Below are 57671 nucleotides of genomic sequence, written 5' to 3'. Positions count from 1 at the left end.
GCACCAACCAATCTTGAAACCGAATGACGCTCTTGATACTCACTCATATCGATTCTCGTCATATTGTTTTCGTCATCGAATAAAAACTCTGCTAAAGCCTTTGCTAGTTCAGTTTTTCCAACTCCGGTTGTTCCTAAGAATAAGAAACTTCCGATTGGTTTTTTCTCGTCACTTAAACCCGCTCTGTTTCTTCTGATGGCATCTGCAACCGCTTCAATCGCTTCTTCCTGACCGACAACTCTGTGATGAAGTTCGGTTTCAAGATGTAATAACTTTTCTCTTTCAGATTGAAGCAATTTGGTCACAGGAATTCCTGTCCATTTTCCAATCACTTCCGAGATATTATCAGCCGTTACTTCTTCCTTAATTAATTCATTCTGATGGTTTTGCATCTCCAGTTCGAGTTTCTGCAAAGCATCTTCTTTTTCCTTGATTTTTCCGTACTGAATTTCAGCAACTTTGGCGTAATCACCTGCTCTTGAAGCTCTTTCTGCCTCAAGTTTCAAAGATTCAATATCTTTTTTGATGGATGTTAAATCCTCAGATTTTTGTTTTTCTTTCAGCCATTTTGCATTAATTTCATTTCTTTCCTCAGAAATTTTCGAGATATCTTCTTTTAAATGGTCGATTTTCGTTTGGCTTCCTTCTCTTGAAATCGCTGCCAATTCAATTTCCATCTGCATTAATTTTCTGTCTAAAACATCCAATTCTTCAGGTTTTGAATTGATTTCCATTCTCAATTTTGCAGAAGCTTCATCAATCAAATCAATCGCTTTGTCTGGTAAAAATCGGTCTGAAATATATCGTTGAGACATTTCAACCGCCGCAATAATTGCCTCATCTTTGATCCTTACTTTGTGGTGCGCTTCGTATTTATCTTTAATTCCACGAAGAATCGAAATCGCAGATTCTGTATCCGGTTCTTCCACCATTACTTTCTGAAAACGTCTTTCTAAAGCTTTATCTTTTTCAAAATATTTTTGATATTCATTTAAAGTCGTTGCACCGATCGCTCTCAATTCTCCTCTTGCTAAAGCTGGTTTTAAAATATTGGCAGCATCCATCGCACCTTCACCACCTCCGGCTCCAACTAATGTATGGATTTCGTCGATGAAAAGAATAATCTGTCCGTCTGATTTAATGACTTCATTCACCACAGATTTCAAACGCTCTTCAAATTCGCCTTTGTATTTTGCACCGGCAATCAAAGCTCCCATATCCAAAGAATACAAAGTTTTATCCTGCAAATTTTCAGGAATATCTCCGCTGATAATTCTGTGCGCAATTCCTTCTGCGATTGCTGTTTTACCAACACCAGGTTCACCAATCAAAATTGGGTTATTTTTGGTTCTTCTTGAAAGAATTTGTAAAACTCTTCTTATTTCCTCATCACGTCCGATAACCGGGTCTAGTTTTCCTTCTGCTGCTAATTCGTTGAAGTTTTTAGCATATTTATTTAAAGATTGATAAGTCTCTTCGGAACTTGCAGAAGTAGCTTTCGAACCTTTTCTTAATTCTTTAATTCCACCCTCCAAAAGACTTTTGGTTACGCCCATATCTTTCAACGTTTTCGAAACTTCAGAATTTGTTTCCAAAAGAGAAAGCCATAAATGTTCGATCGTTACGAATTCATCACCCATTTTTTTGGCGATGTTTGGCGCATCCAACAAAACTTTGTTCGCTGAATTTGAAAGATAAATATTTCCACCCTGAACTTTCGGAAGTCTTTCAAGATTTTCACGGTTGCGCTCTCTTACCAAAGTTGCATCTGCTTCAGATTTTTTGAGTAAGAAAGGCGATATGTTTTCATCTACCTGAAAAATTCCTTCAAGTAAATGTTGAGGTTCTATTTGCTGGTTACCAAATTCCATTGCGACTTGCTGCGCGGCTTGGATGGCTTCCTGTGATTTTACGGTATATTGATTTAGATTCATATTATATGTATTTTTGATTTCTTATTTTTTTGTTCTAAATTTAAGATTTTAGACATCAGATTTCAGACCATAAGAGTCTAATAAATGTTAATTTTTAAATCTGATTTTCTAATTTCTGATGCCCTCAATCTTATTCAATCATTTAATTCGGATTTATTATTTCAAAAACTATTCAATTATTGAATTTTTAAAAATAACGGACAAAATTTCCGAAATATTCATTTTTGGTGAATTTTTATAAAGACAAAATTTCCGAATTCATCGAATTCAAATAAAATTTATGGAATAACCGTCAGTTTAAATAAACCAAAATCGTTGATCTTAAACATTGTTTTAAATCATCTCATGAAAATCAGATTATTAAAATCAAAATAATTACTTTTGCCTTTTACCAAATGGAGCTAAAAGAAAAACAAATCAAAATACTCGAAGTTGCTGTAGAACTTTTCAAAGAGAAAGGTTATATGGGCAGTTCGGTGAGAGATTTGGCTACAAAACTAAATATAAAAGCAGCATCTTTGTATGCTCACATCCGTTCTAAAGAAGAAATTTTAGAATGGATTTGTTTCGGAGTTGCCAATGAGTTTTTTGAAGAGCTTCAAACAGTAAAAAACACCAAAGTTCCTGCACAAGAAAAGCTTAATTTATTTATTGAAAAACATTTATCGGTTGTTCTGAAAAACCGCGATGTAACGCATATTTATTCTAATGAATGGAAACATCTGGAAGTAAGATTATCTGAGTTTGTAGAATTAAGAAAAAATTATCAACAGGAAGTTGAGCAGTTGATTTCTGAAATTTACAAAGCTCAAAACTGGGAACTGAAGTCTCCTTCTTTTACTACAAAATTTATCCTTCATACTTTGAATAATTCTTATTTCTGGTTTAAAAGAAATATAGAATCTACTTCTGAAATTACCGATGAAATCAGAGATAAAATACTTTTCGGTCTTTTAGGAAATCAAAAATAAATTTAGAATCAGTACTTGTTAAGAATTTTCGTTCTTATCATTCATCAATGCTTTTGAATTTTCATTGCACTAATTTTGTCCTATCTAAAAATCAACAATATGGAATTAGGAATAGGAATGTTTGGCGACTTAGGTTTTGACCAAAATACTGGAAAATATAAAGACGCAGGAATTAAAATTCGTGAAATTATCGAGCAGGTAAAACTGATGGATGAAGTTGGAATTGACGTTTTTGCGATGGGAGAGCATCATCGTCCCGATTATGCAGTTTCTTCACCGGAAATGGTTTTGGCAGCGGCGGCAAGTGTTACCAAAAACATTAAACTGGCAAGTGGAGTAACAGTTTTAAGTTCGTCTGAACCGGTGAAAGTGTATGAAGATTTTTCAACATTAGATTTGATTTCTGATGGTCGTGCTGAAATTTTTGTCGGTCGTGGAAGTTTTATAGAATCATTTCCTTTATACGGTTATTCGCTGAATGATTACGAACAGCTTTTCGACGAAAAATTAGAATTATTATTAAAAATAAATTCAGAAGAAAACGTTTCGTGGACTGGGGAATTGCGTGCTCCAATGCAAAATCAAACGGTTTATCCAAGAGCAAAAAATAACGGAAAACTTTCGATTTGGAGAGCAGTTGGCGGAACTCCGCAATCGGTTTTAAGTGCTGCGAAATTAGGAATGCCTTTGGTGGTTGCAATTATTGGAGGAATGCCAATTCAGTTCAAAAACTTAATTGAATTTTATAAACAGGAATATCTTAACGCAGGTCATTCTGAATCTGAAATGCAGATTGCGATTCACTCGCATACTTTTGTAAGTGACGATCAAAATGTTGTAGATGAATATTTCCACAACTACAAATCTCAAATGGACAGAATCGGGAAATCCAGAGGTTGGGCGCCTTATACGAAGATGCAATATGAAGGAGGAAGAGCAAAAGAAGGTGCTTTATTTATTGGAAATGCCAATGAAGTTGCTGATAAAATTGATTATATGAAAGAAATTTTCGGAATCACAAGATTTATCGGTCACATGGATGTTGGAGATCCTGCAAATGATGTGATGATGAAATCAATAGAATTATTTGGAGAAAAAGTCGCTCCACAAGTAAGATAAAAATCAAATTCCGCCGAAAATATTTTCAGCGGAATTTTTTACAAAAACTATTTATGAATTATTAACTGGTTCGTAATAAGAAATCGCAACTTGAGGGTGAAAAGCAAACATAAACGTTTCGAAACCATTTTCTTTGTCTATATTTTTACTCAGAAGATATTTGTTGTCGATGATATCAATTAAAACTAATTCCGGAGTATAAAATGTAAGTCCGATTTTGTGTTTTGAAGAATCTTCAAGATTTGAACTGATTAAATCAAGCTTAAAATTTTCAATCGGAAAAAAAGTATTTCCTAAAACATCAGGCAGACTTTTGATTTCTCCATTTAATTGTGAAACATAATTTACCACCGCAGAACTCAGTAAAAACGGTATTCTTTCTGCATGAGGATTTTTCGCTAAAAGTTCCCAATAATTTTTCACGGGATATTCTTTATCATCAAAAACCTGATGCTGAATTTTATATTCAAAATAAGTATCTTCAAAAATATATTTATCCCAAATCATTTCAGAATTTTGGTCGATAACGATGCGAAATGCGAGTTTTATTTTTGCTTTCATGATAGATTTTCAATTTGAGATTTTAAAAATAGGACAGCTTTTCACTGTCCCTCCGTTGAAAAAAAATAATCTATTGCAGAATATATTAATTGATAATTATTTCCATTTCTTTAGAATCTTTGCCCTTCAGATTTTCAATATAAATTTTTGCAGTATAAATTCCCGAACTTATCTGGTTTTGAGAAATTTTGATTTCCTGTTTTCCGGCACTGAGTTTTAGTTTTTCAATCACCGAGAGTATTTTTTTTCCGGTACCGTCAAAAAGATTGATGGTTACTGTAGAAACGTCGTCCAAAAAAATGGTAAACTCCGTTTCTTGTCGGAAAAAATTCTGGATTTTCTTCACGAATCAGATTTCTAAAAGTAAGATTAAGGCATTTTCACTTAAAGCTTCAAATTCCAATGCACTAATTTCTCTCAACAAAATAGAATCTCTTGTCTCCAACAATCTGTTCTGAAATTCAAAAGCTCCGTTAATGACCATTCCAAAGATTGTTTTATCAGGATTGTAAAGTGAATAGATTTCTTCTTTTCGTCCTTCGTAAAGTCCGATAAAATTAGGTGTTTCTAGTTTTTTTGAAACCGGAATAAGCGTATTTTGCTTTTCAATAGTAAGTTCTTCAATAAAAAAAGCATTTTCAGGATTTAAAGATTGTAGTTCAATAATCAAAATATCTGTTTTTCCATTATTCAGATAATTCTTGATTGTAACGGTTGATTTTTCTTTTGTTTTTAAAGTGAAAACTTCCTCAGAAGAAATTACTTTTCTGAATCGATTTAATTGAATTTTCCCGTAAAGCGTCAAAATAATTAGGGTTGAATTTTCCTCAGATTCAAATTCGAAGATTCCGTTTTCATCCAAAACTACTTCGGTTACGGTTTTTAAGTCACCTGCATTATTTTCTTTGCTGATGATTTGATTAATCACTGCTTGGTTTTCTTTTTTCCAGAATGCAAAATCAGCTTTAAATATTTGGGAAGGAGTTTGAACTAACATCATTTAAATCATTAAAAAATTAAAAAGCGATAAATGATTGCTGCTTCATCATCTATTTCATCGTCATTTACCGCTGTTAAAAAAACTAATAACCATCTTTTAAGCCGAAACTTTTATCGTGTGAGACAGTGCGAAACCTCCGCTTACGCTTCCCGAAATACTGGACATTTCGTTGGAGGTTCCATCACTGAAAACGTTATCATTTGAATTGTAAGTATATCCGCTCATTCCTTTATAACCTGTACTTGCTGCAACCAAATTAACTGCGCTATCAGTTCCTTCAGGAAATGCAATTTGTGTAACCGACAAAGATTGTCCCGAAACATTATAAACATGAACGTGAATGTGAGTCGCTCTTCCGCTGTACCAACCCGGAAAAATTGAAGTGAAATTTACCTTTCCGTTTGCGTCGGTTGTTTGTCTTCCTCTCAGAAAATGTACGGAAGTGTAGTTTGCAGATTGCATTCCCGTTCCTCCATATTCAGAGTAATTTCCGTCTTTATCACAATGCCAAATATCTACAATCGCACCTTGTAAAACTGCACAACTTGCATTCACATTCTGAACGGTAATCGCAATCGTAAACGGAACTCCAGTTCTGTCACTCACAATATTCGTTTGTACCAAAGTGGATGGAGATTTCGTAGGAAACGGACCTTCAGTTTCAGAATTTGTTACCGCACAGGCGGTAGAAATCGAATTGTCTATAACTCCTGTTGTAGAATCTTCGTCATCATCTTTTCTGCAATGAATCAGAATCGGGGCTGCCAAAGCAGTTACGCCTGCTAAACCTAAGCTTTTTAAAAAGCCTTTTCTGTCAATTGTTTTCATACTTTCTCATTTTTCTTAGATCAAATGTATTTTCAAAAAAAGGGATTGAGAAATTTATGAGGTAAACAGAAAAAATGTGTCGGTGAAAATGTATTTTGATGAGAAAGTGGACTTTCCTAGCCCAGATTGAACGGTTTGTTTGAGCTCTTTTTGGTTTCGGCGGGGTGAAAAAGCTGCTGCGCCGAAACCAAAAAAGCGAGTAGTGAAAGCTGGAAATAGCTCCTGAAAATTTTATTTATTCAAAATCCTCATCACATCTTCCTTATATGTTTCCCCAATCGGAATTATAAAATCCCCAATATGAATATTTTTATTGACAATCGTTTTAATATCATTCACTGGAACAATGAAAGAGCGATGAACACGCACAAAATCTTTCTCGGAAAGCTTTTCTAAAATACTTTTCATGGAAGAACGTGCCGTAATTTTGGTAGAATCTTTGAGGTGAATCTGAATATAATCATCCAAACCTTCAATCAGTTGAATGTCGTTGAAATTAATTTTGTGAAGTTTGTAATCTGCTCGAATAGAGAGATGTTTTGCATCGTTATTTTCGATGTTGCTTTTTACTTTTTCTACCGCAGTTTTAAATCTTTCAAACGAAAAAGGTTTTAAAAGATAATCGACTGCATTTACGCTAAAAGCATCAACTGCATATTCTGAATAAGCGGTTGTGAAAATGACTTTGGTATTTTGTGAAATGTTTTTATAGAAATCTAAACCGTTTTTTGCAGGCATTTCTATGTCGAGAAATATCAAATCAACAGGAAATTTGTTTAAATGTTTCTGAGCATCACTTTGTTTATTGAAAACTTTTTCTAAGGTTAAATTTTCGATTTTCTCAGCATAATTTTCAATAATTCTAAGGGCAAGAATTTCGTCGTCCAGGGCAATGGCTCTAATCATATTTTGCTGATTTTAGATTAAATTTATTTTTAAATCAACTTCATATTCTTCTTCATTTTCATTGATTGTGATGGTGTGTTTTTCAGGATAAACCTGATTCAGATGTTCAAAAGTGTTTTTTAAACCAACTTTAAGACTGTTTTCTTCATTTACATTGGTATTGACAATCTTATTAAAAACGACAAAATTTAGAACGCCTTCCTGAACAATCACTTTTACCGATATTTTTGAATTTTCTTCAGCATTAAAACCGTATTTAAAAGCATTTTCAATGAAATTAATTAAAATAAAAGGTGCAATTTTCAGGTTTTTCAAATCTCCGATTTCGGTGTAGTTAAAGTCGAGACTGCTGTCTGTTCGTACCAATTGAAGGGCAATATAATCTTTAATGTATTCAATTTCTTTCGATAAATCCACAAAATCTTTACTGCTTTCCTGAACAACATATCGCATCACATTGGAAAGTTTTAAAATTCCGTTCGGTGCATCATCAGATTTTAACAACGCCAAAGAATAGATAGAATTCAGAATGTTAAAAAGAAAATGCGGCTGTAGCTGATATTTTAAGTTTAATAATTCTGCTTTTGCTTTTGAACGCTCAAGTTCCTTTTTTTCGTTGTTTCTAAAAATGAAAAGTGAAGAAAGGAACGAAAATAAAAATGGTAAAACCGAAGAGAAAATCATTTGATGATACGTGCCATCATTTTGCGGGCCAAATCTTGGAAACGATTGTTTTCCATCCATTGGTGGAGGTGGCATGTTTCCTGAAGGCATCGGATTTCTCATTTCCATCGGAGGTGGATTTTGTAAGAAAGAATTTCCTGAAGTCAAAAGATAGGGAAGTGCAACCATCAATCCGAAACTTATGACAATACAAATTGTAAATACCAGAAATCTTTTTTTGCTGTAAAATTTAGGCAGAAAAAGATTCAGGTTCAGATAAAAGAAAAAAATAACGAGTACAAATCGTATAAATTCCCTCTGAAAAGGTGAAACTCTGAACACCGACAATGTCCCGTCAAAATCCGGCGATGAAACTATCGGAATCGAAAGTAACAACGGAATAAGAATGATATGCGGAACAATTTTTTTCACTGATTTTAAATCCTAACAAATTAGATTATTTCAAATGTAGGTAAAAATTAAAAATCTATGATTTTTCTGCTCATTTGTTCTAAAATATTTTCAAAATATTAAAACTAAACAATCTCAATCAAACTTCCACGCTCCTCATCTTTAGTAATATGGAGTGATACAGGAATTTTCTCCTTCAGTTCTTCAACGTGCGAAATAATTCCCACAATTCGGTTTTCTTTCTGAAGATTCATCAGTGTTTCAAAGACGATATTTACCGATTCTAAATCCTGAGTTCCAAAACCTTCATCAATAAAGAAGAAATTTTTCTCCGACTGTGCATTCGTCTGAACACTTTCTGCCAAAGCCAAAGCAAGACTTAAAGAAACCTGAAAAGATTGCCCTCCGGAAAGCGTTTTCACACTTCGGCTTCTGCCTTCATTCAGATAATCGATGATTTCAAAATCGTTGTTTTCGTTCAACTGTAAACTTAGTTGATTTCTCGTCATTCGATGAAAACGTACATTGGCGTGATCGCATAATTGACGAAGATAAATTGAAGAAACATATTGTACAAAACCTGCTCCCTTAAAGAGATTGGTCATAATCTTCAGATTTTCTGCACGCTTTTGAAGTTGAGATAAATTCTTTAATAAATCTTCTTTTTTCTTAAATTCTTTTTCTAGTCTTTCAATTTCTGTCATTATTTTTATAACAGAATCATTGGCTGTTTTCAAATCATTTTCAAAAATTTTGAATTGATTTTCTGTTTCAGAAAACTGTTGTTCATCAAATGAAAAATCTTTGAGTTTGGCTTCCAGATTAAGAATGTCATTTTTTACAATTTCAAACTGAATTCTGAATTGCTGAATCTGATTTCTTGTTTCCTGAACATTAATTTCCTGCAAAAGAATATTTTGAACCGCATTCATGTCACTGAAATTATTTTCAACTAATGATTTCGTTAAAATGTTTTCATTGTCTGAAATCTCTTTTTCTAACTCTGAAATTCGTTTTTCTAATTGGCTGACAATAGTTTTCTGTTCAGCTAATTTTGGGGAAATTTCTTTTTCTTCTTTGATGAGTTGCTGATAATTTTGTTCTGTTTCAAGGTTTGATTTTGAAAGCTGAGTGAAAGTTTCTTCAACTTCAATAATTGTTTTTTCTTTGTAATCAAACCATGGTAAAGCTTTTAGATTCGCTTCATTTGTTTTGATTTGTTCTTCTTTTTTTGCCTCATCAAGCTTAAATTTCTCTAAAAATTTATTATAGTTATCAAGATTTTCTCTTTCCTTATCCAATTTCTTTTGCTCTAAAGTAATTTGCTGATTAAGTTCGTCAATCTGTTTTTCAATGGTAAAAGATTGTTGTCGTTTTTCTTCAAAATCGGTTTGATTTTCTGCATTAAATTCCGCCCAACTAAAGTTTTTTAAATGTTCTTCAATGGTTATTTGAATCTGCTTTAAACTTTCTTCTTCGGATTTCAACTGTTCCTCAAAAATCTTTTTTCGGTCAAGAATTTTTTCAATTTCCAAAGATTGTTTTTGAATATTCTCTTTTTGAATTTCAAGTTGCTGAATCTGCTTTTGAATTTCATTTAACTCTGAATTAACATCATCAAATTCCACAATATTCGGATGTTCCAAAGAACCACAAAGCGGACATGATTTTCCGTCGTGCAATTCATTTGCAAAATGTGTCAATTTTTGCTGAACTTCAAGATGGTTTCTCTTTTCAGAAAGTATTTTCTTCTTATTTTCTAGCGTTTCAATCTGAGTTTTAAAATCATTTTTAAAAGTTTCAGGATTGATTTCAAAAGGTTTTAATTCTTCATGAATTTTTCCGATTTCAAGTTTTTTTGACTCAATTTTTCCTGATTGAATCTCTAAAGTTTCCGCTAATCTTTTCTTTTCTGAAAACCAATTTCCGACATTCAAAAGTAAGTTGGAATCTAATTTTTTTGGCTTTAAAAGTTCTGTGTTTTTAGAAAGTTCTTCAATCTTGTTTTGAATTAATTTCTGGTTGGCTTCAACTTCTTTTACTTTTTCAGAACCATTTTTTGTTCGTTCTTTTAAAGTTTCAATTTCATCTGAAAATTTCAACATCTGAAGAATCAAATTCAAGTCATTCTCCTGAATTTTAGACTGATTCAAAGCTTCAAATTTCGGCTGAATTGCCAAAAGTTTATTCTTAATATTTTCAGATTGTACTTCAGTTTCCTGTAAGTTTTTGAACTGAGTTTCTTTATTTTTCTGTTGTTCAGAAATCTCTTTCTGAAGCTTGTTTTTTTCAGTAATAATCGGTGTGAAAATCCTGAAAACTTGATCAAAAAGTTCAGTTTTAATTTCTAATTCGTCAATGTTTATTTTTTGAGAATTCAATTTTTCAAAAACAGATTTTTTCTCTTTCAGCGATTCAAAATCTGTTTTTAAATTTTTAAGTTGCTGATATTTTTCTTCAATCTTTTTAAACTGAATTTTTATTTCTTCAAATTTTTGCTGTTCGATTTTCAAACTGTCTTTCTGAATCGAAATTTGCTCTTCATTAACTTCTTCAAAACCCTTTAACTGTCCTTCTAACTGATCGAGTTCTGATCTGTTTTTTGCATTTAAAACCGAAACATTATTCTGTAAATCAAACCGCTGCAGACTGAAAATTTCCTTCATCATATTCGTTCGGTCTGTTGCTCCCAATTCAAGAAATTCTTTAAACTGACCTTGAGGAATAATGATCGTTCGCTTGAAATTTGCATAACTTAAACCAATGATTTTTTCCGCATTAGAATGTTCTAAAGGAATCCAATTTTCATTTTTCCATTCGTAGAAAGTGACGGTTGGTGTTTTTACATCTTCAAAATTTTTAGAATTACGACTAAATTCTCTTGTTGCACGGAATTTTTTGTTTTCATAATTAATAAAATCAAACTCGATATAGGATTTGTTTGATTTTAGATTCATCATGTTGTACGTTCGTTTATCTCTTGCGTTGAGACGTTCCGTTTCGCCGTACAAAGCAAAAGAAATGGCTTCCAAAATAGAAGATTTCCCGGAACCAACTGAACCGAAAATTCCGAAAAGACCAGCTTCCGTCAGATTTTCAAAATCAATTTTCTGACGTTCCTGATATGAGTAGAGACCTTCTATGGTAAGTTGAATTGGAATCATGAAATTAGTTGTTGGTTGATGGTTTTCGGTTTTAGTGTAAAGAATAAATTTAAAATTTGAATCATTAAGGACATTTAAGAAGTTGAGGATAGTTAAGGCTTTGCAAGCAAAGCGAAGAGTACTATCTTAAGAATTTATTCCCCTTAAATAAACTTAACTTCTTAAATCTATCTTAATGGTTTAATAATATGGATTATTTGTCAGAACTAACGATTTCATTAAACAAATTAATTAAATCTTCATTTGCTTCCTGACCTCCATTTTTAGATTTAAAATAATCGTTGAATAAAGATTGTATATCCTGATTTAAATTAATATCCCGAAGTTGATTTTCATTAAAATCCTGATTTTTAACTTTCGGGATCAAATGCACAATTCCGGCATGAGATTGATAAATGAGTTTTCTTTCATCAGCTTTTAAAAAAGTTTCGCTTTCTACAGTCAGTTCAACTAAAGTATTTGGATTTTCATTCAGCCATTCAATTGTATTTTCAATGGAATCAAATGTTTTTCTGATGAGTTGTTTACCGTTTTGTAAAGCAATTTTCTCAAATGAAACTGTTTTATTGGGTTCAACTTCAATAATGGAAACATATTTTGTCTGTCCGGCTTCGCTAAAGCTATAACACAAAGGCGAAGACGAATAAACAACGGGTTTTTCTTCTGTTCCTATGTTTTGAAAACTATGCAAATGTCCCAAAGCCGTATATTGAATCTGATGCGGAATAATATCTGAAAAAACAAGGTCAGCATTTCCGATTTTGATTGGTTTCTCGCCTTCCGGTTCCTCTAAAATATGTGCTCCTTTTTTGTTCATGTACAAATGGGTAAGCAAAAGATTGACCCCGTTTTCATCACAAAATTCATCGGCAGTTTGTTTCCAGTTTTCTCTCAGAATGTTGTTGAGCTCTTCCTCTTTATTTCCTCCGAAATATTCTTTCAGACGAATTTCATTGGCATAAGGTGTATGCAAAATTCTGACAGGGAAATTTTGATTTTTAAATTCCAATTCAATAAAACCTTCTGCTGATTGAGAAATTTTAAAATGTTCCAATTCAAAAGGATGGATTGTAGCTTTTGGATAACCGATTAAAATAATCCCACATTCTCTCGCTAAAGGATCGGGAGCATCAATCAGACTCGGAGAATCGTGGTTTCCGGAAATAGCGATAACGGGACGTTTTCCATTTAATGATAAACGTTTTAAAGTTTTGTAAAAAAGTTCTGTCGCTTCAACACTCGGATTGAAATTATCAAACAAATCTCCGGCAATTAAAACCAAATCAACATTTTGTTGATCAGCAATCTGAACAATTTCATTCATAACCAAAACCTGTTCTTCCAGTCTGGAAAAACGGTCAAGACGTTTACCTAAATGCCAATCGGCGGTGTGTAAGATTTTCATCTTTAATCTTCGTTTTGTTGATCTTCGGCTGATTTTTCTTTTCTATTTTCACGCATTTCTTTCAGACGGTTTTTTCTTTTTATTTCGGCTTCCTGAATTTTACGCTTCTTGTTAGCAATTTTCTTATTGTGAATTTTTTTATTGGCGTCTGTATTTCTACTCATCTCAACTTTATTTTAGGTAAGCTTTGCTTTGCAATTGGATTAGCTAAATTAATCTATTCTTTAGATAAAAACTTTGTTTCGAATGGAATTTAGATATTTAGTTATACGTCTTACCTGATTCAAAAATCTTTAAAAGATCCGTTTGCGACTTCCAGAGCTTGCATTTTATTTAAAACAACTTTGTTCGTAATAAAATGCAGTTGCAGTTGTTTTGTTTCAAGTTGTTTGTAACCAAATGCAGAATACTTTTATTTAAAACAACCCTGTTTGTAACAAAATGCAGTTGCAGTTAGTTTGTTTCGATGTGGTTTGTAATCAAATGCAATTTACATTAAGGCAAAACAACCTTGTTTGTAACGAAATGCAATTTTATCTCTATTTTTACAAAATGGAACAACAATCTAAAGATCCTTTACACGGAAAACGTCTGGATACCATTCTTGAAGAATTAGTAGAATATTATCAAGGCTTTGGCGAATTGGGAAAACAAATCAACATCAAATGTTTTACGGATAATCCGAGCATCAATTCTTCTCTGAAGTTTTTACGAAAAACAGATTGGGCAAGGACGAAAGTTGAAAGTCTGTATTTGTATGTTTTGAGGCAGAAGAAAAAAGAAGCGAGAAACAAGGAAGAGTAGGCTTCGAGTTGCTTCAGCATGATATTTATGACATGTTAAATAATGGGTTGAAGAAGATTATGATCTTTTGAATCATTTCAAAAACCTTATCTTTGTGCTGTTTAATCGTGATAAGAATCACGCAAAAAAAGAAATATGACAATCGAAAACAATCACGTTGTAGCTGTAAAATACGTTCTACATACTATTGAAGAAGATGGGAGCAAAATCCTGGTAGAAGAAACTACAGAAGAAAATCCGCTTACATTTTTGTACGGAATGGGAATGATGATTCCTAAATTTGAGCAAAATATCCACGGTTTGCAAGCTGGAGATACTGCTGCTTTTGTAATTCAACCTGAGGAAGCTTACGGTGAAAAGCAAGAGGACGCGATTGCTCAATTGCCAATCGATATGTTTGGTGAAGCTGGAATTCCACCAGTTGGAGCTATTTTGCCTTTGTCTGATAACGAAGGAAATAATTTCCAGGCTTTTGTAGTAGAAGTTACACCAGAAGTTGTAGTGGCAGATTTAAATCATCCAATGGCTGGGAAAGTTTTAGATTTTCAGGTTGAAATTTTAAACACCCGTCCTGCAACTGAAGAAGAATTATCTCACGGTCACGCTCACGGAATTGACGGAAACGAGGCTCACTAAGAAAAATATTTTATTTAAATATAAATGTCCGACGTTTTTGTCGGACATTTTTTTGTTAAGTAGTTAGTCTAAAAATTCCCCAGTCACATAATACCAACGGTTTTGAATCATTTTGAAAGTCGATAATTCGTGATGAATATTTTTTTCACCGTCTTCATCAGTATAATATGCTTTGAATTCTACTTTATTCATCGATGGTTTACTAACGATTTCCAGTTTTGTCCATTCATTAATTTCTCCCCATTCCTGCAAATCTTTTGTATTGTGAAATTGTCTTTTGCTTGGAGAAGTTGTTTCTATTAAATATTTTCCATTAGGAATGGCAAATGCAGAAAATCTAGAACGCATCAAGGCTTCTGCAGTTGGTGCAAATTTTTCTCCATTGTGATAAGGTTTACAACATTCTTCATAAGTTTTACCAGAACAGCATGGACAATTCATTTCTTTTTATTTAAACACAAATTTACATGAATATTTTTGCACGAACTTCACTAAGCTATAACTCATGCAGATTTTGCAGATGAAGCAGATTTATATTGTGTTATTTGTAAAAATATCTGTGACGTTTGTGTTCAAAATTATCCCACAGATCCCACAGATTTTCACAGATGTTGATGTTATAATTTTAAAATCAGCGTCATCTGCAAAGAATATTTGTGCTATTCATGCAAAACATTCGTGGCATTAGTATTTAAAAATAAAAAAGCATCCAAATTAATGAATGCTTCTCAAATTAGTTATTAATTTCTATCTTCAATTTTTGTGTCAACAAATGAGTATTCATTATTTACCATATCCGTTGATAAACTTTTAGACTTAAATTTTATATGTGATTTGTCGGGAACTTCATAAGTGTAAACATCTGTGTTTCCTGAATCAAAATGCAGTTCATGAAATTCTCCGTTTTCAATCCACCATTGTCCTTTTTCAATGTGTTGATTTACTTCACATTCCTGAACTGTAGTAAAAATAAGAGTGAAAGTTCCATCTTCTTTTCGATCCATTACCCAAAGTTTTTCTACACCATTAATCTGTTGGTCTTTTTCTCCTCCTTTCCATAATCCAACCAATTTTTTGTCGATTTTATTGGCTTGCGGTCTGGTTTTTTGTGCGTACATCGTTCCAAATCCTAAAATTAATGTACTTAAAATAATTTTTTTCATGGTTATTTAAAATGTATTGTCATTCTCATTTCACTATTTACAGGTATTCCTGAGCTTTTTGCAGGAACCCATTTTGTTTTCTGAATGAATTTTTTTAATTCGTTTATAAAATAAGATGAATATCTGTAGTTCTTTTTGTTCTGAAAAGTAATATCAATTTTAATATCTGAAGTTTTTCCGGTTTTGTACAAGATAAAACCAGCAGATATTGAGGAATAAAGTTCTTTCCCATTTCTAACTTCAAAATCATCGGGATATTCTGCATCTTTCCAAAAATCTCTTTCATAACTTTTACTAAATTCTTCATAAGACTTGTCTCCAGGATATCGGGAAACCCAGTCACATTCTTCAAATCTATAAATTTTGTCAGGATTTTTCTTTACATATTCTATTTCTGCAACATTTCTTAAAGAATCAATAAATTTAGATCCAAATTTCCTATCAATTTCTTCACTCATCACGTTGGCATAACAGTTTTGAAGATTTGAAGGAACTGTACAATATGTTAATACAGAATCGACTTCGATATTATATTTTTTTAAAAGCTCATTCATTTCACGATTACCTTTGTATTGCTCAACCACTCCAAAATAATGGAAAAAAACGAGTTTATTTTTTCTAATATCTTCTTTCGCTTTTTTAGTCTCTTCTTGACAAGCTGAACCCCAATATTTTCTTTCTTCTTCCATCCATTTTCTCATCTCTATCATCATAGATTCAGACATGGTATCAGATTTTGTTTGATAAAAAGATTCTGACCTGTTTTCGAATCTTTTATTTTTCATTGTAAAACAGGTCAGAATAATTATGGATGAAAAGATTGTTGCTTTTACACCAGTATTTGACATCATTTGCGATATTTTCTATTTAATAAAACCTCTGTTTCTCAACAACGGCTTGATGTCCGGATCGTGTCCTGTAAAATCTCTGAATGCCTGATTCAAATCAACTGAATTTCCAACGGACAGAATATATTTTCTAAAACGGTCACCGTTTTCTCTAGTCAGTCCACCATTTTTTTCAATCCATTCCCAAGCGTCATTATCTAAAGTTTCAGACCATAAATAAGCGTAATATCCTGCAGAATAACCACCACCCCAAATGTGTGCGAAATAAGGAGTATGATATCTCGGAGGAACGGTTGCCAAAGTAAATCCGTGACTGTTCAAAGATTGTTTTTCAAAATCTAAAACAGGCAATAACTGACTTTCATTGGTTACAGAATGCCAATCCATATCTAAAGCTGCAGCAGAAACCAATTCGGTTGTCATATAACCTTGATTGAAGGTTCCTGCTTTTTTAATTTTATCTACTAAAGCTTGTGGGATTGGCTGTTTTGTCTCGTAATGAAGAGCATAGTTTTTTAAAACGACAGGATCTAAAGCCCAATGTTCATTAATCTGAGAAGGGAACTCTACAAAATCTCTCGGAACATTGGTGCCTGAAAGTGATGGATATTTCTGGCTTGCAAACATTCCGTGGATAGAGTGACCAAACTCATGGAAAATTGTGGAAACATCATCAAAACTAATCAATGAAGGCTTTCCTGCAGCTGGTTTTTGGTAATTATAACAGTTGACAATTACAGGTTTTGTTCCTAATAAATATGATTGCTCAACGTAATTGCTCATCCAAGCTCCACCGCTTTTAGAATCTCTTGTGTAGAAATCAAGATAATAAATAGCGATAGATTTTCCGTCGTGATCGAAAACTTCGTACGTTACAACATCCGGATGATAAACAGGAAGATCTGTTCTTTTTTTAAACGTTAATCCGTAGAATTTTTCAGCAGCGAAGAAAACTCCTTTTTCTAAAACAGTTGTGATTTCAAAATAAGGTTTAATCTGATTTTCATCTAAATCGAATTTTGCTTTTCTCACTTGTTCAGCATAGAAATTCCAGTCCCAAGGTTCTACTTTGAAACCTCCTTTCTGCTGATCGATCAAATCCTGAATGTCTTTTGCTTCACGCTTTGCTGTTTCTACAGCTGGAGTTGCAATCTGATTCATTAATTTTACAGCAGCTTCAGGATTTTTTGCCATTTGATCTTGCAATTTCCATTCTGCGAAGCTTTTTTTACCTAAAATTTGAGCTTTTTTAAGTCTGAGTTTTGCTAATTTTTCAATAGTTTCTCTTGTGTCATTAGCATCACTTTTTTCAGCTCTTGTCCAAGATGCTTTGAATAATTTTTCTCTTGTCGCTCTGTTTTTCAGGTTTTGCAAAAGAGGTTGCTGTGTTGTATTTTGTAAAGCTAAAAGATATTTTCCGGCTTGTCCTGCAGTTTTTGCATCACTTGCTGCTGCGGAGATTTCGTCAGCGGAAAGTCCGTCTAATTCTTTTGCATCAGAAAAGAAAATGCCACCTTGCTTTCTTGCTTCCAATAATTTGTTGGAATATTGGGTAGAAAGTGAAGCTAATTCCTGATTTACTTGCTTTAATTTTTCTTTGTCAGCAGAAGAAAGATTAGCTCCTGCAATTTCAAAATTCTGCTTGTAAAACTGTACCAATCTTTTGCTTTCAGAATCTAAACCGTTTTCAGAAATAGATTTAATTCTTTTATACAGATTTTCATTCAGATACATCTTATCAGAATGTGCTGCGAAAATTGGAGCATATTCTTCATCTAAAGCCTGTAAGGTTGGGTTTGTATTTGCACTTGTAAGATTTGAAAATGTAATCAAAGCTCTTTTCAAAATTTCACCACTTTTTTCTAATGCAACAATCGTATTTTCAAAAGTTGCAGCTTCAGAATTGTTTGCGATTTTTAAAATCTCTGCATCGTGTTGTTTTAAACCAAACTCAAATGCAGGTTTGAAATGTTCGTTTTTAATTTTATCAAACTCTGGAGCTTCGTATTGAAGTTTGCTTTTCTTCATGAATGGATTTGAAGAAAGTGATGCGTCAGGAACAGGAATTTCCTGTTTTATGTCGTTTGTTTTCATTGTCGTAGTACAAGAATAATTGAATGCCAAAGCAGAAATTAACAATACTGATGAAATGTTTTTCATAGATGAATTATTATTAAAGTCTAAAGATATTAAAAGTAATTGAGAATTTTAAAGTGACTTGTATTCACAAAATATTGTTCACTTATAATTATTAAATGAAGTCTCGCAGATTAGTCTGATTTCGCTGAATTCTTTTAAATTAAAATAAAAAATCAATAAGAATTGAGAAATCTGCAAATAACTATGTAATATTTTTTATATTTTAGTTGTCATAATTAGTATAAATAAAATTTATTAAAACCTTACCATGAAATATACTTCCATTTTACTTCTATCAGGAATCATTACTTTGTCGTCTTGCAAAGAAAACGAGAGCAGAAACGGAAAATCAACATGGCTTCCGGATGTAACCAATAAAGATCACGGACCTCTAAAACAGAAAGAATTTAAAGGAGATTTTGACGAAATTGAAGTTTCTCAGGCAATTGAAGCTGAGGTAATTAAGTCTGATGTGGAAAGAGTTGTAATTTCTGCACCTGCCAATATTATTGATGAAGTTTTGGTTGATAACAGTGGTGGTGAACTTCATATTCATTACAAAAATGGTTTTCGTGTGATGAATACGAATAATGTGAAAGCTAAAATTTATGCTAAAGATTTCAAAAAATTGGAAGCCAATTCTGCAGGGATTATTGTGGTGAGAGACCAGTTTACTCAAGATAAAACAGATGTTGAAGTTTCAAGTTCAGGTCATATTTCAGGAAAATTAGAAGCGAATGATTTAGATATTGATGCAGGAAGCAGCGGAACTTTTAAAGGACAAATCTGGGCTGTGAATCTAAATGTAGAAGCTTCTTCTGCAGGTGAAGTTAATATTTCAGGAAAAACAAAAGGCGCAAATTTGAATGCGTCATCTGGAAGTACAATTTCTGCAAAAGAAGTAATTGCAGAAAACGTAAAAGCAGAATCTTCGAGTGGCTCTAATGTAGAAATTGGTGTTTCTTCTCAATTTGATGCTCATGCATCTTCCGGCGGTTCAATCAAAGGAATAAAAAAAGGAAATGTAACGACCGTTTCAAAAGAAGAAAGTAGTGGTGGAAGCGTAAGTATTCAATAAATCACTTGTCGCCTTCCTCGTCATCATCTGTTGATGAGGTTTCCCAGTCTTTATTTTCAAAATTTAAATTATCATAAGCCAATAAATCCTCCTCTCGCTGGAGGATTTCTTTTGTGGTGAAAAGTCGGATGTCTTCATCGTCTTTAGATTTTGCCAATTTTCTGATGGAAGCTTTATCGATTGCCATAAATCTCTGTCCGAGACGGCGGGCTGCATATTTTCGCATTCCGGTTTCCTGTAAAACATCGACTGCCATATCAACTGCGGTTCCTAATGTTTCACGGTAAATATTATCAATCCCGTTGTCGAGATAAGCATATGCATCAATTCTGTTTTTAGCACGTACAAATATTTTCACATCTGGATATTGCTCACGAACCAATTCTGCAACAAATTTATTATCATCGGGATCGTCGAGACATAAAACTAAAATTTCGGCATCTTCAATTCCAGCAGCTCTTAAAATAGGTATTCTTGTAGCATCGCCATAATATACTTTAAAACCATAACTTCTCAACAGTTTTACACGCTCAGAATCTCTGTCGAGAACGGTTGCTGTGATTTTGTTGGCTTTCAAAAGTCTTCCAACGGTGCTTCCGAAATGTCCGAAACCGACGATGATTATCTTTTTTTGTGAAATATCTCTGTCAAGTATATTGAAATCTGATTTTGTTTCCGGAACTTCTTTTATGAATTTCGGAGTAATCAATTTATCATTAATAATTAAAAAAATTGGAGTGATACACATTGTAATCGCTGTAATCGCCATCATTTGTGCATTCATTTCAGTGCTGAAAAGTGATAAATCTGATGCGTAATTAATTAGAACAAAAGCAAATTCTCCAACCTGAGAAAGTGCAAAAGCATAAAATAAACTTTGTGGAGTATCAATTTTAAAGAATTTTCCAATTGAAAAAAGAACAAAAAATTTCACTGCTAAAACCACAAAAACAGTACTGAAAATAAAAATAGGGTCTTCAGCAATCACATTGAAATTCATTGTAGAACCGACGCTCACAAAAAAAACGGCGAGCAAAAGTCCTTTAAACGGATCAATATGTGCTTCCAATTCGTGTCTGAACTCACTATTTGCCAACATTACACCTGCCAAAAATGCTCCTAAAGCCGGAGATAGGCCAATTGCAACCATTAATTCTGAAACTCCGATTACTAAAAATAGGGAAGTGGCGGTCAACAATTCTGTCATTCCAGCTTTTGAAACATACCTTAAAAATGGTACAAAAACATATCTCCCCAATAAAATTAAGGTAACAACTCCAAAGATTACCGTTCCAGCCTGAAGCCATTCGGGAAGTTTCTGGATGAGAATCTGAACTTCATTTTCACTGGTTTTCGCTTTTGAATGTGCTAAAATCGGCAAAATTGCCAAAATCGGAATCACAGCTATGTCCTGAAATAATAGTGTGGAAAACGAAGCTTCCCCTGCTAAAGTTTTCAGGTTGTTTTTTTCCTGTAAAGTCTGTAATACAATTGCAGTTGAGGATAATGCGAAACACATCGCAATGGCAAATGCTTTATCGATTTTCCAGCCAGCCCACATGAAAATAAGGAAGAGAATTGAAATAGTGAGAACCATCTGCGTCAAACCAAGTCCTACGATTTTCTTCCGCATTTCCCAGAATTTTCTTGGTTCCAATTCCAATCCTACCAAAAAAAGAAGCATGATTACCCCAAATTCACTGGCGTGCATAATGTCGTTAACATCGTTTCCTGTGAGTTTTAAAACATAAGGTCCAATGATAATTCCTCCTAAAATATAGCCGATTACCGAGCTTAAACCTAATTTTCTTGCGAGCGGAACCATGATAATGGCAACGCCCAAAAAAATTAAGGTGTTCATTGCTAAAGTGGTTTCCATATTATTGATTTAGGATTTCGACAAATTTCTTTTTTTGAAGAATGATTTCTTTTTTAGACAGTTTATTAGCTTCGTAAACAATCGTGATGTCTTTAATATTGGCATCAAAAACTTTAAGGGAAACAATCAAACCGCTGATAATTTCGTCAATCGTGTATTGGTAAGTGCCGTCTTTTGAAAATGATCTTTCTTTTCCGCCGGTCGTTACAACAATGTAAACTTCTTTGTTTTTGAGTGGGTTATTTTCACCTTCTTTCACCCAGTTGCGGTCGAAAACTTCATCAATCCACAATTTTAATAATGGTGGAATTCCGAACCAAATAATAGGAAACTGAAAAATAAAACGGTCGTATTGCTGAAGCCTTTTTCGTTCTCTGAAAGCCGCTATATGAAAATCCGGATATTCTTCGTACAAATCCCGAAGTGTAAAATGCTGATGACGAACGTAGAAATTGATGAGTTCTACATTTGAATTGGAATGCTCAAGATAAGGATGGGCAAAAACCACCAGCGTTTTTTTCATAAACCCGTTTTCAGTAAATATAATGAAAATTGAGTAAAATTTAAATGATTTTGATAGGTTTAATGAAATTTTAATCGAAGAAAATCAGAAAAAATTCGGATAAAAAATATTTTCTGTAAGTGAGCTTAATTATTTTTTAAATAAACCATTTCCAGAAATCAACAGCTATTGAAATTCCTCCAATTATTAAAACAAAAATTGCAGAATATCTGAAATTGTATAATTCCTTGTTTTTAAAAGCAAATCTTATTAATAATAATGAAATTAATAAGATGATTAGAAAATAATATTTATAAGAATATTTTAATTCTGTGAGACCAAAAAATGCTTGCGTTTTCCCATCTGCAGATGAATAATCATTTAGAATGTCCAAATTAACTTTAATTGAAAGAAATAAAGTATTAGGCTTAAAAGAATTGATGTAATTGAAAATTTCATTTTTCTTAAATGTCTTTACCATCCACCCGAAGCTCCACCGCCGCCAAAACTTCCACCGCCGCCGAATCCTCCAAAGCCACCGCCGCCTCGTGAACTACCGCCACCGAATCCACCACCGCCAAAACTTCCAGGAAACGGAAATGGAAAAAATCCACCAGGATAATTTCTTCTTCCTTTTCTGCTTAAAATAATATCGCCGTCATCGTCTCCGCCACCTCTGTTTTTAAATAAAATGATAAGAATAATGAATATCACAATTCCGATAATGATAAGTTTTGAAACGTTGATGTCTCCCTTTTTTTGATTGTTTAAAGGTTTAAATTTCCCTTGAACAGAATCCATAATGGCATTGGTTCCACCATTGATGCCTTCAAACCATTTTCCTTGTTTGAAATTGGGCGTTACGATGTAATCTAAAATTTGTCCGGCAACAGAAGCTGTTAAATACTGTTCAGCTGCTCTTCCCGGCTGAATTGCCATTGTACGATCGTCTTTTGCAATCAGAAAAATAAAGCCGTTGTCTACATTTTTCTGTCCGATTCCCCATTTTTCGCCAAACATTGTCGCTAAGAAATTGATGTCTTCACCTTTTGTAGAGGGAATAATAATGATTTCAATTTCTGTAGAAGTAGAATCTGCAAATTTGATGAGCTTGTTATTCAGTTCATTTTTTTCCTGTTGAGTAAGAAGGTTGGCTTCATCATAAACAGGGTATAAAACTGCAGGTTTTTCGGGAATAGTGTACTGTGCTGATAAAAAACTATAACAGCAAACAAATAAGAAAGCTAAAAATATTTTAAGAGAATGTAATCTCATTGGGTAATTCGTTGTGATTTTCTCCTTTTACGGGAAAGTGTTTTTTTAGTTCTAAACCTGTTTCAAGAATTCCGCTTTTTAAAGCCTGATAAAAATGACCTTTTGCAAATTCTGAAGTGATGTAATCATGCAGGTGATCCCAATACGATTGATGTACTTTCGCATGAATTCCTGTATCGCCAATGATAGTAAGATATTTATTTTCAAAATTAACATGAAATAAAACCGCATTTTTTTCTGCGGTTTTATCTTTACATAATTCTTTAAATACTTCAAAAGCAGTTTCTGCAGTTTTAGAATTTGTAGAAGAATCTATATGTACACGAATTTCTCCGGTAGAATGTTGCTCTGCCGATTGAATAGCCCCCACCAAAGAATCTATCTGCTGATTTGTAAGGAAACGGCTCATTATTCTGTAAATACGCTTGGTGCATTTTCAGCTCCTGCTTGTGCTTTAAATAAAGGTTTTTCTTTAAAATTGGTAAAGTTTGCCAAAATATTATTTGGGAACTGCTTTATCGAAACGTTATAGTCTCTTGCGGCGTTGTTGTAATAAACAGTTTCTGTTCTGATGCTGTTTTCGATGGCAATATATTCTCTTTGGAAATTAATATATTGTTGATCAGCTTTTAAATTCGGATAAGATTCTACAACCGCCATTAATCTGCTTAAAGATCCGGAAAGTTCGTTTTGTGCAGCCTGAAATTTAGCCATATCTTCTTCCGTTAAATTAGAAGGGTTGATGTTGATAGAAGTTGCTTTTGAACGTGCTTCAACAACTTTCGTCAAAGTTTCCTGTTCAAATTTTGAGTATGATTTTACAGTTCTTTCCAGATTCGGAATTAAGTTGGCTCTTTTTTGATAAACGGTTTGTACGTTAGACCATTTTGCATCAACGGTTTGTTCCTGGTCAACAAAGCTGTTGTAACCGCTTTTTCCCCAAAAGAATAACACTGCTACAATTATTACGAGAGCAATGCCGATTGTTCCGGCGCTCATGCAACCTTTATTTTTCATAGTTTAAAATTTTTAATGTTTTTTGTGCTACTCAAATATACAAATTAAGTGCTAATTTTGCAGAAAATTTATTGAATGACAACAATTGTGGTGGCAATGGGAGAAAAAAATGAAATTGGTTCTGATAACCAGTTGCTGTGGCATCTTCCGAAAGATTTAAAACATTTTAAAGACCTTACTTCGGGACACCCGATCATTATGGGAAGAAAAACCTATGAAAGTATTGGGAAAGCGCTTCCAAACCGAACCAATATTGTTGTTTCAAGAAAGAAAAACTGGTTTCAGGAGGGGATTTTAATTGTAGGAAGCATTAAAGAAGCTGTGAAGTTTGCCAAAAAAATTGATGAAAATATCTTCATCATCGGTGGTGGAAACATCTACGAACAAACAATGGAAATTGTAGATAAACTTGAGGTAACCTTGGTAAAAGCAAATCTTGAAGCTGATACTTATTTTCCTAAAATCAACCCGAAATTTTGGAAATTGACTTCAGAAATCTGTCATGAAAAAGATGTGAAAAATCAATATGATTTTTGTTTTCAGACTTACGAGAAAGTTGAAAGTAAATAGGGAAATTTATATGAAGAAAGTTTTAACAATCAACCTTTCACCATCAAATTTCAACCAAATTTATTACCTTTGCACTTCTAAAATTTAATAATGAACAAATACATAAAAATCATAGTTGCGGCACTTCTGATTCTTGGAGGTCTTTACATGATGATTTTCACAAGAAATTTAGGCTGGGGAATCGTGGTTTTTCTTTTAGCTGCATTACCCATTTTCTTATTTATTAAGAACGAAAATATTCTTTTGGCTTTTTGGCAGCTGAGAAAACAAGATATGGTAAAAGCGTCAAAATTTCTGAATAATATTAAAGATTATAAAACAGAACTTCACAAAAACCAGTACGGATATTACCATTATCTTCAAGGTTTGGTTTTGGCTCAAGATCACCCTACGAAAGTAGAACCTTTGATGAAAAAAGCTTTGGACTATGGTTTAAATATGAAACATGACCGTGCAATGGCAACATTGAATCTTGCTGCAGGTGCAATTTCTAAAGGAAAAAGACAGGAAGGACAAAAACTATTGGAAGAAGCAAAAAGATTAGATTCTGCAGGAATGATGGCAGATCAAATCAAAATGTTGAAAGATCAGTTGAAAATGCCTACAATGCAAAAGCATATGCATAATCCTAATATGAGAAATAGAGGGAAGTTTTAGAAATAATATTAAAAAAATAGAAATGGCAGAAAATAATTTTTTCTGCCATTTTTTTATGTTAAAATAAACGGGTTTTATTGTTTCACAACTTTAATAGTTTTTGAAGAGCCGTCTTTATAATTAACTCTAGCAATATAATTTCCTGCTGTTAACCTTGATAAATCTATAGAAATTTCTTTATTATCAAATTTCTGACTTAAAACATTTTGTCCGGCTAAATTGTAAAAATCTAAAGAAGAAATAGTTTGATTTCCTGAAACATTAAAAATGTTCTTTACAGGATTTGGATAATACTTTAGAGATGTTTTTCCATCAATTTCTACAGTACTTAAACTAGCAAAATTTAATCTGATATTAGCTCTGTTTGGAGTGCTTATCATTGCTCGGGTATCATTCCATGCATTAGAAATACTGTAATAATATGATGATTTATTAGCTGCATTAGAATAAGAGTAATTCGGAGGAGATAATGTGTAATTTCCTGAAGCATGTACAACTAAAACGACTAAATTTTTTGTAGAATCATTATACTGAAAAGGAGTTGTAAGTGCAATGTTTTGCCATCCTAAAACGTCATTGTTAACATTTCCGGAATAAACTAATGTATAACCCGTTATGCTTGTGGGAGTAGAAATTGCACTTTGAGTAGACATCTTCATATAAATAGATACATTCCCCGTGGTTGTCGCATAAGCACTACTGACGATATTCCATCCTATAGAATTTATTGTTCCTATACCTCCAATCTCTGAAGCGTCATAAATTGTTTCGCTGGCTCCATTTTCAAATAATCTTGTAATTGGTGAGTAATACCATGAAGCAGTTCCTGTTCCGATTGTTATTTGCTGTTGTGCATTTGTAGGAGTTATCCCTAAGAAGCAAATGAGCAAAATGTAAAAAAAAGTAGAGTTTTTCATAAGCTTGATAATTTTAGTTGCCTAAATATAGCAAATAATTATTAAAATAAGCTTATTAGTGGTTAATTACATTTCAGAGTTCTGCTCATAACCATAAAATTTAGGCATTTGCCAATGGTATTTTACAGCCAAAGTTCTGATAGTAACAATTAGTAAAATCGTAAAAATCTGAATAATTGTATAAGAAAGACTGGTGAAAGTGGTCAATAATAAAAATGTTGCACCACCAATAATACAAGCACTTGCGTAAATTTCTTTCCTGAAAATTAGAGGAATTCTATTCAGTAAAATATCCCGGATAATTCCTCCGAAACAACCGGTAATCGTTCCTAATCCTATACAAATTAGTGGATGAATATCTACATTTAATCCTTTCTGAACACCGATTATCGTAAATAACCCCAATCCGAAACTGTCGAAAATAAATAAAGTTACCTTAAAGTTTTTCTCAATAGATTTAAAAACCATTGAAAAAACACTTGTTGCCAAAATCAAACCGCACATCAAAAGATCATGCATCCAAAAAACAGGAATTCCCAACAGTAAATCTCGCACAGTTCCGCCACCAACTGATGTGACGAAAGCAATAATTAAAACGCCAAACGGATCTAATCTTTTCTGCATTGCCGCAAAACTTCCCGACATCGAAAATGATATCGTGCCGAGAACTTCTATTGCAAAATTGATTTGTTCGTGCATTTCTGATAAATGATAGTCGATAAATGATAGTCGATTGAATGTCTAAAATCATTAATCTCTTATCATTTATCATTTATTTTTTTTCCACTCTTACTGATTCTGGAACCAAAAGTTCATACTCTCCTCCGTGATTGATGATTTCTCTTACAATACTGCTGCTGATGAATGATTTTCCTGATGAAGTCAATAAGAAAACTGTTTCCAGTTTTTTATGAGCTAAAGTTCGGTTGGTATGTGCAATTGCTTTTTCAAACTCAAAATCGGCAGGATTTCTAAGACCTCTGAGAATGAACTGAGCATTTTTTTCAAAACAATAATCTACCGTTAAGCCTTCAAAATGATCAACTTCCACATTAGGAAATTCGGCTACTGAGTTTTGTATGAACTCTATCCTTTTTTCTAAAGGAAACATATATTTTTTTTGAGAATTTTGCCCGATAGCGATAATCACTTTGTCGAAAAGTGCCGCAGCTCTCTCAATAATATCGTAATGTCCTAAAGTAATTGGGTCAAAAGACCCCGGAAAAACAGCAATTTTCATGCGCAAATAAAGTTATAAGTTATGAGTTATTAATTATGAGTTTGTTTTTACTCTAATATCTAACCTCTAATATCTAGTTTCCTTTTTGTAAAGCCTTCTCAACCTCATTTCCACAAAGATCTTTAATGGAAATTCCGTAGGTTTTTGCCTGTTGAGGAAGAATACTTGCGGGAGAAAATCCAGGGTTGGTATTCATTTCAAGCATATAAGGAATTCCATCCATTAAAATAAATTCACTTCTTGAAAAACCGCTCATTCCGAGAGAATTGTAGGCTCTTTTTGCTATTTCTTCCACTCTTTTTGTTGTTTCCGCATCAATTCTTGCGGGAGTAATTTCTTCTGAAGCTCCTTCATATTTAGCTTCATAATCGAAAAACTCATTTTTAGGAACAATTTCTGTAATTCCTAAAACGATCGTTTCATCTTTAAAATCAATGACTCCCACAGAAACTTCCATTCCGTTGAGGAAACTTTCAATTAAAATTTCATCATCTTCTTTAAAAGCAATTTCGGTTGCAGCAATCAGCTCAGATCTTTCTTTCACTTTGGAAATTCCTAATGAAGAACCTGACTGATTAGGTTTTACAAAAACAGGAAGATTTAAGTTTTCGATAATTTCATCTACATTAATTTCTTCTCCTTTTCTTAAATAAACACTTTTTGCCGAAGGAATTCCGTATTTTGAAAGAACGGCTAAAGTATCTTTTTTATTGAATGTTAAAGCACTTTGATAAAAATCACAACCTGTATATTTTTGCCCGATAGCATCCCAATAAGCCTGAAGAATTCCGTTTTCACCCGGAGTTCCATGAATGATATTGAAACAAGCATCGAATTTTAATACTTCATTATTGTCTAAAGTAACCGAAAAATCACCTTTGTTAATTGGTTTTTTGTTTTCATTTTCATCTAAAAAGTACCATTCATCTTTCAGAATCACTACTTTATAGACATGATAAAGATCTCTGTCTAAGGAATCATATATTAATTGACCGCTTTTCAGAGAAACTTTGTATTCGTCAGAATAGCCTCCCATAACTACGGCAACGTGCTTTTTGCTCATATCTATATTATCAAGTAAGGCAAATTTAAACATTTTATATCTTGAAATATATGAATTTCAGATTTTTTGAATGCAAAATTGAAATCTGCTAAATAAAAACTTCAATATAAAATTATTAATTATCTTTGTCGTTATTATTAAAGGATTTTAAAGTATGTTTAAATCGCTTTTGAATTGGAAAGTTTTAGTCAATTTGTTAGTAGCCATCGGTATTTTTGTAGGATTGGTGTGGCTTACTTTCCGTTGGTTGGAGTATCATACCAATCATGGTCAGGAAATTCCTGTTCCGAATGTTATCAATAAATCAGTTCATGACGCTGTGAAAATATTAGAAGATGCAGGACTCGACTATGAAGTTGACAGTGCAGCTTATAATCCTAAATACAGACCGCTTCAAGTTTTGAAAGTTTATCCTTCTCCTGGTTCTCGTGTAAAAGACGGAAGAGCTATTCAGTTGATGGTGAATCCTAAAAGCTGGGCTCCGGTTGCGGTTCCGGATGTTATCAATAAATATTCAGGATTGGCTTTCCAGAGATTGGAACAGGTAGGCTTGAAGGTTAACGATACTATTTATGAACCGAGTATTCAGAAAGATGCGGTTTTAAGAATTTTATTTAAAGGAAATTCAATAAAACCGGGAACTAAAATCCCGAGATTCTCAGTAATCGATGTTGTTGTAGGATCTGGTCCTATGCGAAATATTTCTATTCCGAACGTTGTTGGTTTAACGGTAAAAGATGCAAAAGCTCTTATTGCAAGAAATCTTTTTGAAGTCGGTCTTGTAGATTTTGAAGACGGAGGAAATGATGATTCGGATATTGTTTATTATCAGGATCCGGCAGCAGGAGATTCGCGAGATCAGGGAATGCAGATCGACCTTTGGGCAAGTAAAAAAACACCGGCAGAATTACGCGGTAAAATTGAAATACTTAATTCTACCTACCGTATGAAGGTTGATACTACTTTACCTCCGGTAAGATATGATGAAGTTCCGAATTTTCAGGATGCACCCGTTATTGATGCAACTCCGGCTCCAGTGAGCCCACCTAAGAAAGAGGTTCCAAAAACGGATGCTGTAAAATCAAATGTAAGTTCAGGTTCATCGAAACCGACGACTTCAGCAGATAAACCAAAACCAGCTACAACTTCAACATCCGATAAGCCTAAAGCTAAAAAGATGATTATAAATTAATTTTTAATTAAAATATAAAATAAGGCTTCAACTTTAATTATGTTGAAGCCTTTTATATAAAATAAAGCAATGACAGAAGATAACGACGATTTTTTAGACGAAGAATTTTTAGATAGTAATATCAATGTTGATATCGATATTGATGATGAGAATAAAGGACTTTATGAACATCTGAACATTACTGTGGATCCTAAACAGGAACCTTTAAGAATAGATAAGTTTTTATTCAATTTTAGACAGAATTCTTCGAGAAATAAAATTTCACAGACTTGTCGTGCAGGAAATGTTATCGTAAATGGTGCTCCTGTAAAGCAAAACTATAGAGTTAAACCCAATGATCAGGTTTCTGTTTTATTAACTCGTCCTCCTCGCACAAATGTTATCATTCCACAAGATATTCCTATCAATATTGTTTATGAAGACGATGATTTGGTTGTCGTTGATAAAAATCCTGGAATGGTTGTTCACCCGGGATTCGGAAACTGGGACGGAACTTTAGTGAATGCTTTGGCTTTTCATTTTCAAAAAAATGGTGCAAAATCAGATTTAGATAGAGTAGGATTGGTTCACAGGATTGATAAAGATACTTCCGGGCTTTTAGTGATTGCTAAAAATGAATATGCTTTAAGTTTCCTTGCAAAGCAATTTTTCGAAAGAAAAACCAAGCGTTTGTATTGGGCTTTTGTTTGGGGGAATGTAAAAGACGATGAGGGAACTATTACGGGGCATATAGGAAGACATCCGAAAAATAGAATGCAGATGTATACCTATGTCGACGGAAGTCAAGGTAAGCATGCTGTAACGCATTTTAAGGTTTTGGAACGATTTAAATATATGACTTGGGTAGAATGTAAGCTTGAAACAGGAAGAACGCACCAAATTCGAGCACACTTCAAACATATCGGTCATACTTTGTTTAATGATGAAAGATATGAGGGTAGTGTCGCACTTCGGGGAGTTAATCTACCTAAGTATAAGCAGTTTATAAAAAATGTGTTTGAAATTTTACCCAGACATGCTCTTCATGCCCATACTTTAGGATTTATACACCCAACTACCAAAAAGGAATTGTATTTTGAGAGCCCAATGCCTCCAGATATGGCGGATGCTGTAAAAAAATGGAGAAATTATTTAGAAAACTAAAAATATATTGAGATTTTTTTTATATTTGTTGAATTGAAATCAAGATTTGTTATGAGAAAACTATATGCTATCGTATGTTTAGCTCTTTTGTCGAATGCATACAAAGCACAAGAATCACTACCATACTATCAACAATATCTTTTGGATGGTGAGTTCCTGTTCAACCCTGCTCAATACGGTAAAACGGACTACGTACAACTTAACTTAAACTATCAACAACAATTTTCAAAATTCAGCGAGTCTCCCAACGTACAATCTGTGGGGATCAACGCGAATATTTTTGACAGAGTTGGAGCGGGTATTTCCGTTTTTAGAGATAGCAACGGTCCTATTTCAGCAGGAGGTATTACAGCAGGAGCATCTTATTTTATCCCACTAAGCAGTGAGGGAGAAAGACAAGATCAGTTTTCTTTTGGTACAAGTGTGAACTTCTACAATATGAATTTTGACTATTCTAAAATTAATACTGAAGACGGTTACGATCCATTGTTGCAAGGAAACGAAAGCAACATCTTTATGGCGTATGCTAACTTCGGTTTAGCTGCAACGTACAGAGGTTTATTCGGGGGAGTTTCTGTGAATGATATCGCATTAAGTAATGACGAATCTATCGTAAACAATTACGAACCATCTCCAATCAAATTCTTCTTAAACTTAGGATACGACTGGAAAATTGCAGACAACATCGCAATTACACCTTCAGCTTTAATTAACCTGAATACAAACTCAACGAGAATGATGGACTTAAACCTTATGGCTACGTTCTCAAACGATATCAACGCTTTCTCTTTCGGAGTAAGCTATAGAGGAGTTCAAAACAGATTTGACAATCAGCAATTAAGCATCTCTCCAATTGTAAAAGTAAGATTCAACAAATTTATGATTGGTGCTACTTACAACCTTGGAATGTCTGATATTCAGACTTACGGAGGAAACAGCTTTATGCTTGGTTTAGGTTATAACTTCGATAACTTTATTAATCATAGAGGATTTAGATATTAATCAATTTAATTTAAATAAATTTGAGCTCTGAAATTTTTCAGAGCTTTTTTTATGATTTACATTCACATTCCTTTCTGCAAACAGAAATGTAGCTATTGCAATTTTCATTTTTCTACTTCTTTGAATTTTAAAGATGAAATGCTGGATGCAATGAAAAAGGAAATCTTTCTTCGAAAAGATGAGCTTAAAAACAAGAATATTCGGTCACTTTACTTTGGTGGTGGAACTCCTTCTGTACTTTCTGCAGATGAAATTAAAGCTTTAATCGATGAGGTTTTAAAATATTTCAGTTTTAATAATGATATCGAAATTACTTTAGAAGCCAATCCCGATGATTTAAATAATACTTTTCTTAAGGAATTATCTAAGTCTCCCATAAATCGTTTGTCAATCGGAACTCAAAGTTTCTTTGATGAAGATTTAAAACTGATGAATCGTGCTCATAATGCTTCCGAAGCTGAAGATTCAATCAAAAGAGCACAGGATTTTGGCTTTGAAAATTTAAGTATTGATTTAATTTACGGTTCGCCAACTTCAAATCTAGAAATTTGGAAAGAAAATTTAAATAAAACAATTGCACTTGAAATTCCTCATATTTCTTCTTACGCTTTAACGGTTGAACCAAAAACTGCGTTGGAAAACTGGATTGCAAAAGGAAAAGTTGTAAATCCGAAAGAGGAAGAACAGAATCGGGAGTTTTATTATATGATTGATTTTCTGAAAGACCATGGTTTTGATCATTATGAAGTTTCCAATTTTGCGAAGCCGGGATTTCATTCAAGACATAATTCTGCCTATTGGAAATATCAGGAATATCTTGGAATTGGTCCTTCCGCACATTCTTATAACGGAACAGACATCAGAAGCTGGAATGTTGCCAATAATCAACAATATATAAAGAAATTAAATTCAAATATTTTAGCCAAAGAAACCGAAATTCTTTCTCAACAGGATCAGTTTAATGAAATGATTATGATTGGCTTGAGGACAATTTGGGGAGTTGATTTAGAAAGTTTGAACCAAAAATTTTCTAATAGTATTTTAGACCATTTTAATAAAGAAACTAAAAATAAATTAGAAGAAGGAATTCTAAAAATTGAAAACAATTACCTGAAAATTCCTGAAAAACATTGGTTTATGGCAGACGGAATTGCTTCTGATTTGTTTCAGGTTTAAAGTTGCATATTTGCAACATTATGTCTGAAAATCCTTATTTTTGCACTAAATTTCATGTCGATTGAAAACTAAAAAACAAGATTATTCGCATCTTTCAGCAAAACAGCCCATTGGAATTTTTGACAGTGGTGTTGGGGGGTTAACGGTTGCAAAAGAAATAAAAAGACTTCTTCCGCACGAAGATTTAATTTATTTTGGAGATACAAAACATCTTCCTTACGGAGAAAAGTCGAAAGAAGCGATTATAGGATATTCTACTAAAATTTCTAATTTCCTTTTAGAACAAAACTGTAAAGCGATTGTAATTGCCTGTAATACGGCTACAGCAAATGCTTTGAATGAAGTAATGGAATCTGTTGCCGGAAAAGTTCCTGTGATTGACGTTATTAATCCTGTAGCAGAAAAAGTTTCGTACGAAATTCACAATAATGTGGGAGTGATTGCAACGAAAGCGACGGTAAATTCAGGTTTATACAAAAAAAGCATTCGTAAACACAACAAATTTATCAAAGTTGACGAACTGGCGACGCCACTTTTGGTTCCTGCGATAGAAGAAGGTTTCAAAAATCATCCGATTACGCATTCTATCATTTACAATTATTTAAGTAATGCTAAATTAAAGAATATTGAAACATTGATTCTCGGTTGTACCCATTATCCACTTTTAATTGATGAAATCAAACAATATTATGGAAATCGCGTTCGCGTCATTGATTCACCGAATATTGTAGCGAATCATTTAACGATTATTTTAGATAAATATCATCTCTTAAACGAAAATAATCCTAAGCCGACATACAAATTTTATCTTTCTGATATTACTAAGAATTTCGAGAAAATCTCAAAGAAATTCTTTGGGAAAACAATAGATTTAGAACATAAGGTTTTATAAAACGAAAAAGACTCAATTTGAGTCTTTTTTTTTATTCTGTAGTATCGTTGTTTTCTGTTTCTATATCAAGTTCTGTTTCCTGATTAGGTTCATAAAAACTAAAACTCACATTTCCGTATTTTCTGGTGAATTTATAATTCGGATGATCCAATTTTAATCTGCTTTGATGTTCTACAATTAGAACTCCATTAGGTTTTAGATATTTATTTTTTAAAACTAAAGAAAGCAATTCGTGATATTTTTTTTCTTCGGTTTCAAACGGAGCATCAGCAAAAACGATTTCGTAAGATTTTTTATTTCTGAATTTTTTCAGCCAATCAAAAACATCTCCACGTTGGGTACTTACCTGCAAACTCATATCCAATTCTGAAGCGACTGAATTGATGAAAGACGTATGTTTTGGGTTCATTTCAACCGAAGTCACATCTTTACAACCTCTTGAAGCAAATTCAAACGTGATAGAACCAATTCCCGCAAAAAGATCAAGAACTGAGATTGACTGCATATCGTAAGTGTTTTCCAAGATACTGAAAAGCGCTTCTTTTGCAAAATCTGTAGTAGGTCTTACGTCAAAATTTTTCGGAGCGGCTATTTTTTTTGCTTTCCATTTACCGGAAATTATTCTGTACATAAATGTTGGGTGTTAGATGTTGGGTGATGGATGTTTGTTGCGTTGCGCTAGATGTTTTTATGTAAGTTTGTTTCTAAAAGCAATAATATGATTCATTAATTTGTAGGAGAAATTATAACACTCTTGAAAACTATTTTCGTCGATATAATTTCTATTTTTTGCTTTATAAAGACAAGTTACGACTTCTGCAATTGATCTAATTGAATATCCTAAAAATCTTTTGAATTCTAAATTACTCTGTAAAATACTTCCTTCTGATATATTTAATGCTATTGAATCTGAAGCTCTTCTTATTTGTGAGGTTAAGTTATAGATTTCTTCCTTTGGGAAATTGAGTGTTATTTTGAAAATGGTTTCAGCAAAATTCATAGAATCCTGCCAAATAATTAATTTTTCAAACTTAAAACTCATAGAAAAATATTCTCAATAATTTAACATCCATCATCTAGCATCCATCATCAGGCTAATAAAAAATTCTTATTCGGAACATTATCATAAACAACTTTCAGATTTTTTACAAATTTCTGAAGTTCTGAGATAAATGTTTCATTTTCTGTGGTTTCACCATAAACGTAAAAATTAGTTTCGTTGATTCCAAAACCGATTTTACTTAAAGTAAACATGACGAAATAAAGAAAATCTACTTCCGAATTGACATCCAAATTATTATAAAGGATGATTTTTTTATTGGATATTGCAAAAAATTCACATTGATTATGATAAAGATTGATGTGAATTTCTTTGTTATTTTTATTATTTATTGAATTCAAAAATTTTTCTCCCGAAAAATTAAACCTCACAGGAATTGAAAGATCTTTTATTTTCTGATAAAATGCTTTTGGAAAAGTATAGTAAAACTGAACTTTGAATTTCTTGTTCACAGAAAGCATCAGTTCTTCATTTTCTTTATCAACAGGAGCATTGAAAGCAATCAATTCATATCCCGAATCGTGATCTTCAAAACCTTCGGGCATTAAAGTGAAATGATTCAGCGCAGAAATAACAGAAACTTCGTCATATCTTTGCTTTAAAAGAACATCTTCCAGTTTTTCTGAGATGAAATTTTTTGGCGATTCTTCGTCTACGAAATACGATTTCTCTTCCAAAACACTTTTGTTTTTGGTGATTTGGTAAATCAGTCCGTCTTTGGTAAAAAGTAAATTTAGTACGTTCATATTACAATTGTTGCAAATTTAGTGAAATTCTACCATTACCGCACCCGATTGATGATGAAGTATTTCCTTATTGTAAAAATCTAAACCTGTTTGACTTTCAAGAATGTCCCATACTAAGTTTTGGAGTACTCCATCTCCAATTCCGTGTACAATTTCAAGTCTTTTCAAATGATTTTTTCTGCAAAAATTAATAGTTTGAATTAATTTTTCCTTTTGCATAAATAATCTTTCGAAACTATCATAATCATTAGGATTTTTAACTAAATTATTGAAATGTAAGTCAAGAATCAAAGGGTTCTTATCGTGTTTTTTTGAAATAAATTTTTTAGTTTCAGCTTTTTTTACAATTTTTATATTATCATAAATTTCAGCATTTTTCGGAACCAGTTTTTCTTTCGAATATTGATAAGTAAAACCATATTCATCCTTAAAAACAACGATATTTCCATTCACTGAAGTAATTACTCCACCTAAATCTTCATCTACTACTGAAACTTTATCACCAATTTTCATTTTTTCTTACCGCTAATTAACACAAATGTTTTACACCAATTTTCACGAAATTATTAGTCTTAGTCGTGAAAAATATTTGTGGCGTTTGTGTTTCAAATTATACTTTTGGCCCTAATTCAATGATAGCCAAATCTTTTATTTCTTCTCCATCAACTACAAACTGCATCATCGTCCTCATTTTATGCCATCCTTGTTTTCCGCAAGCTCCCGGATTGAGATGAAGTAATTTATTTTTATCATCATACATCGCTTTTAAAATATGAGAATGCCCTGAAATAAATAATTTTGGAGCTTTTTCTGAAATTTCTTTTTTTGCTAATGGAGTATATTTTCCGGGGTAACCACCGATATGAATCATTAAAACCTCGACATTTTCACAGAAAAAACGATTGACTTCCGGAAATTCAGAACGGATTTTTGCGCCGTCAATATTTCCCCAAACTCCTTTTAAAGGTTTTATTTTTTCAAGCTGTTCAATGATTTCGAAGCTTCCAAAATCTCCGCAATGCCAAATTTCATCAGCCTGTTTAGCATAATCTAAAATTCTGTCATCAATATAAGAATGAGAATCTGAGAGGAGAAGAATTTTAGTCATTTATCTTATTGTTCTTTCTGTAATATTTTGGTCGTATTTTTCTTTAAAAATAGCTACACGATCAGGATTTAATTCTCCTTCAAGTGTAAGGACTTTTTCTTTTAATAGCCATTTTATAAGCTTTTCCATTGATTTTTTAGAATTCATGAAACTTGCAATTTGAGAAAAATCATTAGATTCAATCTTAATTTTTTCGGTTAAAAAATTTAAAACGTAATAATCATCATTAATGTATTGCGGTGTTTCATTGTCAAACCCTTTATAAAGCAATATTTCGTCATCGTTTTTTAAATTGTAGAAAGAATATTGATTCATATTGATTTTTTCTGCTTTTAAAATTGGTTTTTCGTCAAGCAGAACTTTATCATTTTTAATTTCAATCTTTTGAGTGAAATATAAATTAAAGCTTAATACTAGTAACGAGAAAATTAATAATTTTTTTGTAGTCATTTTTTTATTTTTTTTGCAAATATAAAAATGCTATTTCAATAATTATATGTTTTTTAATGTAATCTTTATTGTTGAATTTTAATACTATTTAAGAAAAAGCTGATATTAATGAATTGATTAAATTTGACAAATTTTAAACTTATGAAAAAGAAACTTTCTTTTTTCCTTATTCTTTTAACGGTTGGGATTGCAAATGCTCAGGTTGAAGAAAAAAAACTGGATGAGCTCATTCAAAATACCTTAAAAGCTTTCGATGTTCCAGGAATGTCGGTTGGTGTCATTAAAGACGGAAAAGTAATTTACTCTAAAGGTTTTGGAGTACGTTCATTGACGACGAAACAACCGATGGATGATACAACTTTGGTCGGAATTGCTTCCAACTCAAAAGGTTTTACCTGTACTGCTTTAGCAATTTTAGCAGATGAAGGAAAATTAAACTGGGACGATAAAGTTTCAAAATATATTCCAGAATTTCAGATGTATGATCCTTATGTTTCTCAAAATGTTACGATTAAAGATTTGGTGACACATAGAGCAGGATTAGGTTTGGGACAGGGAGATTTGATGTTTTTTCCGGAAGGTGGAAATTTAACGGTGAAAGATATCGTTCATAATGTAAGATATTTAAAACCTGAAAACCCTTTCAGAACAACTTTAGATTATAATAACATTATGTTTATTGTTGCGGGAGAAGTGATTACCAGAATTTCAGGATTAAGTTGGGCAGATTTTATTGAACAAAGAATTATGAAACCTGTTGGAATGACCTCAAGTTTCGGAAGCTACAACAGAGCAAAAGCGATATCAAATAAAATTGACGCACACGCTCCGGTTGACGGAAAAGCAATTGCCGTTCCTCACGACTGGAACGAAACGGGAAATGCAGCCGGTGGAATCATGAGTAACATTAAAGATATGACGACTTGGGCAGAATGTCTTTTGAATAATTTTACGACTAAAGACGGAAAGAAATTAGTTTCAGATAAAAATGTTCAACAGCTTTGGAGTTTGCAAATTCCAGATGCAGTGGCAATGAAAAATCCGTATGATACTAGTTTTTACGGATATGGTTTGGGTTGGTTTTTAAGTGATGTGAAAGGTCATAAACAAATTCAGCATACAGGCGGATTGATTGGAACAGTAACTCAGTTTACTTTAATTCCTGATATGAAGCTGGGAATTGTTGTGTTAACGAATCAGCAATCCGGAGCGGCATTTAGTGCGATAACCAATACCGTGAAAGATGCTTACTTAGGAATTGCCGATAGAAACTGGCTAAAAACGTACGGTGACAGAATGCAAAAAGTTGAGGTGGAATATAATAAGCAAAAGAAAGAAGCTTTTGCAAAATCTGAAGCATTCAAAAAAGAAAAAAGTCTACAGCCAAAAGCAGAGCAGTTTGTTGGAAAATACAATGATATATGGTTTGGAGATGTTGAAATTATTCAACAGGGAAATATGTATAGAATTTCTTGTAAGAACTCTCCAAGGCTGAAAGGTGAATTGCTTCCTTTTTCAAACAATACTTTCATTATTAAATGGGACGACAGAAGTTATGATGCCGATGCGTATCTGATTTTTAATTACGATGAAAATGGGAAGGCAGAATCTGCAAAAATAAAAGCGATTTCGGATATTACTGATTTCAGTTTTGATTTTGATGATTTAGATTTGAGAAGGAAATAAATTATATTTAAACAAGAATTTATCAATAGGAACGGGCTTTAGCCCGTTTTTTTATTTATAATATTGAATTGGCTTTAGCCAAAACTTAAATGAAATTTTACATTTAGAAATATTGAACCACCCCGCCAAAAATTCTTTCGAATTTTCACCACCCCTCCAAAGGAGGGGAATTTTTAAAAATATATTTATTTAAATTTTCCCGGGTTCATAAAAGAAAAGCAACTTTTTGTTGGCGCCATCAAACTGCGACCAAGAATCGCATTCAATCTGAAAACCTGCAACTCCGCAAGTCGGGAAGTGAAAAATATCCTCGGAAATAGAATTGGCAAAATTAGAGATGCCATTATTATGCGAAAAAAATGCTACAGAATTTAAATTATCATTTAAATCATAAATGACCGACTGGAAATTATTTTCAGAAGGATTATAGAGTTTTTCGTTGGTTCCGAAATTTAAATTGTAAGTCTGATTAAAAATTTTACAAGTACCTAAAGCTCGTACAGCCGGGCTGGAAAGCAAATAATCAATACCAATGCTGTTGCTTTTTAAAAATTTAGACATCTTCAGAGCGTCTAGTAATCCTTTGTCTGCCAAAGGTCTGTCAAAGTCGTTGGTTTCTTCCGGCCAGTCGCTTTTTGCATGTCTTACGAGAATCAATTGCTTCATAATCTTGAGTTTAGGTTATATAAAATTATAAAAAAATTAATGTAAATAAAACATGATTTATAAAAAAAACTGTGTTAGGAATAAAATGAGTAAAATTTCTTAAATTTGCAGACTTATGGGACAGATCATTGCTATAGACTATGGGAAAGCACGTTGTGGCGTTGCAGCAACCGATGATATGAAGATTATTGCAAGTGGTCTTGATACTGTGGAAACCCGATTTTTAATGGATTTTTTTAAAAAATATTTCATTGAGAACAGTGTGGAGGCAATTGTTGTGGGGCTTCCTGTAGATTTAAAAGGTAATATTTCTGAAGTGGAAACTGATATTTTAGGGTTTATAGAAAACTTTAAAAAAGAATTTCCGCAAATCGAAGTTCACCGTTTAGATGAAAGATTTACCTCAAAAATGGCTTCGTTTTTTATTTCTCAAAGTGGAAAAAGCAAAAAACAAAGACAACAGAAAGGATTAATAGATAAAGTAAGTGCAACCATCATATTGCAGAATTTTTTAGAACAAAAAACAAGATGATTTTACCAATAAGAGCTTTTGGAGATCCTGTTTTAAGAAAAACGGGAAAAGAGATAGACGAAAATTATCCTGATCTGCAGGAACTGATCGATAATATGTTTGAAACCATGTACAGTGCAAACGGTATTGGTCTGGCTGCACCGCAGATTGGTTTAGATATCAGATTGTTTATGGTGGATGTTACGCCTTTGGCAGAAGATGAGGATTATGAAGATATTGCTGAAGAGCTGAAAGACTTCAAAAAAGTTTTCATTAATGCAAAAATTCTTGAAGAATCAGGTGAAGAATGGAAGTTCAATGAAGGTTGTCTTTCTATTCCTGATGTGAGAGAAGATGTGAAAAGAAAGAGCACGATTTTGATCGAATATTACGACGAAAATTTTGTGAAGCATACAGAAACTTTTTCCGATATTAGGGCCCGCGTAATTCAGCACGAGTATGATCATATTGAAGGAACGCTTTTTACAGATCATTTAAGCTCGCTGAAGAAAAAGCTGGTGAAGGGAAAACTTACGAAAATCACACAAGGAGAGGTTTCGATAAGCTATAAAATGAGATTCCCAAAATAATTTAAACTAAGAAATATATTAATATAAAAAAGCGTTATAGCTTTTACTGAAATTAAAAAAAAATAAAATTATGCTGTTAGAAAAAATAATTTCGATTTCTGGAAAGCCAGGTCTTTACAAATTGGTGTCGCAGTTGAAAAACGGATTCATTATTGAAGAAGTTACTACAAAAAAGAAGGTAAGTATTGGTAATTCTAGCCAGGTAAGCTTGTTGGATAATATCGCTATGTTTACTTTTGATAAAGAAGTTCCTTTGTTTGAAGTTTTCGAAAATATTGCTAAAAACTACGAGTACAAAGAAACTATTTCTCACAAATCTACTGAAGATGAGTTGAAAGAATTTATGACTGCGTCTCTTCCAAACTATGATACAGACAGAGTTTACTTTTCTGATATTAAAAAATTGGCTCAATGGTATAACATTCTTCACAAAGCAGGATACATTACACCTGAAAGCTTCGTAAAAGCAGAAGCAGAAACTGTAGAAGGTGAAGCTACAGACGAAGTAAACATTGAGAAAGATGCTCCAAAAAAAGCGGCTCCAAAAGCAGATAAGCCTGCAACTCCGAAAGTAAAAGCCAGTACAGGAGCTAAAGCAGCTACAAAAAGTACGCACAGAAAAATGGGATAATTCAATTTATCTGAATTTATATAAAACCTTGTCAGAAATGATAAGGTTTTTTTATTGATTTTTTGTTTAATCGCAAAGGCGCAAAGATTTCTTTTCTCTAAATTTATTTAAGGCGAAAGGATTTTTTCTTCGATAAAATTTATGAATTCTCACTAAATGATATATAATACTTTCTGAAAATCTTTGATTTTCTGGTATCTTTAAAAAGGATTGAACTTAAAATCTTTGCACTTTTGTGAAAACCAACAAAATTTTTAAAGATTCTTTTGTTTTAAGATAAAAGAACAATACAGAAGATTTGCCGTAAATTTGTATTTCTTTTAACCTAAACCTTAATATCAACCTCACTTAAATGAATACCAGACAAGAAAAACTCGAAGCTTTCGGAAGATTATTAGACATCATGGATGATTTGCGTGAAAAATGTCCTTGGGATCAAAAGCAGACTTTGCAAACGCTCCGTCATTTAACCTTAGAAGAAACTTATGAGCTTTCTGATGCGCTTTTGCAGGAAGATTTAACGGAAATAAAAAAAGAGCTTGGTGACGTTTTACTACATTTGGTTTTCTATGCGAAAATAGGTTCAGAAAAAGAAAGTTTCGATATTGCTGACGTTATTAATTCATTAAACGAAAAACTGATTTTCCGTCATCCTCATATTTATGGAGATACTGAAGTAAAAGACGAAGAAGAAGTAAAACAGAATTGGGAAAAATTAAAACTAAAAGAAGGTAACAAATCTATTTTAGGCGGAGTTCCGAAAGGTTTGCCGAGTTTGGTGAAAGCCTACAGAATTCAGGATAAAGTAAAAGGAATTGGTTTTGAATTTCATGATGCTGAAGATGCCTGGAAAAAAGTAGAAGAAGAAATTCAGGAATTTCATGCGGAAACTGATTTAGATAAAAAAGAACTTGAATTAGGCGATGTGTTTTTTTCTTTAATCAATTACGCAAGAATTTCAGGTTTAAACCCAGATTCAGCATTAGAAAGAACGAATATTAAATTTATTTCAAGATTCCAGAAAATGGAACAGCTTGCAGCTGAGGCAGATTTAAAATTAGCCGATATGACTTTGGAGGAAATGGATGTGTTGTGGGAAAAAGCAAAGCTTCAAGATAAAAATTAATGAAAGTAAATCATCCTGCACAAAATAGATTTCAATATTTAATTGAGATTAAAAAAACAGAACGAAAATGGCATTTTCCATTTTTGGCAGCTTTGTGTATCGGAAGTCCGTTGCTTTTGGGATGGTTTTTAGGAAAACCTAATTTTGGAAGTTTGTCGAGCTTAGGAGCTTTAGTCATTTTATATTTTACCCAAGCTCCAATCAGTCAAAGGATGGTTCATTTGGCAGTGTGTGCTTTTGGGATGATATTTTCCTTTGCGGTAAGCTTATGTTTTAATTTTAATGTCTATTTTGGTGCTTTAGCATTGGGAATTGTCGCTTTTTTATCGCATTTTATCACCAATTATTATAAAATTCCTCCGCCTGGAAATTTCTTTTTCATCATGGTTGCGGCAATGGCGAGTAATTTTAAGTTCGATATGGAAATGATTCCAACACGGATCGGGCTTTTCGCAATGGGAGCTATTTTATCGTGTTCTTTTGCTTTTATTTATTCTGTTCTAGTCGAAAAATCTGCGGTCATCAATATTCCAAGAAGAACGTTCAGGAAAAAACGGTACACAAAATTCGTAGAAAGCGGAATTATTGCCGTTTTTATGACCTTAACTTTAATTGTTGGACATTTATTGAAATTCCAAAATACGTACTGGATTTCCATCTCGACGATTGCAATTATTCAAGGGCGAAATTTTGAACATGTACGACAGAGAAATCTCCACCGGATTATCGGAACTTTCGTTGGACTTGGCCTTGCGTGGAGCATTCTTTATTTTGATCCTGAGAAAATTGTGATGATTTTTATAATTATGATTCTTCAGTTTATTGTGGAATTGATGATTGTAAGAAACTATGGTTTTGCCGTAATTTTCCTGACTCCTTTAACGATTCTTCTTGTAGAAACTGGAAGTCTAATGCATCATAATGTCACCGAATTGATGGAAGCAAGATTAATTGATACCGTGATTGGTAGTTTAATAGGACTGAGTGCAGGATTTTTGCTCTATCATCAGCAAACAATTAATAATTTGGAAAAGAGTGTGAGATTTTCTTTTTTCCAGTTTAAAAAATTGAAGAAATAAAAAAAAATTAACCATTAAGATTCACTTAAGGATTTAAGAAATTGTAAGGAAACATCTGAGATATTCGTTAAGAGTGCACTCAGTTTAATTCAAGTTTATCGGAAACTTAAAAAAATCTTATCAAATCAAATGACTTAATGTTTAAATTTGAGTTCTGAAAAATCTTTTAATTAAAAAAGTAAATCATGAAATTTAACTACATATTCGCTTTGTTTTTATTAAGTTGCAATCCAAAAGCACAAGATTCTGCGACAAAAACTGATGTTTTAAGAACAGAATTTTCCCTTCCAAAAAAACTCAAAGAAGTTTCCGGAATTGCACTTTCTCAAGACCAAAAAACGATTTGGGCAATTGAAGATGCTGGAAATAAAAATGTAGTGTACGGTTTGGATTTAAAAGGAAATCTCATTGCAGATGTTTTGGTTGAAAATACTGAAAACAACGACTGGGAAGATATTACAAAAGATAAAGCAGGTAATATCTACATCGGAGATTTCGGTAATAATGAGAACGACAGACAGAATCTTTCAATTCTTAAATTAGATCTAAAAGATAATTCTCAAAAATCAACCAAAGTTCTTCAAACTACTAAGTTTCATTACGAAGGGCAAACTGAATTTCCACCTAAAAAGTCTAATTTACTATATGATTGTGAAGCATTTGTAGAAAAAGACGGTAGTTTTTATTTGTTTACAAAAAATAGAAGCAAAGGCTTTGACGGAACCTTTCTGGTTTTCCAAATTCCAAATAAAGAAGGAGATTTTGAAGCAAAATTAATTGGTAAATTAAAACTGGAAGGTGGTTATAACGATGCTGCCATAACTTCTGCTGCGATTAATTCTAAAGATCAGATTGTTTTATTAACGCACAAAAATATTCACATTCTTTCCGGATTTACTGCAAATGATTTTAATTCAGCTAAAATTCAGAAAATATCATTGCAACACAATTCACAAAAAGAAGCGGTTGTTTTTATTGATGATAAAAACTTGCTGATTGCTGATGAAAAGGATAAAAAAGAAGGTGGAAATGTATACCAATTTACCTTGTAGTTTCTAAATAAAAACTATTTTTGTAGCCTTAAAATTAACCATGAAAAAACTTTTTTATTCTTTATTCGTTTTAGGAATAATTTCGTGTAGTACAAGTTCTGATGATATGTTGGAAAACCAACAAATTCCAACAGATTTAGAGCCAAATAAAGCATTTGCTTATTATATGGAGTCTCCTAAATTATCATCACTTCAACCATCATGGTATTACACATTTAATTATGAAAATGGAAGGTTAGTAAAAATGACGGGTAAATTCGTAAAGTCAGAAAGCATATGGTTGCCAGATAGTTTTTATTCGGATCCATTTACTACTTTATCGTATCATAATAATCAAATAGAATTGAAATTTTCGAATGATACTTATCCTACTATTGTTTATACAATTGAAAATGATAAACCTAAAAAAGCAGAATTATATAATCAGTTTAATGAATTAATTACGGTTAAAAATTATACATATGAAATTGGAAAAATAAAAATATATTCTAAAACTTACACTTTAGAAACATATTACACTTATTATTTAGATTCAAATAATAATTTAATTAAAAGTGAAAAATTAGAAAAATCAGGTGGGTTAGACAAGACTCTAACTACTACAACATATTCAAATTTTGATAATTCTAAAAATCCGTTTAAAAAATTATATTTATTAAACGATAATTTCTACGAGAAGAGCTTGTCAAATAATAATTATAGAAAAATCAATTATACAATTCAGAACTTGGAAAATCCACAATATTTACCAGGAAATGGCAATGCAGAATGGGCTTATCAATATGATTTAAACGGTCAGATAGTACTTTATCACCAATTATAATACAAAAACCCGCAGAAATTTTCTGCGGGTTTTGTATTATATATTTTTTTGAAATTCTATTCATTTATCATGAATAAACATAAAGGTCAATTAACTTAGAAGTTCATTCCAACACCTCCGGAAATTCTTCCACCATCGGAGCCTGTGAAATAATCTATTCTTGCAGAGAATGATTCCAAAATATTTAACCAGAAACCTGCGCCAACACCTTGATGCCATTTGTCGGACTGTTCTCTATCCATCCAAACTCTTCCCAAGTCATAACCTACTAAAATTCCCATATTGGTCGGAACAATATTATTTTTCACTCTTCCAAAATCCCAACGAACTTCTGCATTATTCACTAAATATGATTTTCCTGCAAATCTTTCGTTTCTGAAAGCGCGCATTCCGTTGTTTCCGCCAATTGCTGCAGCTTGGTAAAATTCAAAATTATTATTGTTGATAATCATTGCATTGGTTGAACTGGCAAAAACAAATTTTCCTTTTTTATCAATTTTTCTGAAAAGATTCATCGTTCCCTGAAAGATTGCGAAATTTCTGTCGAATTCTGATAAATTGGCTTTCCAACCTGCATTTAAAATTAATTCTAAACCTAAAGTAGGGAATGCATTATTATCAAAATTTTTAAAGCTGAAAGTATAATTCGCACCGCCAAATTGTTGATTATCGAAAACTTCAGATCTTACATCAGGAGAAACCGCTACAAATCGGTCGTCATTTCTCTGAACTTTCGAGTTTTCAAAAGTCAGTTGAAACTGATGTTTCAGATTGAGCCAGCTTGTTTTTGAAATAGAGGGCGCAAATTTAATCTGTGAAATTCTCACACGGTTGTAATCACGATTATCTTCATCAGCATCATTTACACTTTCGTTTCCTAAACCAAAAAATGTTCTTGCAAAATGTGGAGTTGTGTAAGTTGCATCAATTCCTGCGTCCCAACCAAAAGCTGCTTTCTTGAAAATTCCTTTATAACCTAAATTAAATCCGCCTGTTGCAGTGTATAAATTAGCACTCAAACTATGTTTCTGAGTAAAGCGGGCACGAATGAAATTATTTACGGTATAATTAGCAACAATCCCTAAAATTACTCCATCATCGGGATTAAAATTAGCATTCGGATAACCTGCTACAAAGTTATATTTCGGATGTTTCCAGTTGTAAGTATTCACATCGTAATCATCAGAAATATGTTTTGTTGCTCCTTTTGTTTCGTAAGTATTTTTTTGAGATTTAAAATCATAAATTTTCACGTTTCTACCGTTCGAAACATTGTAAACATCATGATTGTAGCCTCCGATTAAACGAATATTTGTTTTTGATTTTCCGTCTCCTGAAACTTCGTAAATATCGTCATCATCCAAACCGTAGATCCAAAGTTCTTTTGTTTTTTTACCATCGTAAATTTTCTCAAAAACGAGTTCTTCCGGTTTATTTTTATGGATTTTATATTGCTTTACTTCAACTGATTTTTCATTTTTTATAATGACAAATTTGTCTTTATCTAAAGTTCCTACCAATGGCACTTTTTCCTGAAGAATGTTATAATATTCAACTGCATTAGCTTCGATTTTGTCTTTTCTCAGTTTTAATTTTCTCTGAATATCGGCAATTGTTTCATCCTGAACTTCTTTTGGAAGATTTTTAAAAGCATTATCAATATCTGCATCGGTAAGATTTTGCTGAATAAATTTTGCCTGTTCGCTCCAGTTTTTTTCGGTAGAGCCTTTTAAGAAAATCAAATCTAACGGATAGGGTTCCATATTTACCCATCGCACATTTTTCACTTCATCTTTGAAAGATTTCATGTGGCGAATCATCGGGATATTCATGATAAAATAGAAAGCAGCGCCGTCGTAATTGCTGAAAGCTTGATCTCTGTCTCTCGGAATTGGTTTGTAAATAACCTTGTTTCCAACTTTATATTCAGCCCATTTCCATTGGTCTTCGTGACGATCCCAGTCTCCAATCAACATATCAAAAATTCTTGCTCTAATATACAAATCCTGATCAATAGAATATTTGCTGTCTTTTCGCATGTTTTTCAGAACATCAGAAGTTGACAGGATATCAGTAGCATTATCCAAAGATTGTAAAGTTTTAGAATCAGATGAAAAACGTTCTTCGATCATGTATAATTCGTCACCGTAATTTTCATTGTACTTTCCTAAAGATTTTTGTTTTGGAATATAAAAAAGCTCAGGATTGCTGTGGAAAATTCCCAGCTTATCAATCATATTATTGACTGCAAAACCGGTGAAAGGGTGATTGGTGGTATAAAAATCAAGCAAAAATCTTTCAGGGAAAGTATTGTTTAATTCATTTCCGAAATCATTTTTCTTAAAAGCTTGAGCATTTAGAAAACGGGTTGCACTTTTTTTGATTCCGCGCATGACGAACTCCTGTCCGTCATTGGTTCTCAGACGAAGGCTGTTCGATTGATTTCCGCCACCTTCTCTGAATGGCGAATAACCAGGATTCAAGTCTGAAAGGTCTTTGGTTTTTGCATCAATCGGAAGTGCGTAATATTTTCTGTAATGATCTCCCCAAAGCCAACGATAAACTTTCCCTTTTTGAGTTAGTTTTTCAGCATAAACTGTTGAAGTGTAACTTGCAGGAATTGAACTTGGAAAATTATTTTCAAATACATTCGGTTTAGAAATAACTGAAATCTGAGTCAGTTTTTCCAGTTTATTATTCTTTGTTGAAAAATATTCAACGTCTGAACTTTGATCTTTTCTTAAATTTAAAACAGCAAAACCGCTTCCACCGTAAGAGAAATCTGTTTTCTCAACAATTGTCGAAGGATCAGTCTTTGAACCAGCTCCGCTTATAATTTGTCTGATATTTCTGTCCTCGTGATATTGTAAATTGTGATCGTGACCTGAAACGAAAATTACATTTTCTTTATCCTGAACAATACTTTTCAGTCTGTTGGCAAAATCTGCATAATGTTTATTGCTGATGTCTTCCATACTTGCTCCGGAAGAGCTTCTCAACGTATTGATTACAGTCGCAACTCCGGGAACGGGAACTTTTCCTTTGAAAGCCGCAAGGTGAGATTTAGCAGAATTAAATCCGGCATGAACTCCCGAACTAATTACCGGATGATGAAGAGCAACAATAATTCTTTTGTCCTGATTTTTAGTAATTAAATCTTTAAATTCAGTATAAAAATCTTCTCTGGTTTTAATGTCGCAACCTTTATTGATTCCCGGCTGTTTATCCCAATTAATTAGAGCCCATTCAGAATCGACTACAATCAGTTTAATATCTTTAGTTAAATTAATATCATCAATCGGACAGGAGTTTTTAGGAAGGAAAGATTTTTTATCATTGAGATATGTTTTCACAAACTCTTCCTGAGCTTTCAGACCATCTAAACCGTGATACCAATCGTGATTTCCAGGAATAACTAATGTTTTACCTTTAAAATTTTTAGTAATAGAAAGTTGATTTTCCATTTTCTGTTTTGCCAAAGGATATTCTTTATCGCTTTCTTTTGGCATTCCGAGAGGGTAGATGTTATCACCTAAAAAGATCAGCATCGAATTGCTGTTGGCAGAATCTATTTTGTTTTTAAGAAAATCTAAAGTTTGCTGAGATTGCATTTCTTCAGCATTTCCTGCATCTCCAACCAAGAAAATCTGGAAGTCATTTTCTGTTTTTTGTTCAGATTTTTGTACTTCATGTAAGTTTTTACCCTTTTTTACGTTGTAGGTAGCACAAGATAAAAGAAGTCCCGAAAGGAAAAGTGTTTTTCCTGCCGGTGATATTTTTTTTAAATAAGATTTAAAGGATAAATTCATACATTTACATTAAGAAAAATTTGGTGATGAGCATCTTAGACAAAGCTAAAAATTATGTTGAAAACTTATTCAAAGATAAACTATCTTCTGTTTACTTTTATCATAATTTTATCCATACCACATACGCTGTTCAAAAAGCAGATGAAATCATAAAGCATACCAATTTGTCTGAAGTTGACAGAGAAAAAGTTTTGCTTGCATTGTGGTTTCACGACGTTGGCTTTACCGACTGCAATGCAGAAGGTCATGAACAACGAAGTACGGTTATCATGAAAGAATTTTTGAAGAAAGATAATTTTTCTGATGAATACATTGATGAAGTTTCAAAACTGATTTTGGCAACGGAAAAATATCATCAGCCTCAAGGACTTTTGGAAGAAATCATGAAAGATGCTGATTTCAGTCATTTTGCAAGTCCGTTTTACAATGATTCTGCCGAAGCTTTACGTAAAGAATGGGAATTAACGGGTGGAATGTGTTTTTCAAATGACGAATGGAATGTAATGAATGTGGATTTTCTGAAAAACAAGCATAAATATTTCACAGATTACGCCAAAGAAAATTGGGAGCCGCTGAAAATGAAGAATGTGAAAAAGCTTGAAAAAAAGCTTGATAAAGAAGATAAACCAAAGAAAGATTTGGATAAATCTGATAAAAAAGATCAAAAATCGGATAGGAGTGTAGATACTTTGTTTAGAGTGACGTTGAATAATCATACAAGATTAAGCGATATTGCAGACAGCAAAGCGAATATTTTGCTTTCTGTAAATGCTATTATTATTTCGGTTTGTCTTTCTGTTTTGGTTCCTAAACTTGATGCTCCGAAAAATACACATTTGATTATCCCAACTTTTTTCCTTTTGATATCAAGTGTAATGACAATTATTTTTGCCATTCTTTCGACAAAACCGAATGTAACGAAAGTGAATTTTACCAAACAGGATGTTGCAGACCGAAAAGTAAATCTTCTATTCTTTGGGAATTTTCATCAGATGAATTTTGATGATTATTTGGGTTCGATGCATGATTTAATCAAAGACCGTGATTATATTTATGATTCAATGACTAAAGATTTATACTTTTTGGGAAAAGTTTTAGATCGAAAATATAAACTTCTTTCGATTACGTATCAGATTTTTATGGCAGGAATTGTGATTTCTGTATTGTCTTTTGCGTATGCTTTTTTGACATTGTAATTATTTGATGCGTTTTTAGATAACGCTCCTACGGAGCGCAACATTCAAAGGAATTCTACTTTCTACACAGATTTGCTCCTATGGAGCAATAAGATAGGTTGAACTTGTAAGTATGATTGGTTTTGTTTTGGAAATTATTAAATAAAACAGAAAGAGAGATTTTTAAGCCAAAGAAACTCTTATCGCCAATAAACCTGAAATTCCCTGTAAATCTTCGACTTTTAAGAATTCAACATCATTTTTAAGAAGACCATTTTTCTGAAGCGTATTGATGTACTGAAGATATTCTTTCTGATTTTCTAAACCGAAATAAACAATCACAATTTTTCCGGGACAGGTAATTCTCTCGTCGGAGTTTTTGATGTGTGCTTTGTCAATACGTTTTTTGATGATTTCATAATAAGAATTATAAGCGCCATCGATGTCAAAGCGCTTTTCATCCATTCGGAAACGAATGTCGAGTTTTTCATTATAAACAAAAATCAACGAAGCAATATCTAAAGGAATAGGCAAATTTTGTTTGAATTTCTGAAACTCAATTTCCATATTACAGATGGTTTCCAATTGCCAAAATCTAAGCTGATGTACATCTTTCTGCGAATAATCTGCATCAGGCGAAATGTTTTGTCCGATATACAAATTATGTTCTACACCATCAGATTTAAACCTTTCATAATAATGAGGAAAAATTTCCTGAGCTTCAACCTGACTTTTATCTAAAACATCGGCTAATTTTCTGTTCACCAAAGTGATTGATTCATCTAAACTGCGGCGTTGACTATAAAAAAGCTGGTTTTGTAAAGTGATTTGCGAAGTGTATGTTTTGATCTTATTTTTTACTTCTTCCGTTGCATTGGTTTCCAGCTTTCCCTGAAGATAGGGATGAATTTCTTCACGGAGAAGTCGCTGAAATCTTTGTTCGGTATCGGCTTTTATTTCATTATTCAGTTCGTTCTCAAAAATTTCTAAGGCTAAAAGATATTTTTCTGAATCTGAATTAATTAAAGTGAAAATAGTATGAAGACATTCCAATTGATGATTCAGGTCAACTTTCATCAGATTAAAACGTTTTTCAGAAGAAGCTCTAATGTCTGAAAAACCAAAAAGAGGCGTTAGATTTTTAAATGAAATCTGCTTTAAAGTATAAATTTTCTTTGATAAAAAAGCATTGAAATATTTTTCGGCTTCATTTCTGAATTTCCAAACTACAGAATCGTGGATGGAAGTATATTCACGCTGAATAATCGCTTCAATCTGATTATTTCTTTCAAAACTGAAACGGTTGAGTGAAAATAGGATCATGTCGATGAAAGATTCCATTTTCTTTAATTTTAAACCGTTTAAACTGTTCGCTATTGGTGAAGTAAACTCCATAATTGCCAACAATTCGCCATCTTTCATAATCGGAATAACCATAAAGCTGCGGATTCCGGTACTTTTTAAAATATCAAAAGAAGGCATTTTTTTTACTTCTTCATCAAGTTTATCAATATCTGAAATGACAATTGGTTTTGAATTGTAATTTATGTTTTCAAAAGCAGTTTTTCGTACTTCTTCATCGAAAGTATTCAACCAAAAATCGAGAATATGACTGGTGAAAACATTTTCATAAATCGGAAGGGTTTCGAGTTTTTTATCTTTTTGATTGAAAAGCATTAAACCAAAATTCAGATCGGCAACATCAAAATAAGATTTAAAAATCTCCTTTAAATTTTCATCAGGGGTAGGATTTTCAAGATCCACTTTGATGAGTGTTGATTTCAAATCTGATAAAGCCACTTCAGAAGTACAATCAATAAGAGAAATAATTGCAAATCCGCTCAAAATCCATGACTGAGGTGGAAAATACTTTTTCCAAAGTCTGATATCATCAATATTTTCCAACAACATTGTAACAGTATCTTGGTCGGGAATTTTTGTGTCTTTATCGGGATAAACATCTGTAAAATCTGAGTTGACTGTAATTTTATAATGTTTAATAATTCCTTCTTTATTCGGAATATCATAGTAGAGTGGGAGTGTCGCTCGTAAATCTGCACTAAAATGTACCTGTAAAATAAGACAACAGCAGAAAATATAAAACTCATCTTCATCTACTTCCCTGAACCTGATTTCGAAGTCGGTTCCTGCATCTGCCAAAATATTTTTAAATCTTTCGGTATAATTGAAAGTAATATTTGCCAATGGAATACTTGCCGCCTTAATTTCATTTTTCGTTAAACCTGTCGGAAAGAGATCTGCCAATAAAAGTCTGATGAGGTCTTCGTGTTTTTCAAGCAGCGAAAGATCCTGAAATCCATCTCGAAGTTCTTTGAAGTTTTTTGTTTTTTCGATTAACGATTCAGCATAGTTTGCACGATATTCTAAACGGTCGTTGTATCGGATATGCTCTAACACATCCAAATATTTTTTGAACGAAATAAATACCTGAAACGGACTATCTTCTTTGTAAAGCTGCGACAAAATCTGAAAAAATTGTAAAGGTAAAGGTATGAAAAAAGGATTTTAATGGCGAATAAGAAGCAACGAATATTTGAAAATATTATTGTTTAAAAGAAAAACCGTTACTAAATAATAACGGTTTTTCTTTTATCTGTCTTGCGAAAGAATTAGGGCTTATTTCTTAGGCTTCAAAGACAAGTTGTCTACGTAAACAGCTTGATGAATTCCATTTAGCATAACTTTTAAACCTAAACTTGCATCTTTTTTCAAAGAAATGTTGATTGTTTTTTTATCGCCTGTTATTTTTGAAGCTTTCACAATAGAAGCATACGATTTTGTATCGGCTGGATTGTTAACTGACAATATTTCAAGTGTAGTTTCTCCTCCGTTGTCTGAAATGTCAAAAGATAATGTATAGTTTCCTGCTTTGATTTTTGGAGTCACCAAAACCATGTTTTCTTTTGGACTCATCATCGAATAAAAAGTTACTTTTTTATCCTTTGCGTAAAGCATTGCTTTTCCAGGTTGAGCAGTCCAACATTTGTCGATATCTTTCCAAGTATCAAAATTTTCTGTAAGTGTAGAAACTGTTTTACACTGTGCATTTGCTGTTAGAAATCCTCCAAAAGTAATGATTCCGGCAAGTACTATTTTTTTCATAAGTTATTTATAAATTATCGAGTAAAAATAGTTAAAAAAGATGTTGTTGTAAAGTTAAAATTTAATTATTTTGAATGATTATAAATGTTTTTTATCATACATTAAGATTATTAATCTGAAGAAAACGTATCTTGTATAAAACTATAAACCATGCCTAATCAATTGTATCAACATATTGTAACATTAATTCCGGCTTTTGAAAGTGAAGTTGAAAAAGTGCTTCATTATTTTGAAAAACAGAGTTTTCCTAAAAATCATATTGTGATTAAAGAAGGAAGTAATGTAGATTGTTTTTACTTTGTTTTAAAAGGTTGTATGCAGATTTATTTTACGGATAATTTAGGAAACAAGAACACGATTCATTTTGCCATTGAAAATTGGTGGGTGACAGAATACAATGCTTTCTTAGGTAATCCTGGAACTCAATTTAATATTGCAACTTTAGAAGATACCGAGGTTTTAATGATTGAAAAGGAAAAATTCGAACAGTTGTTGCTTGATTTTCCGTTTATGGGAATTTATTTTAATAAGGTTCACATGAGAGCTTATGGTGCTTCATTGTTGAAACAGAAAACTTTTGCTACAGTCAGTAAAAAAGATTTTCATTATTATTTTTGCACCCACTATCCTGATTTGGTAAGACGTTTTCCGGATGATGTTTTTGCTTCTTATATCGGAATTTCCATCGATGAACTGGATATTTTAAATCAAAATTTTCGTTCTTAAACCAGTTTAAGATTTTTCAGACCGAAGTTGATGACCTTTGTTTTAGTAATTAATAAAAATTAAAACAATGAAAATAGTAATTATCGGAGGTACCGGTCTTATCGGTTCTCAACTGACGAATCTTTTGAAAAATCAACATGAAGTTATCGTTGCATCACCCAATACAGGAGTGAATACTTTAACCGGCGAAGGTTTGAATGAAGCTCTTGAAAATGCAGATGTTGTGGTAGATGTCTCCAACTCGCCATCTTTTGCGGACGATGATGTGATGAATTTTTTCAGAACTTCTACAACCAATCTTTTGGAAGCCGAACAAAAAGCAAATGTAAAACACCACATCGCTTTATCGGTTGTAGGAACTCAAAAACTAAGCGAAAGTGGTTATTTCAGAGCAAAACAGGTTCAGGAAAAACTTATCGGAGAATCATCAATTCCTTATTCTATTGTTCATGCGACACAGTTTTTTGAATTTGCTGGCGGTGTTGCAGCTTCAAGTGTAAAAGAAAACGGAATGTTTGTAACTGATGCTTTGGTACAGCCGATTGCAAGCTCAGAAGTTGCAGCATTTTTAGCAAAAATAGTAGACGAAAAACCAAAATTTGGGATTGCTGAAATTGCAGGTCCTGAAAAAATGCCAATGAATAGTTGGGTTGAAAATTATCTGAATGCAATGCAACGTCCGTCAAATATTACTATTGAAAAAAATGCTCCTTACTTCGGTGCCGTTTTGGAAAATGATACTTTAATACCTGAAAAAGCAGTTTTTGAAAGTAAGATTAGATACGAAGACTGGATTTCTAATCCTCAAAATCAAAGATAAACTTTCACTATGAACGGATTCAGAGTTTTTTTGACAAGTTCTATCGGTAGAAAAGTTGTAATGGCAGCGACAGGTTTGTTTCTCATCAGTTTTCTGGTGGTGCATTGCGGAGTTAACGCTTTGATATTTTTCAACGATGGAGGAGAGACTTTTAATATTGGTGCCCATTTTATGGGTACCAATCCGGTTATCCGGACTATTGAGATTTTTCTGATTATTGGTTTTCTGGTTCATATCATTCAGGGATTAATGATTTGGTGGCAGAATAAGAAAGCAAGACCTATTGGTTATGCCATTAGTAAATCTTCACAAAACAGCACTTGGTACAGCCGAAGTATGGCGTTATTGGGAACTTTGTTACTTTTATTTTTAACCATTCATACGTCCAACTTTTGGATTCCCAATCGAACGAATCAGTTTGTTCATGGTGAAGAGCTTCCACTTTATGAAATGATGCTTGAGAAATTTCAGAATCCGCTTCAGGTTCTTTTGTATGTGTTTGGTTGTTTCTTATTGTTTGGGCATTTGCTTCATGGCTTCAAGAGCGCTTTTCAGTCTTTGGGTATGAATCATTCGAAATATAATTCTTTAATATTTTTTTCGGGAGCTGTATTTTCCTATGTCGTGCCATTTATTATGGCGATGATGCCTGTTTGTATTTACTTGGGATGGATTGGAGAATAGGTGGGTTTTCAATATAGAAGTGTTGAAAATAAAATATTAAAATATAAAGAATATTTGTAAACCAAACTTACATAGGCTCTAAGCTCAAGAGAAGCCCCACCAAAAATATATTTTTAAAATAGAACTTAGAACGACTGTACTTCGGCTGAAACAAATAGTCTTTCTATTCAATCTTTTCAGATGAGTTCTCAAATTGAGATTTTTTCTTTCAATTCCATTGGTTTCAAATCTTTTTGTGCTGTGAATTTCTTTTGGAATTAAATATTGATAATTTCTGAGTTTATAGGTATATTCTAAATCATCTATTTCCTGTAAAAAACCTTTATAATTTTTTTCATTCCTCTTTAGGTCGGTAATATTTCCATTAAAGTCATAATTCATGGTTTCGTTATAAAAACCATTCTGCGGGAGGGTAGAATTAGGTTCCTGATATAAATCCGCAGTTAATCTGTTATAAGATCTCACCAACACATTTGGAACATGAGTAATTTTCTACTTTCATATTTTTACTTTTTATTTACAAAAACAAAACGAGTAATCATTTAGATTACTCGTTTTTTGATTGATTTTTATTTAATTACTTTGGTAAACCACATTCATAGAAGAAACCAACACGTTTGAAACATTACCATATTTCCTTTATATGAAAAAAAAAAATTTACTTTTTTTAAATCTATCATGGTATAAAAATATTATTATATTTTATTCTATCAAAAAAGAAGAGCATTATTATACTCTTCTTTTATAATTAAATTTATTTATAAAAATAATACCAATTACCTGCATATTCCCTATCAATAGTTTCTTGAGATTGAAAATCTATAAATATAAGTTCTATAGCCGATCGAGGATAATTATATTTTATTAATAAATTCTTTAACATATTCATTAATAAAGTGTCGTTTTTAAGTTTATTTTTTTCTTTATCACTTTCAATACAAATCCAAAAAACAAGATTTTTAGGATTAATATCATAAGCACCAAAATAATCAACTCTGACTTTTTCTGAAGTAAAACTTGATACTTCTTTTCTCATTTCATCTTTAATATCTAGAATTTTTCTCTTGATATTATTTTTAGAATATAAAAATTTAAAAATACTCATATATTTTTTTTAATAAATTAAGGAAAAACATAATGATAACGAAATCCAATACCATTTGATTGAAGTATTGGGGCTTCAAGCGTTCTCCAAATACTACCATTATTGTATTTTACTGTATTTATAAATACATTAGCGGTCCCCTCTGTTCCCGTAGCATAAGCTTTTGATGTAACTTGCCATAAAGGTTTCATTACTTTCCAAGATAAATCTCTACCTAATATAGTTTCAGTTCCTTTTCCTATTGTTGAAAGTGTTCTTCCTACTCCTGTCATTTCTAAAGTAGTTCCTCCTGTAGTTATTGCATATTCCATCGCAGATGATAATGCTTCTCCTCCTCCAGACCAAAAAACTCTATTTGAGTTTGAGGAAATTATTTTGGAATACAAATTAAGCCCTAATTTTCCAAAATTTACAGCTTTCCAACCTGCCGACAACAATGCTCCACCAGCAAACTGAATTGGCAGTTCTAAAAACAATCCTCTTTCTAAAGCTCCAATAGACTTTCCAATCTTAGTTTCGTTGATGGCTGTTTGCCAAGCGCTCATT

The 57671-nt window shown here is 32.6% G+C and carries 59 protein-coding genes and 1 pseudogene (1 of these 60 running past the window's edge); 24 read left to right on the top strand and 36 right to left on the bottom strand.

Annotation, left to right across the window (positions count from 1 at the left end; genetic code table 11):
• Positions 1 to 1934, bottom strand: the 5' portion of a protein-coding gene (clpB, locus tag OF897_RS14285) for an ATP-dependent chaperone ClpB (RefSeq protein ID WP_267266368.1). The gene continues 661 nt to the left of window position 1, outside the view; 1934 of the gene's 2595 nt are visible here — the first part of the coding sequence; the start codon lies at positions 1932 to 1934; its stop codon lies beyond the left edge, outside the window.
• A 395-nt stretch (positions 1935 to 2329) separates the two neighbouring features.
• On the opposite strand from clpB, the gene OF897_RS14280 reads away from it, so the two are divergent.
• On the top strand, positions 2330 to 2905 hold the full coding sequence (locus OF897_RS14280) for a TetR/AcrR family transcriptional regulator (protein WP_267266367.1): 576 nt from the start codon (positions 2330 to 2332) through the stop codon (positions 2903 to 2905).
• 99 nt (positions 2906 to 3004) lie between these two features.
• Positions 3005 to 4024, top strand: coding sequence for an LLM class flavin-dependent oxidoreductase (locus OF897_RS14275; protein ID WP_267266366.1), 1020 nt, complete (start codon positions 3005 to 3007; stop codon positions 4022 to 4024).
• A 51-nt stretch (positions 4025 to 4075) separates the two neighbouring features.
• Here OF897_RS14275 and OF897_RS14270 read toward each other — a convergent pair whose 3' ends face one another.
• The 9 genes from OF897_RS14270 to OF897_RS14230 all read right to left on the bottom strand — a co-directional run bounded on the left by OF897_RS14270 (position 4076) and on the right by OF897_RS14230 (position 13126).
• Positions 4076 to 4585: a hypothetical protein gene (locus OF897_RS14270; RefSeq protein WP_267266365.1), complete on the bottom strand. Its 510-nt coding sequence runs from the start codon at positions 4583 to 4585 to the stop codon at positions 4076 to 4078.
• Positions 4586 to 4670: 85 nt separating this feature from the next.
• Entirely contained in the window at positions 4671 to 4931 is a 261-nt protein-coding gene (locus OF897_RS14265; RefSeq protein WP_267266364.1) for a hypothetical protein, read from the bottom strand.
• 3 nt (positions 4932 to 4934) lie between these two features.
• Positions 4935 to 5585 carry a hypothetical protein gene (locus tag OF897_RS14260; protein ID WP_267266363.1) on the bottom strand — a complete coding sequence of 217 codons (651 nt, stop codon included), beginning with the start codon at positions 5583 to 5585 and terminating at the stop codon, positions 4935 to 4937.
• 96 nt (positions 5586 to 5681) lie between these two features.
• The gene (locus OF897_RS14255) at positions 5682 to 6413 is read right to left on the bottom strand and encodes a dioxygenase family protein (protein ID WP_267266362.1); all 732 of its coding nucleotides are present in this window, start codon (positions 6411 to 6413) and stop codon (positions 5682 to 5684) included.
• A gap of 231 nt (positions 6414 to 6644) precedes the next feature.
• Entirely contained in the window at positions 6645 to 7319 is a 675-nt protein-coding gene (locus OF897_RS14250) for a LytR/AlgR family response regulator transcription factor (protein WP_267266361.1), read from the bottom strand.
• Positions 7320 to 7331: 12 nt separating this feature from the next.
• Positions 7332 to 8414 (bottom strand): sensor histidine kinase, encoded by a 1083-nt coding sequence (locus OF897_RS14245; protein WP_267266360.1) that lies wholly within the window; start codon positions 8412 to 8414, stop codon positions 7332 to 7334.
• Between the two features lie 104 nt (positions 8415 to 8518).
• Positions 8519 to 11557, bottom strand: coding sequence for an AAA family ATPase (locus OF897_RS14240; protein WP_267266359.1), 3039 nt, complete (start codon positions 11555 to 11557; stop codon positions 8519 to 8521).
• 193 nt (positions 11558 to 11750) lie between these two features.
• Positions 11751 to 12962 (bottom strand): metallophosphoesterase family protein, encoded by a 1212-nt coding sequence (locus OF897_RS14235; protein ID WP_267266358.1) that lies wholly within the window; start codon positions 12960 to 12962, stop codon positions 11751 to 11753.
• 2 nt (positions 12963 to 12964) lie between these two features.
• Positions 12965 to 13126 (bottom strand): hypothetical protein, encoded by a 162-nt coding sequence (locus tag OF897_RS14230; protein WP_267266357.1) that lies wholly within the window; start codon positions 13124 to 13126, stop codon positions 12965 to 12967.
• 388 nt (positions 13127 to 13514) lie between these two features.
• Here OF897_RS14230 and OF897_RS14225 point away from each other — a divergent pair, with 388 nt between their 5' ends.
• Together OF897_RS14225 and OF897_RS14220 are read left to right on the top strand one after the other, a co-directional pair.
• Entirely contained in the window at positions 13515 to 13766 is a 252-nt protein-coding gene (locus OF897_RS14225) for a VF530 family protein (RefSeq protein WP_267266356.1), read from the top strand.
• Between the two features lie 135 nt (positions 13767 to 13901).
• Positions 13902 to 14402, top strand: a complete 501-nt coding sequence (locus OF897_RS14220; RefSeq protein ID WP_267266355.1) for an FKBP-type peptidyl-prolyl cis-trans isomerase — start codon at positions 13902 to 13904, stop codon at positions 14400 to 14402.
• A gap of 63 nt (positions 14403 to 14465) precedes the next feature.
• Here the strand turns inward: OF897_RS14220 and OF897_RS14215 are convergent, their stop codons facing one another.
• The 4 genes from OF897_RS14215 to OF897_RS14200 form a co-directional block, all read right to left on the bottom strand.
• Positions 14466 to 14843: a YchJ family protein gene (locus tag OF897_RS14215; RefSeq protein ID WP_267266354.1), complete on the bottom strand. Its 378-nt coding sequence runs from the start codon at positions 14841 to 14843 to the stop codon at positions 14466 to 14468.
• Between the two features lie 299 nt (positions 14844 to 15142).
• Entirely contained in the window at positions 15143 to 15565 is a 423-nt protein-coding gene (locus tag OF897_RS14210) for a hypothetical protein (RefSeq protein ID WP_267266353.1), read from the bottom strand.
• Positions 15566 to 15567: 2 nt separating this feature from the next.
• Positions 15568 to 16416, bottom strand: a complete 849-nt coding sequence (locus OF897_RS14205; RefSeq protein ID WP_267266352.1) for a hypothetical protein — start codon at positions 16414 to 16416, stop codon at positions 15568 to 15570.
• 12 nt (positions 16417 to 16428) lie between these two features.
• Positions 16429 to 18573 carry a M3 family metallopeptidase gene (locus OF897_RS14200; protein WP_267266351.1) on the bottom strand — a complete coding sequence of 715 codons (2145 nt, stop codon included), beginning with the start codon at positions 18571 to 18573 and terminating at the stop codon, positions 16429 to 16431.
• A 247-nt stretch (positions 18574 to 18820) separates the two neighbouring features.
• Here OF897_RS14200 and OF897_RS14195 point away from each other — a divergent pair, with 247 nt between their 5' ends.
• A complete protein-coding gene (locus tag OF897_RS14195) occupies positions 18821 to 19630 on the top strand; it encodes a head GIN domain-containing protein (protein WP_267266350.1) in 810 nt (269 codons plus the stop codon).
• A 1-nt stretch (position 19631) separates the two neighbouring features.
• Here the strand turns inward: OF897_RS14195 and OF897_RS14190 are convergent, their stop codons facing one another.
• The 5 genes from OF897_RS14190 to OF897_RS14170 form a co-directional block, all read right to left on the bottom strand.
• Positions 19632 to 21509: a monovalent cation:proton antiporter-2 (CPA2) family protein gene (locus OF897_RS14190; RefSeq protein ID WP_267266349.1), complete on the bottom strand. Its 1878-nt coding sequence runs from the start codon at positions 21507 to 21509 to the stop codon at positions 19632 to 19634.
• A gap of 1 nt (position 21510) precedes the next feature.
• Positions 21511 to 22032, bottom strand: a complete 522-nt coding sequence (locus tag OF897_RS14185; protein WP_267266348.1) for an NAD(P)H-dependent oxidoreductase — start codon at positions 22030 to 22032, stop codon at positions 21511 to 21513.
• A gap of 453 nt (positions 22033 to 22485) precedes the next feature.
• Positions 22486 to 23286, bottom strand: coding sequence for a TPM domain-containing protein (locus OF897_RS14180; RefSeq protein ID WP_267266347.1), 801 nt, complete (start codon positions 23284 to 23286; stop codon positions 22486 to 22488).
• Complete coding sequence (locus OF897_RS14175; protein WP_267266346.1) at positions 23267 to 23695, bottom strand: TPM domain-containing protein; 429 nt, start codon at positions 23693 to 23695, stop codon at positions 23267 to 23269. Before OF897_RS14175 ends, OF897_RS14180 begins: the two co-directional genes overlap by 20 nt.
• Entirely contained in the window at positions 23695 to 24303 is a 609-nt protein-coding gene (locus tag OF897_RS14170) for a LemA family protein (protein WP_267266345.1), read from the bottom strand. The genes OF897_RS14175 and OF897_RS14170 overlap by 1 nt, the downstream gene beginning before the upstream one ends.
• Before the next feature lie 75 nt (positions 24304 to 24378).
• Here OF897_RS14170 and OF897_RS14165 point away from each other — a divergent pair, with 75 nt between their 5' ends.
• Positions 24379 to 24873, top strand: coding sequence for a dihydrofolate reductase (locus OF897_RS14165; RefSeq protein WP_267266344.1), 495 nt, complete (start codon positions 24379 to 24381; stop codon positions 24871 to 24873).
• Between the two features lie 90 nt (positions 24874 to 24963).
• Positions 24964 to 25530: a DUF2892 domain-containing protein gene (locus OF897_RS14160; protein WP_267266343.1), complete on the top strand. Its 567-nt coding sequence runs from the start codon at positions 24964 to 24966 to the stop codon at positions 25528 to 25530.
• A 74-nt stretch (positions 25531 to 25604) separates the two neighbouring features.
• Here the strand turns inward: OF897_RS14160 and OF897_RS14155 are convergent, their stop codons facing one another.
• The 4 genes from OF897_RS14155 to OF897_RS14140 form a co-directional block, all read right to left on the bottom strand.
• Positions 25605 to 26447 (bottom strand): T9SS type A sorting domain-containing protein, encoded by an 843-nt coding sequence (locus tag OF897_RS14155; RefSeq protein ID WP_267266342.1) that lies wholly within the window; start codon positions 26445 to 26447, stop codon positions 25605 to 25607.
• A gap of 66 nt (positions 26448 to 26513) precedes the next feature.
• Positions 26514 to 27146 (bottom strand): trimeric intracellular cation channel family protein, encoded by a 633-nt coding sequence (locus OF897_RS14150; protein ID WP_267266341.1) that lies wholly within the window; start codon positions 27144 to 27146, stop codon positions 26514 to 26516.
• A gap of 73 nt (positions 27147 to 27219) precedes the next feature.
• Positions 27220 to 27687, bottom strand: a complete 468-nt coding sequence (coaD, locus tag OF897_RS14145; RefSeq protein ID WP_267266340.1) for a pantetheine-phosphate adenylyltransferase — start codon at positions 27685 to 27687, stop codon at positions 27220 to 27222.
• Positions 27688 to 27760: 73 nt separating this feature from the next.
• Positions 27761 to 28750 carry a D-alanine--D-alanine ligase gene (locus OF897_RS14140; RefSeq protein WP_267266339.1) on the bottom strand — a complete coding sequence of 330 codons (990 nt, stop codon included), beginning with the start codon at positions 28748 to 28750 and terminating at the stop codon, positions 27761 to 27763.
• Between the two features lie 154 nt (positions 28751 to 28904).
• On the opposite strand from OF897_RS14140, the gene OF897_RS14135 reads away from it, so the two are divergent.
• The 5 genes from OF897_RS14135 (at position 28905) to murI (ending at position 34155) form a co-directional block, all read left to right on the top strand.
• On the top strand, positions 28905 to 29942 hold the full coding sequence (locus OF897_RS14135) for a PASTA domain-containing protein (protein ID WP_267266338.1): 1038 nt from the start codon (positions 28905 to 28907) through the stop codon (positions 29940 to 29942).
• Positions 29943 to 30011: 69 nt separating this feature from the next.
• Entirely contained in the window at positions 30012 to 31085 is a 1074-nt protein-coding gene (locus OF897_RS14130) for an RluA family pseudouridine synthase (RefSeq protein ID WP_267266337.1), read from the top strand.
• Positions 31086 to 31136: 51 nt separating this feature from the next.
• Positions 31137 to 32087 (top strand): PorP/SprF family type IX secretion system membrane protein, encoded by a 951-nt coding sequence (locus tag OF897_RS14125; protein WP_267266336.1) that lies wholly within the window; start codon positions 31137 to 31139, stop codon positions 32085 to 32087.
• A gap of 51 nt (positions 32088 to 32138) precedes the next feature.
• A complete protein-coding gene (gene hemW, locus OF897_RS14120) occupies positions 32139 to 33263 on the top strand; it encodes a radical SAM family heme chaperone HemW (RefSeq protein ID WP_267266335.1) in 1125 nt (374 codons plus the stop codon).
• Between the two features lie 61 nt (positions 33264 to 33324).
• Positions 33325 to 34155, top strand: coding sequence for a glutamate racemase (gene murI / locus OF897_RS14115; RefSeq protein WP_267266334.1), 831 nt, complete (start codon positions 33325 to 33327; stop codon positions 34153 to 34155).
• A gap of 31 nt (positions 34156 to 34186) precedes the next feature.
• On the opposite strand, the gene OF897_RS14110 is transcribed toward murI, so the two are convergent.
• The 6 genes from OF897_RS14110 to OF897_RS14085 form a co-directional block, all read right to left on the bottom strand.
• Complete coding sequence (locus tag OF897_RS14110; RefSeq protein ID WP_267266333.1) at positions 34187 to 34786, bottom strand: RsmD family RNA methyltransferase; 600 nt, start codon at positions 34784 to 34786, stop codon at positions 34187 to 34189.
• A gap of 57 nt (positions 34787 to 34843) precedes the next feature.
• A complete protein-coding gene (locus tag OF897_RS14105; RefSeq protein ID WP_267266332.1) occupies positions 34844 to 35197 on the bottom strand; it encodes a four helix bundle protein in 354 nt (117 codons plus the stop codon).
• A 47-nt stretch (positions 35198 to 35244) separates the two neighbouring features.
• A complete protein-coding gene (locus OF897_RS14100; RefSeq protein ID WP_267266331.1) occupies positions 35245 to 35961 on the bottom strand; it encodes a DUF3822 family protein in 717 nt (238 codons plus the stop codon).
• An 18-nt stretch (positions 35962 to 35979) separates the two neighbouring features.
• The gene (locus tag OF897_RS14095; protein WP_267266330.1) at positions 35980 to 36474 is read right to left on the bottom strand and encodes a Smr/MutS family protein; all 495 of its coding nucleotides are present in this window, start codon (positions 36472 to 36474) and stop codon (positions 35980 to 35982) included.
• Positions 36475 to 36571: 97 nt separating this feature from the next.
• Positions 36572 to 37069, bottom strand: a complete 498-nt coding sequence (locus OF897_RS14090; RefSeq protein ID WP_267266329.1) for a metallophosphoesterase family protein — start codon at positions 37067 to 37069, stop codon at positions 36572 to 36574.
• The gene (locus OF897_RS14085) at positions 37070 to 37519 is read right to left on the bottom strand and encodes a hypothetical protein (RefSeq protein WP_267266328.1); all 450 of its coding nucleotides are present in this window, start codon (positions 37517 to 37519) and stop codon (positions 37070 to 37072) included.
• Between the two features lie 141 nt (positions 37520 to 37660).
• Here OF897_RS14085 and OF897_RS14080 point away from each other — a divergent pair, with 141 nt between their 5' ends.
• Positions 37661 to 39205, top strand: coding sequence for a serine hydrolase (locus OF897_RS14080; protein ID WP_267266327.1), 1545 nt, complete (start codon positions 37661 to 37663; stop codon positions 39203 to 39205).
• Positions 39206 to 39394: 189 nt separating this feature from the next.
• Here OF897_RS14080 and OF897_RS14075 read toward each other — a convergent pair whose 3' ends face one another.
• Complete coding sequence (locus OF897_RS14075) at positions 39395 to 39871, bottom strand: SixA phosphatase family protein (protein ID WP_267266326.1); 477 nt, start codon at positions 39869 to 39871, stop codon at positions 39395 to 39397.
• A gap of 115 nt (positions 39872 to 39986) precedes the next feature.
• Here OF897_RS14075 and ruvX point away from each other — a divergent pair, with 115 nt between their 5' ends.
• The 7 genes from ruvX to OF897_RS14040 all read left to right on the top strand — a co-directional run bounded on the left by ruvX (position 39987) and on the right by OF897_RS14040 (position 45683).
• A complete protein-coding gene (ruvX, locus tag OF897_RS14070) occupies positions 39987 to 40403 on the top strand; it encodes a Holliday junction resolvase RuvX (RefSeq protein WP_267266325.1) in 417 nt (138 codons plus the stop codon).
• Positions 40400 to 40972, top strand: a complete 573-nt coding sequence (def, locus tag OF897_RS14065; RefSeq protein WP_267266324.1) for a peptide deformylase — start codon at positions 40400 to 40402, stop codon at positions 40970 to 40972. The genes ruvX and def overlap by 4 nt, the downstream gene beginning before the upstream one ends.
• A 70-nt stretch (positions 40973 to 41042) precedes the next feature.
• Positions 41043 to 41603: a DUF5606 family protein gene (locus tag OF897_RS14060; protein WP_267266323.1), complete on the top strand. Its 561-nt coding sequence runs from the start codon at positions 41043 to 41045 to the stop codon at positions 41601 to 41603.
• 352 nt (positions 41604 to 41955) lie between these two features.
• Positions 41956 to 42729, top strand: a complete 774-nt coding sequence (mazG, locus tag OF897_RS14055; RefSeq protein ID WP_267266322.1) for a nucleoside triphosphate pyrophosphohydrolase — start codon at positions 41956 to 41958, stop codon at positions 42727 to 42729.
• Positions 42729 to 43808: an FUSC family protein gene (locus OF897_RS14050; RefSeq protein ID WP_267266321.1), complete on the top strand. Its 1080-nt coding sequence runs from the start codon at positions 42729 to 42731 to the stop codon at positions 43806 to 43808. Before mazG ends, OF897_RS14050 begins: the two co-directional genes overlap by 1 nt.
• A 185-nt stretch (positions 43809 to 43993) precedes the next feature.
• Positions 43994 to 44860, top strand: coding sequence for a hypothetical protein (locus OF897_RS14045; RefSeq protein ID WP_267266320.1), 867 nt, complete (start codon positions 43994 to 43996; stop codon positions 44858 to 44860).
• Between the two features lie 40 nt (positions 44861 to 44900).
• A complete protein-coding gene (locus OF897_RS14040) occupies positions 44901 to 45683 on the top strand; it encodes a hypothetical protein (RefSeq protein ID WP_267266319.1) in 783 nt (260 codons plus the stop codon).
• Between the two features lie 95 nt (positions 45684 to 45778).
• Here the strand turns inward: OF897_RS14040 and OF897_RS14035 are convergent, their stop codons facing one another.
• Positions 45779 to 49492 carry a metallophosphoesterase gene (locus OF897_RS14035; protein WP_267266318.1) on the bottom strand — a complete coding sequence of 1238 codons (3714 nt, stop codon included), beginning with the start codon at positions 49490 to 49492 and terminating at the stop codon, positions 45779 to 45781.
• Positions 49493 to 49518: 26 nt separating this feature from the next.
• Between OF897_RS14035 and OF897_RS14030 the strand changes: the two genes are divergently transcribed.
• A complete protein-coding gene (locus OF897_RS14030) occupies positions 49519 to 50688 on the top strand; it encodes a Pycsar system effector family protein (protein WP_267266317.1) in 1170 nt (389 codons plus the stop codon).
• Positions 50689 to 50850: 162 nt separating this feature from the next.
• On the opposite strand, the gene OF897_RS14025 is transcribed toward OF897_RS14030, so the two are convergent.
• Both OF897_RS14025 and OF897_RS14020 read right to left on the bottom strand, forming a co-directional pair.
• Positions 50851 to 53151 (bottom strand): GAF domain-containing protein, encoded by a 2301-nt coding sequence (locus OF897_RS14025; RefSeq protein ID WP_267266316.1) that lies wholly within the window; start codon positions 53149 to 53151, stop codon positions 50851 to 50853.
• 153 nt (positions 53152 to 53304) lie between these two features.
• Positions 53305 to 53790 carry a hypothetical protein gene (locus OF897_RS14020; RefSeq protein ID WP_267266315.1) on the bottom strand — a complete coding sequence of 162 codons (486 nt, stop codon included), beginning with the start codon at positions 53788 to 53790 and terminating at the stop codon, positions 53305 to 53307.
• Positions 53791 to 53940: 150 nt separating this feature from the next.
• On the opposite strand from OF897_RS14020, the gene OF897_RS14015 reads away from it, so the two are divergent.
• The 3 genes from OF897_RS14015 (at position 53941) to OF897_RS14005 (ending at position 56020) form a co-directional block, all read left to right on the top strand.
• The gene (locus tag OF897_RS14015) at positions 53941 to 54516 is read left to right on the top strand and encodes a Crp/Fnr family transcriptional regulator (RefSeq protein ID WP_267266314.1); all 576 of its coding nucleotides are present in this window, start codon (positions 53941 to 53943) and stop codon (positions 54514 to 54516) included.
• Positions 54517 to 54583: 67 nt separating this feature from the next.
• Positions 54584 to 55336: an SDR family oxidoreductase gene (locus OF897_RS14010; protein WP_267266313.1), complete on the top strand. Its 753-nt coding sequence runs from the start codon at positions 54584 to 54586 to the stop codon at positions 55334 to 55336.
• 9 nt (positions 55337 to 55345) lie between these two features.
• Positions 55346 to 56020 carry a succinate dehydrogenase cytochrome b subunit gene (locus OF897_RS14005; protein WP_267266312.1) on the top strand — a complete coding sequence of 225 codons (675 nt, stop codon included), beginning with the start codon at positions 55346 to 55348 and terminating at the stop codon, positions 56018 to 56020.
• Positions 56021 to 56104: 84 nt separating this feature from the next.
• On the opposite strand, the pseudogene OF897_RS21750 reads toward OF897_RS14005, so the two are convergent.
• The 3 genes and pseudogenes from OF897_RS21750 to OF897_RS13990 all read right to left on the bottom strand — a co-directional run.
• A pseudogene (locus OF897_RS21750) lies at positions 56105 to 56311 on the bottom strand (IS1 family transposase); the annotation flags it as partial.
• 463 nt (positions 56312 to 56774) lie between these two features.
• On the bottom strand, positions 56775 to 57125 hold the full coding sequence (locus tag OF897_RS13995) for a hypothetical protein (protein WP_267266311.1): 351 nt from the start codon (positions 57123 to 57125) through the stop codon (positions 56775 to 56777).
• Between the two features lie 17 nt (positions 57126 to 57142).
• Positions 57143 to 57671: hypothetical protein (locus OF897_RS13990; protein WP_267266310.1), on the bottom strand; the 529-nt coding region annotated here is incomplete at its 5' end.

The sequence above is a fragment of the Chryseobacterium formosum genome, assembly GCF_026460885.1.
Classification (GTDB): Bacteria; Bacteroidota; Bacteroidia; order Flavobacteriales; family Weeksellaceae; genus Chryseobacterium; species Chryseobacterium formosus.
Note: the sequence above shows the minus strand (reverse complement) of the source record. Positions and strands in the feature narration are given on the sequence as shown.

Bases quoted from the DNA above. Each gene is read 5' to 3' on its own strand.
- OF897_RS14220 (WP_267266355.1), top strand. From the start codon at position 13,902: ATGACAATCGAAAACAATCACGTTGTAGCTGTAAAATACGTTCTACAT.
- OF897_RS14020 (WP_267266315.1), bottom strand. From the start codon at position 53,790: ATGAAAAAAATAGTACTTGCCGGAATCATTACTTTTGGAGGATTTCTA.
- OF897_RS14235 (WP_267266358.1), bottom strand. From the start codon at position 12,962: ATGAAAATCTTACACACCGCCGATTGGCATTTAGGTAAACGTCTTGAC.
- OF897_RS14275 (WP_267266366.1), top strand. From the start codon at position 3,005: ATGGAATTAGGAATAGGAATGTTTGGCGACTTAGGTTTTGACCAAAAT.
- OF897_RS14130 (WP_267266337.1), top strand. From the start codon at position 30,012: ATGACAGAAGATAACGACGATTTTTTAGACGAAGAATTTTTAGATAGT.
- OF897_RS14270 (WP_267266365.1), bottom strand. From the start codon at position 4,585: ATGAAAGCAAAAATAAAACTCGCATTTCGCATCGTTATCGACCAAAAT.
- OF897_RS14060 (WP_267266323.1), top strand. From the start codon at position 41,043: ATGCTGTTAGAAAAAATAATTTCGATTTCTGGAAAGCCAGGTCTTTAC.
- OF897_RS14010 (WP_267266313.1), top strand. From the start codon at position 54,584: ATGAAAATAGTAATTATCGGAGGTACCGGTCTTATCGGTTCTCAACTG.
- OF897_RS14250 (WP_267266361.1), bottom strand. From the start codon at position 7,319: ATGATTAGAGCCATTGCCCTGGACGACGAAATTCTTGCCCTTAGAATT.
- OF897_RS14185 (WP_267266348.1), bottom strand. From the start codon at position 22,032: ATGAAAAAAACGCTGGTGGTTTTTGCCCATCCTTATCTTGAGCATTCC.
- OF897_RS14210 (WP_267266353.1), bottom strand. From the start codon at position 15,565: ATGAAAAAAATTATTTTAAGTACATTAATTTTAGGATTTGGAACGATG.
- OF897_RS14135 (WP_267266338.1), top strand. From the start codon at position 28,905: ATGTTTAAATCGCTTTTGAATTGGAAAGTTTTAGTCAATTTGTTAGTA.
- coaD (WP_267266340.1), bottom strand. From the start codon at position 27,687: ATGAAAATTGCTGTTTTTCCGGGGTCTTTTGACCCAATTACTTTAGGA.
- OF897_RS14100 (WP_267266331.1), bottom strand. From the start codon at position 35,961: ATGAACGTACTAAATTTACTTTTTACCAAAGACGGACTGATTTACCAA.
- mazG (WP_267266322.1), top strand. From the start codon at position 41,956: ATGAATACCAGACAAGAAAAACTCGAAGCTTTCGGAAGATTATTAGAC.
- OF897_RS14255 (WP_267266362.1), bottom strand. From the start codon at position 6,413: ATGAAAACAATTGACAGAAAAGGCTTTTTAAAAAGCTTAGGTTTAGCA.
- OF897_RS14150 (WP_267266341.1), bottom strand. From the start codon at position 27,146: ATGCACGAACAAATCAATTTTGCAATAGAAGTTCTCGGCACGATATCA.
- OF897_RS14170 (WP_267266345.1), bottom strand. From the start codon at position 24,303: ATGAAAAATAAAGGTTGCATGAGCGCCGGAACAATCGGCATTGCTCTC.
- OF897_RS14200 (WP_267266351.1), bottom strand. From the start codon at position 18,573: ATGAAAAACATTTCATCAGTATTGTTAATTTCTGCTTTGGCATTCAAT.
- OF897_RS14260 (WP_267266363.1), bottom strand. From the start codon at position 5,585: ATGATGTTAGTTCAAACTCCTTCCCAAATATTTAAAGCTGATTTTGCA.
- OF897_RS13995 (WP_267266311.1), bottom strand. From the start codon at position 57,125: ATGAGTATTTTTAAATTTTTATATTCTAAAAATAATATCAAGAGAAAA.
- hemW (WP_267266335.1), top strand. From the start codon at position 32,139: ATGATTTACATTCACATTCCTTTCTGCAAACAGAAATGTAGCTATTGC.
- OF897_RS14280 (WP_267266367.1), top strand. From the start codon at position 2,330: ATGGAGCTAAAAGAAAAACAAATCAAAATACTCGAAGTTGCTGTAGAA.
- OF897_RS14160 (WP_267266343.1), top strand. From the start codon at position 24,964: ATGAACAAATACATAAAAATCATAGTTGCGGCACTTCTGATTCTTGGA.
- OF897_RS14165 (WP_267266344.1), top strand. From the start codon at position 24,379: ATGACAACAATTGTGGTGGCAATGGGAGAAAAAAATGAAATTGGTTCT.
- OF897_RS14095 (WP_267266330.1), bottom strand. From the start codon at position 36,474: ATGAAAATTGGTGATAAAGTTTCAGTAGTAGATGAAGATTTAGGTGGA.
- OF897_RS14125 (WP_267266336.1), top strand. From the start codon at position 31,137: ATGAGAAAACTATATGCTATCGTATGTTTAGCTCTTTTGTCGAATGCA.
- OF897_RS14035 (WP_267266318.1), bottom strand. From the start codon at position 49,492: ATGAATTTATCCTTTAAATCTTATTTAAAAAAAATATCACCGGCAGGA.
- OF897_RS14110 (WP_267266333.1), bottom strand. From the start codon at position 34,786: ATGTACAGAATAATTTCCGGTAAATGGAAAGCAAAAAAAATAGCCGCT.
- OF897_RS14155 (WP_267266342.1), bottom strand. From the start codon at position 26,447: ATGAAAAACTCTACTTTTTTTTACATTTTGCTCATTTGCTTCTTAGGG.
- OF897_RS14190 (WP_267266349.1), bottom strand. From the start codon at position 21,509: ATGGAAACCACTTTAGCAATGAACACCTTAATTTTTTTGGGCGTTGCC.
- OF897_RS14105 (WP_267266332.1), bottom strand. From the start codon at position 35,197: ATGAGTTTTAAGTTTGAAAAATTAATTATTTGGCAGGATTCTATGAAT.
- OF897_RS14240 (WP_267266359.1), bottom strand. From the start codon at position 11,557: ATGATTCCAATTCAACTTACCATAGAAGGTCTCTACTCATATCAGGAA.
- OF897_RS14045 (WP_267266320.1), top strand. From the start codon at position 43,994: ATGAAATTTAACTACATATTCGCTTTGTTTTTATTAAGTTGCAATCCA.
- OF897_RS14215 (WP_267266354.1), bottom strand. From the start codon at position 14,843: ATGAATTGTCCATGCTGTTCTGGTAAAACTTATGAAGAATGTTGTAAA.
- OF897_RS14140 (WP_267266339.1), bottom strand. From the start codon at position 28,750: ATGAGCAAAAAGCACGTTGCCGTAGTTATGGGAGGCTATTCTGACGAA.
- OF897_RS14205 (WP_267266352.1), bottom strand. From the start codon at position 16,416: ATGATGTCAAATACTGGTGTAAAAGCAACAATCTTTTCATCCATAATT.
- OF897_RS14040 (WP_267266319.1), top strand. From the start codon at position 44,901: ATGAAAAAACTTTTTTATTCTTTATTCGTTTTAGGAATAATTTCGTGT.
- OF897_RS14015 (WP_267266314.1), top strand. From the start codon at position 53,941: ATGCCTAATCAATTGTATCAACATATTGTAACATTAATTCCGGCTTTT.
- ruvX (WP_267266325.1), top strand. From the start codon at position 39,987: ATGGGACAGATCATTGCTATAGACTATGGGAAAGCACGTTGTGGCGTT.
- OF897_RS14050 (WP_267266321.1), top strand. From the start codon at position 42,729: ATGAAAGTAAATCATCCTGCACAAAATAGATTTCAATATTTAATTGAG.
- OF897_RS14180 (WP_267266347.1), bottom strand. From the start codon at position 23,286: ATGAGATTACATTCTCTTAAAATATTTTTAGCTTTCTTATTTGTTTGC.
- OF897_RS14075 (WP_267266326.1), bottom strand. From the start codon at position 39,871: ATGAAGCAATTGATTCTCGTAAGACATGCAAAAAGCGACTGGCCGGAA.
- OF897_RS14090 (WP_267266329.1), bottom strand. From the start codon at position 37,069: ATGACTAAAATTCTTCTCCTCTCAGATTCTCATTCTTATATTGATGAC.
- OF897_RS14085 (WP_267266328.1), bottom strand. From the start codon at position 37,519: ATGACTACAAAAAAATTATTAATTTTCTCGTTACTAGTATTAAGCTTT.
- OF897_RS14080 (WP_267266327.1), top strand. From the start codon at position 37,661: ATGAAAAAGAAACTTTCTTTTTTCCTTATTCTTTTAACGGTTGGGATT.
- OF897_RS14225 (WP_267266356.1), top strand. From the start codon at position 13,515: ATGGAACAACAATCTAAAGATCCTTTACACGGAAAACGTCTGGATACC.
- def (WP_267266324.1), top strand. From the start codon at position 40,400: ATGATTTTACCAATAAGAGCTTTTGGAGATCCTGTTTTAAGAAAAACG.
- OF897_RS14030 (WP_267266317.1), top strand. From the start codon at position 49,519: ATGAGCATCTTAGACAAAGCTAAAAATTATGTTGAAAACTTATTCAAA.
- OF897_RS14230 (WP_267266357.1), bottom strand. From the start codon at position 13,126: ATGAGTAGAAATACAGACGCCAATAAAAAAATTCACAATAAGAAAATT.
- OF897_RS14005 (WP_267266312.1), top strand. From the start codon at position 55,346: ATGAACGGATTCAGAGTTTTTTTGACAAGTTCTATCGGTAGAAAAGTT.
- OF897_RS14195 (WP_267266350.1), top strand. From the start codon at position 18,821: ATGAAATATACTTCCATTTTACTTCTATCAGGAATCATTACTTTGTCG.
- OF897_RS14175 (WP_267266346.1), bottom strand. From the start codon at position 23,695: ATGAGCCGTTTCCTTACAAATCAGCAGATAGATTCTTTGGTGGGGGCT.